Raw genomic sequence first — 57,671 nt, 5'->3', positions numbered from 1 at the left:
AGCCTGCTCAATTAGAAAAGTAAAACATGAAATGGATGAAAAGAAAATTCCTTTGATGGGGGTTATGGGTGCATTTGTTTTTGCCGCTCAGATGATTAACTTCTCCATACCGGGGACGGGTTCAAGCGGCCACCTTGGAGGGGGCATGCTTCTTGCCATATTGCTTGGGCCGTACGCAGGATTCCTTGCTATGGCATCAATCCTGCTAATCCAGGCATTGTTTTTTGGGGACGGAGGACTGCTTGCCTATGGCTGCAATGTATTTAATTTGGGCTTTTTTACATGCTTTATATCATATCCTTATATCTATAAATGGTTTACAAGAAAAGGCATTAATCCCAAAAGAATTTTTTTGGGCTCGATGGTATCGGCCATAATCGGACTTCAAGCGGGTTCTTTCAGCGTTGTAATTGAGACACTCTTGTCGCGAAAAACGGAGCTGCCTTTTGGGAGCTTTGTGCTTTTGATGCAGCCCATACACCTTGCCATTGGAGTAATAGAAGGGCTTGTTACGGCAGCAGTTGTTACTTTTGTTTGGAAGGCAAGACCTGAATTGATTGAAGGGGCGGATGGTAAAGGAGTATCAAGCAATACATCCGTAAACAAAGTTTTGACTGTGCTTTCAATTGCCGCTATAATTGTTGGAGGAGTTCTTTCCTGGTTTGCTTCAACAAATCCTGACGGTCTGGAATGGTCTGTTGAAAGGACTTATGGAACTTCTGAATTGGAAGCCCAGGGTGAAATTTATGATACACTCTCGGAAATACAGGAAAAAACTGCTTTTTTACCGGATTATGGTTTTAAATCAAGCGGGAATGAAAATGAGCAAGCGACAGAAAATGAAGAGGCTCAGGCAGCCTGGCCTGATGTAAATTTGGGAACCAGTGTTTCAGGCATTGTCGGAGGGGGATTAACTCTTGCTTTTACAGTGTTTATTGGATTTATGATTAATACAGTTAATAAAAGAAAGAGAAATGCAGCTGCATAAAGCCTTGCTTTTGCTCTGTTGGGATTGATTGTATATGTCAAATATCGGTAATTCTTTATACAATATAGTGCATTTGGATGATTTGGCACGAAATAAAACTCGCATTCACAAGCTGCATCCGTTGGTGAAGCTCATAGTTACCCTCGCTTTTTTGACTGTGGTTGCATCCTTTGGAAGGTATGAAATTACAAGGCTTCTTCCTTTGTTTTTATATCCTGTAGTTATTATTGCATTGGCAGAGCTGCCCAAAGCACCTATATTGAAAAGAATTCTAATTATTGAGCCGTTTGTTGCAGGAATAGGAATATTAAATCCGCTCTTTGAAAAGCAAACCTTCGCTTTGGGAGGGTTAATCCTTTCGGTGGGCTGGATTACTTTTTTATCTATATTTTTAAAGAGTATCCTTACTGTTGCTGCTGTGCTTTTGCTTGTGGCTACCACGGGTATGGACCGGCTGGCAGTGGCTTTAAGAATGCTGAAAATACCAAAGCTGTTCGTTTTGCAGCTCCTTTTGACATATCGCTATATATCGGTATTGACGGAAGAGGCGGAAAGAATGGCAAGGGCATATATACTCCGTTCTCCATTACAAAAAGGCATTCACATAAAAGACTGGGGGACTTTTGCAGGACAGTTGGTATTAAGGACATTTGACAGGGCACAGCGGGTTTATCAGGCCATGTGCGTCAGGGGGTTTACAGGAGAGTACAACACAGGAGAGTGCATAAAGTTTAAAACCTCCGATATTTTGTACCTTGCCGCATGGTTGGCGTTTTTTACAGTGACGAGGATGTATGACATACCGATGCTGGTTGGTACATTACTTACAGGAGTGGTAAAGTAAATGAGTCATCATAAACTTGAAGTAAAGAATTTGAGCTTTGTCTATCCGGACGGTTATAAAGCAATTGACGGAATATCCTTCACTATTCACCATGGTGAATCCGTGGGTATTGTAGGAGCCAACGGTGCGGGAAAATCCACCTTGCTCCTTATACTTATGGGAGTTCTTTTTCCAAGTCAGGGAGAGGTGATAGTGGGTGATGTCCGTGTTACGAAAAAAACATTACCCTTTATTCGTCAAAGGCTTGGAATGGTTTTTCAAGACCCGGACGATCAGCTGTTTATGACCACGGTTTATGATGATGTGGCCTTTGGTCCCCGCAATTACGAGCTGGATGAAAAGGATGTTGAGGACAGGGTGGTAAAAGCTCTGGACATGGTTGGAATACCACATTTGAAAGATCGTGCCCCTTATAAGCTTTCAGGAGGAGAGAAGCGGGCTGCGGCAATTGCAACGGTCCTTTCAATGCAGCCGGATATACTTGTCATGGATGAGCCTACCTCAAGTCTTGACCCAAAATCCAGGCGGAAGGTAATGGAGCTTCTTAAAGGTTTTGATCATACCAAGATAATTACCAGTCATGATTTGGACATGGTATTTAAAATCTGCGAAAGAACTATTGTAATAAAAGAAGGCAGGATAGCTGCAGACGGACTGACATCGGAGATTCTTGCAAATCAAAAGCTCATGGACTCATGCGGTCTTGAGGTTCCCCTTGCGCTTCAAAGCTGCCCTGTCTGCGGAAGGAAAAATCAAATTTAAAAGGGAGGTAATTAATTAAAATAATTATTTACCTCCCGATATATATGGGGGATTTTAGCCCTTTATTTTTTAAAATTTTCTTACAACTACATCGTTTTGAAGCATTGTCCAGATGTTTGGGTCTTCCATTCCAAGCCGCCACAATGCAACTCCTTTTATACCGAGTTCCCAAGCGAGCTGGATTTTGGAAAGCAAGCTGCGCTCATCCTCAAACCATACTTCATGCTGATTTCCCTGTGCGTCCCTGTAAGTGAACATGGGCGTCTGCCTTTCTTCGTTGAAGATGATTTCACTATTGTACCTTCGTGCAAGATTGATTGCCCCTTCGTAGGTCACATAGGTGTTTCTGCCGGTGGTAAGATTAAAATCAAATCCGAACACAGATACCGCTGCAACAATCTTATCCCGCGGCATTTTGGTCATGGTATACCTTAAAACACGTTCCATCCAGCCTATTGTAACCGGTGGTCCCGGTGGGCTTCCCGGCCATCCGAACTCGTTGTACAGCATTACCACAAATTCATCCACTGCTCTGCCGATAACACTGTAATTAAATGGATCGGAGAAGGGATTAAAGGGTTCGTCACTTATCCTTGAAGGAACCGATGCAGAGAAGAAATATCCTCTCGGGCGCAGTACTTCCGCTATCTCGGTATAAAGGAGGGAAAGATTGTCACTGTCTTCTATAAACACATCTTCAATGTCAATGTTCACACCGTCAAAGCCGTATTTTTCTATGAGGTTTACAAGGTTTAAGGCAAAGGCGTTTCTGTTCCTCGGGTCTGAAACCAGAACCTTTACAACGTTTTTGGCAAGGGTGGTTCCCCCCGGTCTGTACAGCAGGTTGTGGACCACAGGCATGATTTTGACATTGTTCCTGTGGGCAATTGCTACCAGGTTGCGGATATCCTGGTCGGTAAACTCCCCAAATTTTTCAATGGTGGTGGGATTGGCGGCACTGATTCTGAACATGAACAATGCGGTCGAGGAAAGCTGTCCCGTATTGCTTGCAAAGGATGCAAAGGAGCTTGGAAGAGAGGGACCTTCCTCAAGGGTATAGAATCCCAGTACCCCTGTTATGGGCTTGCTTCCGCTGTAGACGTTGCGTTTTACAATGCTTCCTGAAATCCATCCCTCACTTCCGTTATAGAGGCGTACTTGATACCAGTTGTTGCTAAAACCGATAACCGGAAGCTTTGCGCCATTTGTCATCCGGGTAATTACACCAAAGTTGGTTCCCGGGCCTCTGCGGATATTTGCGGTATTTACATTGACCACTACTTCGGTATAGAGGGGGATGGTTAACTGCTGGCCAACTCTAAGCTGAGTGCCGGTAAGGTTGTTAAGAGCCATGAGACTGTCTACGGTGGTGTTGTATCTTCTGGCTATCAGATACAATGTATCACCGGGTCTTACGGTATATACGATAGGTGCTTGTTCTCCCACGGGAATGTACAGGCGCTGGCCTACGTAGATAATATTGCTTGTGAGTTGGTTTGCACTCCTTATCTGAGCAATTGTCACTCCAAATCTCTGGGAAATGGTATAAAGGGAATCTCCCGGCTGTACTATATACCACATTTGATTCATCATTCCTTCATGATAGTATAAATCTTCATAGACAGTATATTCATACAGCCTGCTCAATGTTCAAAAAGATGGGATAAATACTAAAGTTTTTTGGGATAATGCTATTCACTGCTTTGAGACATAAGGCTGTCCCAAAGCTCATACAGCTCTTCAATTCTTAAATTGAGATTGTCAAGCTCACTTTGAAGCTCCATAAGCTTTACATGGTCACTGACAATTTCCTCTTTGGTCATCTGTTCTTCAATCTCTTTTATACGCTCTTCAGTGCTGCCGATTTCTTTTTCTGTCTCGGAAAGTTGCTTTTCTAGCTTTCTTTTTCTTGCCTTCTCTTCCTTTGATGCAATGTGTTCCATTTTGGATGTTGTCATTTTGACATTTTTTAATTGATTGTCAAAGCTCAAATTCAGCTTGCTCTTGTACTCATGAAACTCGGTGTAATTACCGTTATAGTCAAAGCATGAAGTCGTACTAAGCTCAATAATGCGGGTTGCGAGCTTGTCTATAAAGTACCTGTCATGGGATACAATGAGCAAGGTACCGTCATAATCCGCAAGGGAATTTTCAAGAACTTCCCTCGAGTTTATATCAAGGTGGTTCGTGGGCTCGTCAAGTATAAGGAAGTTGGCCTCGGAAAGCATCAATTTAATAAGAGAAATACGGCTTTTTTCACCGCCGCTTAAAGTCGAAACGGGCTTTAAGACATCTTCTCCTTTAAATAAAAACATTGCCAAAACATTTCTGATTTCTGTCTGTGTAAGTTTTTCGTCCGCACTCCAAACCTCATCAATCAATGTGTTATTCGGGTCTAACTCTTCCTGCTCCTGGTCATAATAACCCAACGTCACATTATGTCCGTATCGAAAGCTTCCTTGATAACCATGAATTTTGCCCGTAAGTATTTTCAAGAGGGTGGACTTTCCGCATCCGTTGGGACCTAGGATAAATACCCTTTCCTTTTTTCTGATGTTAAACCTTACGTCTTTAAACAGAGGCTTTCCGGGATATTCCTTCCCAAGACCTTCTACAAAAAGGACGTCATTTCCGCTGGATATTCCACTTTTGAAGCTCATCCTTACCTTCTCAGGCAGATTTTTGGGTGCCTCGATTTTCTCCATTCGTTCAATAGCTTTAAGTCTGCTTTCTGCAGCAATGATATTTCTTTCTCTGTTCCATCTTCGCTGCTGCTCTATGAATGCTTCCATCCGGGCAATTTCCTTCTGCTGCTGTTCATAGTGCCTTTGCTGAATCTCCCGGTCCACAGCTTTTTGGTTCAAATATGAGGAATAATTGCCGCTGTACAGCTTACATTCACAGTTCTCAATTTCCAGTGTTTTATTGGTAATTTTGTCGAGAAAATATCTATCGTGGGATATAACCAACACACACTTTTTGTAGCTTGACAAAAACTCTTCCAGCCATTCTATGGCATTTATGTCAAGGTGGTTTGTAGGCTCATCCAAAAGAAGAATATCAGGCTCCGTAAGAAGAAGCCTTGCCAAGGCAAGCCTTGTTTTCTGGCCTCCACTTAAGTTCCTGGCATTTAATGAAAATTGGTCCTCCGAAAATCCCAGACCCTTCAAAACACCCTTTGCGCGGCTCTTGTATTCGAATCCTCCCAAACGGGAATATTCGTCGGTCAAGCGAGAATACTCCTTCATAATTGAGTTCAACTGACCTTCGTCCTTTTCTGTACTCATGGATTTTTCCAATGTCTTCATGCGGGATTCCATTTCAGTAAAGTGGGAGAACACCGCTAAGGCCTCATCAAGTATGGTATTGGACGAATCCAGACCGGAATTTTGTGCAAGGTAACCGAGTTTTGAGTTTTTGGCCGTATAAATCTCTCCGCTGTCGGGAATGTATTCTCCGGTTATTATTTTAAAAAGTGTGGATTTGCCCGCTCCGTTTACTCCGACAACGCCAACCTTGTCACTATCGTTGATGCTGAAAGAAATATCTTTTAAGATTTCTTTTACGCCAAAGGACAGACTTATATTATTGCAGCCTAAAACTATCATACTCAATCACCTTAAAAAATCTAATATAAATTAATTAACTATAATAAAATAAAAAAATATGCTAAAATAAAAATGTAAAAGCATATAAATTTCAATCTTCCAAACGCCAACCCAATCCATTTTAGCAAAAATACTGCCTCTTAGCAATATTGACAATAAAATAACAAAGGTGTTATAATCACAATTACCCAGGTAGTGATGTAAAGTTGTTCCAAGATAAATCTTTGAGGTGAAAGCGATGAGTTTAGAGAAAAAAATTTCTATGGCAGTAATAAAACGTTTGCCCAGGTACTACAGGTATCTTTCGGATCTTTTGAAACTTGGGATAACAAGAATATCGTCGAAGGAACTAAGCTCTAGGATGGGAATAACTGCATCTCAGATACGTCAGGACTTAAATTGTTTCGGCGGATTCGGACAACAGGGGTACGGATACAATGTCGAGTACCTTTACAATGAAATAGGCAATATTCTTGGCGTGAATGAAGCGTTTAAAGTTATTATCATTGGAGCTGGAAATATGGGTCAGGCTCTTGCCAATTACACCAATTTCGAAAAAAGAGGTTTTAAGCTTATCGGTATTTTTGATATAGATCCAAGTTTGATAGGGGAGAAAATAAGGGATATAGAGATTATGCATCTTGACAGTCTGGAACGGTTTGTAGCGGAAAATCAAGTTGATATTGCAATTCTGTGTGTTCCTTACGAGCATACCCCTGCTGTGGCCGATAAAGTGGCACGCCTTGGGGTTAAGGGTCTGTGGAATTTCTCTCCCATGGATTTGAAGCTTCCTTATGATGTGATAATCGAGAATGTTCACTTAAGCGATAGTCTTATGGTTTTAGGATACAGATTGAATGAAATGCGTAAGAAATAAAAATAGAAAACCGGGCGGCATTTGCTTAACCCGGTTTTGTTATAGGCAAATTTTACAAATGGTTGCTTTTAATTTTCAAAATCACAGTTTATTCAAAACAGTTATAAATTCGGGGTATGCAATATCAAGTATCTGAGTTTTTCTGATATTTGTCTCATTTTCGGCAATAAGACCTGCGACACAAAGGGACATGGTGATTGCAGCATCGTTGTGGCCTTCTACAACAGTACCCTTGAGATATTCTTTACCTTCGATGATTACTCCGTCCTCTGTCTCTTGCAAGGAAGCTCCAAGCTTGGAAAGCTCGGCTATCATACGGGAAAGTTTACCCGATTCTTTTGTCTTGAAGCCTTTAAGACCGGTGATTGTTGTAGTTCCTTTGGCAATGGAAGCAGCAACAGTAATAATCGGAATTTCATCTATGAGTCTCGGTATCATGCTGCGGTCAATGGTTGTTCCGGTAAGAGGTGAGGATACAACCCTGATATCGGCAACTTTTTCGTTGTTTACTACACGTTCGTTGAGAATTTCGATTTTGGCTCCCATTGATTTATATACATCAAGAATTCCTGCTCTTGTAGGATTGATACCAACATTTTTGACCACTATATCGGAATTTGGCACTATAAGGCCGGCAGTCAGGAAATATGCAGCAATCGAAATATCCCCGGGTACTTCGATATGCTGGGCGTATAAGTTTTCGACCTTGCGGGATGTTACTTCCAGACCGTTGACTTTAATGTCAGCTCCGAAATAGTTGAGCATCAGCTCGGAATGGTCCCTTGATTTAACTTCTTCAATTACTGTGGTTTCTCCGTCGGCATAAAGACCTGCAATAAGAAGCGGAGACTTTATATATGTGTCTAAAATGGAAACATTATGGGTTTTACCGATAAGTTTTGCCGGCTGGATTGAAAGCGGGCAAAGGTTTCCGTTCTCCCTTCCGTTAATGTTTGCTCCCATTTGTCGCAGCGGAGCTACAACTTTACCCACGGATTTCCTGAGAGCTGATTCGTTTCTGGTAACTACAGAAGAGAAAGGCTGACCTGAGAGCACACCCAAAAGAAGTCTTAACGCAGTACCCGATCTCCCGGCATTTAAAGGAGCAGAGGGCGGTCTTAAGCCATACAGACCATTACCCTGAATCTTTATCTTGTTCGGGAGTATTTCAATGCTTACCTGCATCTTTCTGAAGCAGTCAATGGTACTGAGGCAGTCTTCACCCATCATAAGTCCGTCAATTTCGGTGGTTCCTTTTGCCAAAGAGCCGAAAAGAATTGCCCTGTGGGAGATGGATTTATCCCCGGGTATGTTTATTTCGCCTCTTAGTGAATCCCTTTGCTCAATTAACACGCTTATTCCCCCATTCCATAAGTATAAGTGAAGCTTTTGTTGTGGTACGAATTTGCTGATAAAAACTAATTTAAGTTTGTTCTATCAAATTTTAAACACTTTATAACCTTTTTCTACGAGCAGCTCAAAAGCGTCTGCCACACTGCCGGAATCGGGCAATGTGATTCTAAGGCAACCTTGCTCAAATTCCCGGCTGTTGGAAACATTGATATTTTTTATATTGATACCGTTGTTTCCGAGAATAGTTGTTATTTCTCCAATAATACCGGGTTTGTCAACAACATCTACAATAAGCTCGTTCTGCGGTTCGATGAGACCTTTCCTGCTGTTTGGAATGGAATCCCGAAACCTTTTTGCAGAATCGAAAAAGTTGTATATGCCGTTGGAATTTTCATTATCAATATATTCAATAAAAGTGTTTAATGTCTCGGTAAATTTATTTAAAGTGGATTTAACAATTTGCTTGTTGCTCAGAATAATGTTTTCCCACATTTTAGGATTCGATGATGCAATTCTTGTTATATCTTTAAATCCTCCTGCAGCCAAAATCTGCATTTTGCCGTCGGGGGAATCGGAGGATTTTACAAGGTTTACAAGAGCTGAAGCAATTACGTGCGGTACATGGCTTATGGTTGCGGTAATAATATCATGTTCCTTGGAATCAAGCTTTATCGGTATTGCGCCAATTCCTTTGATTATTTTTGCTAAAGACTCAAGGGATTCTTCGGGGCAGTTTTTTGAAGGCGACATTATATAATATGCATTCTCAAACAAATGAGAAAAACTCGATGCAAAGCCTGCCTTTTCAGTACCTGCCATTGGATGCCCCCCAATGAAGCAGGGGGGATTATCCAATGAGTTTATAAAATCTATTATTTCCCCCTTTGTGCTTGCCGTATCTGTGAGGATACACCCGTCCTTCACCTTGCCGTGAAGTTGGGTTATATAATCAATAGTGCTCTTAATCGGTGTACAAATAAAAATAATGTCGGAATTATATACCGATTCGCAAAGTTCGGTAAAGCCTTCACTTATATAACCTTCTTTTATTGCTTGGCTCAGACTCCTCTCATTGATGTCAACTGCAGCTATCGACTTAATATTAAGCCGCTCTTTTAATGCTCTTGCCAGTGACCCTCCGATAAGCCCAAGCCCGATAATGGATATCTTTTCAGCCTGCATAGTGAAACTCTCTTCCTAATATTTCGGCAATTTTACTTATATCTTTACACAAATCATAAAAATCATCAGGCGGAAGTTGTTGGGCAGCATCGGATAATGCACATTTTGGATTCGGATGAACCTCTACTATAAGTCCGTCTGCGCCCGCAGCTATTGCTGCCTTTGAAAGAGGAAGAATATACTGGGTCTTTCCTGCCGCATGGCTTGGGTCGACAATTATCGGAAGGTGACTTAGGCTTTTTACAACAGGTACCGCACTTATATCCAAAGTGTTTCGGGTAGCTGTTTCAAAGGTTCTTATACCTCTTTCGCAAAGAACAACGTTGTAGTTTCCTTCACTCATTATATATTCGGCTGCATTCAACCATTCGTCTATAGTGGTTGAAGGACCTCTTTTAAATAAAACAGGCTTTTTGGAGCGTCCGATTTCACGAAGAAGTTGGAAGTTTTGGACATTTCTTGCTCCTACCTGGAACATATCAACATAACTGTCAGCTATTTCAACAGCTTTTTCGCAGGTAACTTCTGTTATAATAAGAAGTCCTGTGGCTTCTTTTGCCTCTTTTAGAAGCTTCAGTCCTTCTTCTTCAAGTCCCTGGAATGAATATGGGGAAGTTCTCGGCTTGAAAGCTCCGCCCCTTAAAAACTGCGCACCGGCTTTTTTAACAGCCTGGGCTGCGGCCATAATCTGATCCCTGCTTTCAACGGCGCAGGGTCCTGCCATGACAACAAGCTCTTTGCCCCCGATTTTTACACCCCCGACATCGATTACACTGGGTTCCGGTCTAAAGGTTTTACCTGCAAGCTTGTATGATTCAACAATGGGAACCAGCTTTTCGACGCCGTTCATAAGCTCCAAAGGTACATCGGCAAGCTTTCTCTTGTCACCTATAACGCCGATGATAGTTCTTTCGGAGCCCTTTGAAATGTGCACACCAAGCCCTAAAGAACTCAATACCTTGGATATCTCGGCAATATCGCTTTCTTTTGAGTTGGGTTTCATTACAATAACCATCTTACCATTCCTTCCTTTCCAACCGTTCTAAACTAAATACCTTTTTTAATACCACAATTGCCATCCATTCTACCATTCTACCAAAAAGCAATTTACTGCCTGCTTTTTGATTTCGCCTCTTTAATTAAAATGAAAGAGGCAAAAGCGAAGGGACTTGATGCCCTCACAGCTTTTATTCTTTTATATTAATGTACAATGATAATGTGCAAATGTCAACAACAAATAACGTTAAAAAGCAATGATAATGAACGTAATTTGCTGGGTTGACTGGCATTCAAAGTCAAATACGTTTCATAAAATATGATACTTCAGGCATAGAATTTAAATGCTGACAAACATATTTACAAGTTACGTTTTATTGAAGGCATAAAATTACAATAGAACAGACGCAGTCTACCATAAATTACATTATGTTTTGCCATGCCGGAAAAAGGTTGTACATTCAATGCTTTTCAAAAAAAATATTGATGCAAAAATATTGTCGTGATGAAAGGGAATTTATAAAAAAAATAGAATATAAATAAAGAATAAAATATTATTGTTACAGATCAAATATTTAGGTTTGCATCCAATAGTACACAGCGTGGCTGGCATAATAATTGCGACAACTTGTTTTATGTTTGCGGTAATGCAAATGAACTTTTATAAGTTCAATAAATATACAAGGGGGAATTATTATGAAAGACCTGGCTGCGGAGAGGATTCGCAACGTATGCCTGATGTCTCATGGAGGTGCGGGAAAAACAACTCTCGCTGAAGCAATGATGTTCAACACCGGGGTATTAGAGAGATTTGGAAGAGTCGAAGACGGTACCACCACTTCAGATTACGACCCGGAAGAAATCAAGAGAAAGAGTTCCATCAGCACATCTATTTGTCCATGTCAATGGAAAGATCACAAGATTAATGTAATCGATACTCCAGGATATTTTGATTTTGTTGGAGAAGTAAAGCAGGGAATAAGAGTTGCGGACAGTGCAGTGATTCTTGTTTCGGCAAAGAGCGGAGTTTCGGTAGGAACGGAGAAAGCATGGGCACAAGCCCAGGAAAGAAGTATCCCGACAGTTTTTTTCGTAAATAAAATGGATGATGAAAATGCAAACTTCTTTAAGACTTTAGATCAATTGGTTGCAACCTTCGGAAAAAATATAATTGCCTTTCAGGTCCCCATAGTCGAAAATGCAAAATTTACCGGATATGTAGATGTCATAAATATGAAAGCAAAAAAGTTTGATAAAGATAAATTGATTGATGCGGATATTCCTTCGGAATTAAACGATAAAATAGAAGAGATTAGAAATGCTTTGATTGAAGCAGTGGCGGAAACCAGCGAAGAACTTATGGAGAAATTCTTTGACGGTCAGGAATTTAAGACGGAAGAAATAAGCAAAGGACTTCGGCAGGGAATAAAAGACGGAACTTTAGTACCGGTTTTCTGCGGTTCTGCAACTTCAAACCTTGGAGTTAAACCATTAATGGATTCCATCATTGAATTTATGCCTTCACCGGTTGACGCCGGGGTGGTAAAGGCAAAAAAATTGGGAAAAGACGAAGTCTTGGAGCTTAAAACCAGTGAGGATGCACCTCTTTCGGCATTGGTCTTTAAAACAATAGCCGACCCTTTCGTCGGAAAGATTTCAATGATAAGAGTCTTCTCGGGAACATTAAAATCGGAGTCTGTGGTTTACAACACCACAACAGGCAAAACGGAAAAAATATCCCAGCTCTTTATGTTAAGAGGAAAAAAGAATATTCCGGTAGATAAGCTGGTGACTGGAGACATAGGTGCAGTCGCCAAGCTTCAATCGGTAAACACAAACGATACTCTGTGTACTCAGGAAAACCCCGTAGTGTTAGACAAGATACCGTTTCCAGAACCCGTCATGTCCATGGCAGTCCAGCCGACTTCCAAAGGTGATGAAGAAAAAATAAGTTCAGGTCTAAACAAGCTCCAGGACGAAGACCCTACATTCAAAGTTTCGACAAATACTGAAACCCATCAGACCCTCATTTCCGGTATGGGCGAAATTCACTTGGACGTAATAGTAAACAAGCTGAAATCAAAATTTGGCGTATCGGTTGAACTGACTCCCCCTAAAGTGCCGTACCGAGAGACAATCAGGAAAAAGGTCAAAGTGGAAGGAAAACACAAGAAGCAGTCCGGTGGTCATGGCCAGTACGGTCATGTTTGGATAGAGTTTGAACCGGGAGAAAAAGAGGAATTGACCTTCGAGGAAAAAATATTTGGAGGCGCGGTACCGAAACAGTATTTCCCGGCAGTCGAAAAAGGATTGCAGGAAAGTATTCGAAAAGGTGTTTTGGCAGGCTATCCTGTAGTATTCCTCAAAGCGACGCTGGTGGACGGCTCATATCACTCCGTAGACTCATCGGAAATGGCCTTTAAAATTGCAGCAAATCTTGCTTACAAGAAAGGCTTGGAGCAGGCATCTCCGGTACTCTTAGAGCCCATTGCCCACGTGGAGGTTTATGTTCCTGAAAGCTATATGGGAGAAATAATCGGTGATCTAAACAAGAGAAGAGGAAGAATTTTAGGAATGAATCCTCAGGACAACGGCATACAGCAGGTTGTTGCGGAAGTGCCCGAGGCAGAGATGTTTAAATATGCCACAGACCTGACATCAATGACTCAGGGCAGAGGTTCGTTTAAGATGCGGTTTGAAAGATATGAAGAAGCTCCACCGCATGTAAGCCAAAAGGTAATTGAGGAAGCTAAAAAGAATATGGCAGCGGAAGATGCACAATAGTTGTTTCAAATATATTTTGATTTACATATAATAAAAAGGGGTATGGTAATAATAACCGTATCCCTTTTTATTTCTAAATTTTTTCTTAATAATTAAGACTTTATGAAAAACTGTCTATACTGTTATTATAATAATGAAGGCATTGTTGGAGGCTTTAAAAAATGATAAAGAAAAAAAGTGATGTGGCAAAGCGAATCTGGGAAATTGATATTTTGAGGGGAACCCTTGTAATAATGATGGTGATACTGCATATTCTGTTTGACCTTGAGTTTGTTTATAATTTTCCCATAGGTTACGGCACGGGATTTATAGATATAATTAGAATTATTGTTGCCACATTGTTTATTATGGTCTCCGGTATTAGTACCTCGTTTAGCAAAAACAGCTTTAGACGGGGGCTTGTGGTTTTTTCTGCGGCTTTACTAATAAGTCTTGTTACTTTTATAGTCGGCAGGGACTTTTTTATTTGCTTCGGTGTGCTTCATCTTATCGGTATTTGTATGATGGCTTCGCCGTTATTAAAAAAAATTCCGACTTTCGGGCTTATAATATTAAGTCTGATTGTGGGAATGACTCAGTTTATCATTCCGTATATTAAAATCTCCCACAACTATTTTTTCATGTTTGGCCTTTACAATGACAAATTCATTTCGGCGGATTATTATCCTATTTTTCCTTGGGCGTGGCCTTTTTTGCTTGGCATGGTACTTAGCAGATTTATTTATAAAGAAAAGAAAAGCATTCTAAAGTTTTCCGTCAGGGATAATCCTGTAAGTTGGCTTGGAAGACATTCCCTTTTGATATATTTGATTCATCAGCCAATAATATTACTATTGCTGGCAATTATAATGGGTCTTTTGGCATGAGTGCAAAAGAAGCACCGATACCGATATTATTTTAAGTAGGAATCATATTTTCACATTGCTAAAGCAAGATAAGGATAACACGGTTAAAAGAATGAGATACTGAAAATTAGTAGCAGGAATTTGTATTAATTTTTTGAATAAATTAAAATAATTGCTTATTACAATAAGATATTAAACAAAAAGACCTTGAATATCAATTCAAAGTATTTTATAATATAATCAAAGGTCAAAGAAAGTCAAAATCAGCACGGAATAGGGTGATGAGTATGGCGAAGCTCAGCGATCTTATAGAAGCATTTATCAAACAGTTAATTGAAGATACCAACGGAACCATTGAAATACAAAGAAATGAACTTGCCAATCAATTCAACTGTGTACCATCCCAGATAAACTATGTAATAGACACCAGATTCACAACGGAAAGAGGCTATTATGTAGAAAGCCGCAGGGGTGGAGGAGGATATATAAAAATAAGGCGGGTAAGTATAGGACATGAGGGAAAGAATTACCTTATGCACATCATAAACGCTATGGGAGATAGCATTTCCCAACAGTCCGCCCATGTATTTATAAACAATTTTGTTGACCATAATGTTGTATCGGAAAGAGAAGCCATGATGCTGAAAGCCGCTACCAGCGACAAGGCTCTTTCGGCTGTTCCTGTGGAAAGCAGGGGCTATATTAGGGCAAGCATCTTAAAAAACATGCTGGTGTGCCTTTTGGTTTAATATAAGTAACCTGTAGTATTGGTCCTTTTTGAAAGGAGTGAGCATAATGTTGTGTCAGAAATGTCAGAAAAGAGTTGCCAATGTTCAGATGACCCAAATAGTGAACAACAACAAGAGTGTTGTTTACCTTTGTGAGCAATGTGCCCGGGAGGAAGGCAAATTCAATGTGATGTCTCCTTTTAGCATAAGTGACTTTTTCTCAGGCATTATGGGATTTCCATATATGGCGTCGGCTCCTCAGCAAAACCAGGATGTAGTGTGTGAAACCTGTGGAATGAGCTATGAGGAGTTTAAAAAAATAGGAAAGCTGGGATGCTCCAACTGTTACAAGGTGTATGGCGACAAGTTGGTTCCTCTGCTTAGAAGACTCCATGGAAATATACAGTACAACGGAAAGTTTCCCTCCAGAGCTTTCGGAAGTATCAGGATATCCAGAGAAATTGAGAAATTGAAGGAGCAGCTTAATATCGCCATAAAGAATGAGGAATATGAAAAGGCAGCGGTACTAAGGGATCAAATTAAAAGCCTTGAGTCAAACAATATGTAAGCCTTACAGAAAAATAAGCGGGTTTTGCAGGAGCAGGAGGTGTGTGTGATGAATGAGTGGTATATGCAAATAGGGCCCGAATCTGATGTGGTAATGAGCACAAGGGTGCGCATAGCAAGAAACTTTAAAGGAATTCCTTTCCCGTCCAAAATGAAAAAGGAAGACGGGAAATTGATAATAAAGAAGGTCAAGGAAGCGATTTTCGGAAGAAGCAGTGCCATCGGGGATAATTTTAAGTTTATCGATATTCATGGGCTGACACCGATTCAAAGGCAGGTCCTCGTGGAAAAACACCTTATAAGCCCCGATTTGGCAGAAAGCCGTATTGAAAGCGGAGTAATAATCAGTGCGGATGAAAATATAAGCATAATGATTAACGAAGAAGACCATCTCAGAATACAATGCCTGTCTGCAGGTTTGCAGCTTGAAGATACATGGAACCTTTGCAACAAAATAGACAATCTTTTGGAGGAAAGTATCGATTACGCTTTTGACGAAAAATTCGGATATCTTACCTGCTGCCCAACCAATCTGGGTACAGGTATTAGGACTTCGGTAATGCTGCATCTTCCGGCACTTACCATGACGGGGTATATAAAGGGTATTCTTGAGGTATGTTCAAAGCTTGGTATTGCAGTAAGAGGTCTTTACGGTGAAAACTCCGAGGCCTCGGGGAATATGTACCAGATATCCAATCAGGTTACTCTTGGACTTACAGAGGAAGAAATAATTTCAAATATCAACAATATCGTAAAACAGATAATTGACCAGGAAAGAACATTAAGAAAACAGCTCTACAAGCAAAATACTTACAGATTTGAAGATAGGATTTTCCGTTCTTTGGGTCTTTTATCCAACGCAAGAATAATTTCCTCGGAAGAGGGATTGAAGTTATTATCCGATGTTAGATTGGGAGTTGATATGGGAATAATTACTGATATAGATATTAGGAAGCTTAACGAAATACTTCTTCTGGTACAGCCGGCAAACTTGCAAGAGAGTGTGGGAAGACCGATGAATCCGGAGGAAAGGGATATAAAAAGAGCAGAAACCATTAGAAACAGATTGAAGTAGAAGAAAAAACACGATAAACAAATATAGATGTAAAGGAGGATGTACCATGTACGGACGTTTTACCGAAAAAGCACAAAAAGCAATAAACATTTCTCAGAACATGGCAATAGAATTAGGACATAATTATGTTGGGACCGAGCACCTTCTTTTAGGGTTGGTAAAGGAAGGAAGCGGAGTTGCTGCACGGGTTTTGCAAAGTCAAGGCGTTACTGAAGACAAGGTTATAAAGGAAATTGAAGAACTCATCGGACGCGGTGAGGTAATGGGTCAGCCTTTGGATTTTACTCCAAGAACCAAAAGAGTTCTTGAGCTTAGCTATAGAGAAGCCCGCAGAATGGGTCACAACTATATCGGAACGGAGCACCTTCTTTTAGGAATAATGAAAGAAGGGGAAAGCGTTGCTGTAAGAATTTTGAAGGACTTGGGGGTTGAGCATCAGAAGCTTGTACAGGAAATATTAAACATGCTCAGCGAGGAAGCTCCCAATTCTTCCGGTGCACCGAAAAACAGCTCATCCTATTCAAATACACCAACCTTAAACCAGTTTGGCAGAGATTTGACGGAGATGGCAAGAGAAGCAAAGTTTGACCCGGTAATAGGCCGTGACAAGGAGATTGAAAGGGTCATACAGATTTTAAGCAGGAGAACAAAGAACAATCCTTGCTTAATCGGTGAGCCGGGAGTCGGTAAGACTGCAATTGCAGAAGGGCTTGCCCAAAAAATTGTTGAAGGAAATATTCCGGAGATATTGAAGGACAAAAGAGTAGTTACTTTGGACCTGTCCTCCATGGTTGCCGGTGCAAAATATAGAGGTGAATTTGAAGAAAGGCTTAAAAAGGCGCTTGACGAAATCAGAAGAGCGGGCAATGTAATACTGTTCATTGATGAAATGCATACAATCATAGGAGCCGGTGCGGCAGAAGGTGCAATCGATGCATCCAATATATTAAAGCCTTCTTTGGCGAGAGGTGAGATTCAGGTTATCGGTGCCACTACCATTGATGAGTACAGAAAACACATAGAAAAGGATGCCGCTTTGGAAAGAAGATTCCAGCCGATTACCGTCGGAGAGCCAACAAAAGAAGAAGCAATAGAAATATTAAGAGGTTTAAGAGACAAATATGAAGCGCATCACAGTGTAAAAATCACTGACGAGGCTTTGGTGGCAGCGGTTAATATGTCCGACAGGTACATTACAGACCGGTTCCTGCCCGATAAAGCCATTGACCTTATCGATGAGGCTGCATCAAGGGTAAGGCTGAAATCCTTTACTGCGCCCCCTGACTTAAAACATCTTGAGGAAAAAGTGGAAAGACTCAGGAAAGAGAAGGAAGACGCAATAGTATGCCAGGAATTTGAAAAGGCTGCCCGGATAAGAGATGAAGAGCAAAGGCTCAAAAATGAGCTGGAGAAGGCGAAGGACAGCTGGCGTCAGAAGAATCAGACCACTACAAATACAGTGAGCGAAGAAGATATTGCAGGAATTGTGTCCGACTGGACGGGTATTCCGGTAAAAAGACTTGCGGAGGAAGAATCCGAAAGACTTATGAAGATGGAAGACATCCTTCATAAAAGAGTAATAGGACAGGATGAAGCTGTAAAAGCAATAGCCAAAGCCATTAGAAGAGGAAGAGTCGGCCTTAAAGATCCGAAACGGCCTGTGGGTTCGTTCATCTTCTTAGGTCCTACGGGAGTTGGAAAGACGGAGCTTTGCAAAGCTCTGGCAGAGGCACTTTTTGGTGAAGAAAACGCAATGATCAGAATAGATATGTCGGAGTACATGGAAAAACACAGCGTTTCAAGACTTGTGGGTTCACCTCCGGGATATGTCGGTTATGAAGAGGGAGGACAGCTTACCGAGAAAGTAAGAAGAAAGCCTTATTCGGTAGTGTTGTTTGATGAAATTGAAAAGGCGCATCCGGATATATTCAATATTCTTCTTCAAATCCTTGAGGACGGAAGGCTGACCGATTCCCAAGGCAGGGTTGTGGACTTTAGAAATACGGTAATTATCATGACATCCAACATAGGTGCCCGGCTCATAACGGAACCAAAGCAGCTGGGATTTGCTCCGGCAATTCAGGACAAAGCCAAAAACTATGAAGACATGAAAAACAACGTTATGGGTGAGCTTAAAAAGAGCTTCAGACCGGAATTCTTAAACAGAATAGATGAGATAATCGTGTTCCATCCTCTTGAAGAGGAACACTTAAAGAAGATAGTGGGACTTATGGTAGACAGCCTTGCCGAAAGACTCAAGCAGAATTCAATTACCGTTGAAGTATCTGAAGATGCAAAAGCTCTTCTTGCAAAGAAAGGATTCGACCAAGTGTATGGAGCAAGACCGCTGAGAAGGGCAGTACAGAGCATGGTAGAGGATAAACTGGCCGAAGAAATGTTGGAAGGCAGGGTAAAATCGGGAGACAAAGTATTTGTTGATGTAAAAGGAGAAGAACTGGTATTTATTCAAAAAAAGGATGAAATTGCCGTGGATAAAGGCTAAGGAGAAAAAAGAGTCAGAGGAAAAATTTCCTTTTGGCTCTTTTTTATGCCTTTTCCAGATCAGATATGCTTATTTTCCTTGAATGCTGCGTGTGGCTCCAATCTTTATTGTTTTTGCTCATAAATCCTTGTATGGTAATTGGTATCCAGGTAATGCAGTAAAAAGGATAAATCAAAAAACCGCAAAGCACTTTGAGGTTGAATTTTTTTTCCGAAAGCACAACCAAAGGGCCGTAGAGAAACTGCAACGTTACAAATACATACCAGATTTTCGTCGGAAAAACGTACCTGAGATTGTAAAAAGGGGATTCGGGAAAAACAGTTTGAATCCACATCATTATTGTTATCAGCCCAATAAAAACCAGCCTTATGGGCTGAAATAAATAAACCGCACAGTCAAAAGCTATCAAATCTCCTTCACTAAAGGCCTTTTTAAATAAGGGCCCCAAATACCGGCTTGCACAGTCTGCGTGACCCTGCATCCACCTTTTACGCTGGTTCCATGACTGCTTTAATGTAATGGGTTTTTCGTCATAAACCACTGCATTGTGGGCCCATGCAACCTTGTAATTGTTTAAAGCAAGTTTCATTGTAAACTCCAGGTCTTCTGTAAGGCATGTGGCTCCCCAGCCTATTTCTTTTAACACATCCACATCAATACAAAAGCCTGTGCCGCAAAGACCGCAGCTTAGGCCCAAGTAATATCTGGGAAGCTGGAATATCCTGTTTGAAAGCCAGAAAGCTATGGAGTATGACAGGGTAATCCATGAATCAAAAGGATTTTTGCTGTCAATATACCCCTGCACAACCTTGTGGCCTCTGCAAAGCTGCCTGTTCATTTCCAAGAGGTAGTTGGATGAAACAAGATTGTCGGCATCAAAGACACTTATTGCATCATATTTTTCTTCCATAGTATATATTTTTTCAAACATCCATTCTAGAGCATATCCTTTTCCCCGGGCAGTGTTGTTGTTTCTTCTATATACAATGGCCCCGTGTTCTTCCGCTATTTCGGCAGTTCTGTCGGTACAATTGTCGGCAATTACATATACGTCAAAAAGATTGCTGGGATAGTTTTGCCTAAAAAGGCTGTCGACTATATGGGCAATTACTGCTTCTTCATTATGGGCGGCGACAATCAAAGCAAACTTTTTTTGAGGCACGTACTCTTTTGGGCTGGTTTCTCTGCGCTTTCGCCAGCCGAACACTGAAATCCCAAAAAAATAGCATCCTGCTATAAATATTATCACCTGCATGATTTGCGTTGTACCGTATATAAAGCTGTTTATATGTGATAACATCTGATTCCTCCAAATAAATTTATTATAAGAGAGTATTTCCCGGGCGAAAATTTCTTTATTTATTTTGTACTTAATAAGGAAAAATATTTATGATAAATAACTAATAAAATATGTTATAATTAGATATATGTAATACGATATATATTTTGTGTGCTGCTATAACAGCATTATCGTAATGTTCTGTTCCAAATGTTTTGGCACGATTCTTGTGCGCAATTTATTAGCCATTTCAGAAAATGAAACAGGGCTTTTGATATTTATTAATATCCAAAATTAAGTAAAGTGACTTAAATTTATGGGGGTTAGTCATGGCAAACACATACATTAATGATGCAATTATTGGAAATTCTGCTATGCTTGTGTGTCTGACACGAAATGGTGAGCTGACAAGGTTGTTTTGGCCTCATATTGATTATCCGCAGCATTTTGAGAAAATGGCCACGGGGATATTTTATACAGGCCAAAAAAACAGTACTTCGTGGTTTTATGAAGACAACTGGCACCACACTCAGTATTATGTGGAAGACACCAATATTTTAAAAACAATATGTGAGGATAATGGCAGAGGACTTCGAGTGGAACAGACGGATTTTGTCTTAAAAGACAAAGATGTGATGATAAGAAGGTATGTTATAGAAAACATTGGACCGAATGAAGTGGATCTGGGTTTTGTTCAATATTCTTCAACAGTGTCTACAACTCCTGAATTAAGAAGCACTTTATTTGATTTTAATGTGGATGCTCTGATTCATTACAGACACAATTACTATATTTCCATATCATCCGACACTGAGGTTATGCAGTTCCAATTGGGCAATAATGCTTTTGACAATGCCAGATACACAGAGCTTTACGGATATGACTCCATAGGAATGATGAAGGATGGGGCGATGTCCTTTAATATTGGAAAAATTGCACCAGGAGAGAAGAAAACCTTTAATCTCTTCATTTGTGTCTCCCATACATTAAAAGGAGTCAAGCAGTTGGTAAGATTGTGCAGAAACTTAAATGTCGATGAGGAGTATGAGAAGACCAGAAACTACTGGCTTGACTTTTTGAAGAATGCAAGACCGATTGCAACGGGGGACAAGAAAATTGATGACCTGTACAAAAGGTCCATTCTTGTGTTCAAGCTTATGGCCGATGAGAAGACAGGAGGATTGCTGGCTTCTGCTGAAATAGATGAAGGGTTTACCAGATGCGGGCGTTACGCATACTGCTGGGGAAGGGATGCGGCCTTTATTACCGGTGCATTGGATGCCGCAGGGCTGACGAAAGCAGTGGATAAATTCTATCAGTGGGCTGTTATGACTCAGGATGATGACGGCTCATGGCAGCAGAGATATCATATGGATGGAAACCTTGCACCCTCATGGGGACTGCAGGTGGATGAGACCGGTACCCTTATATGGGGTATGCTAAAGCATTACCGGGTCACCGGAAATATAGATTTTCTTAAAAGTATGTGGGAAAGCATAAAGAAGGGTGTAGAGTTTTTAACCCGTTTTATAGACAGCGACACGGGGTTGCCTGCTCCCAGCTATGATTTGTGGGAGGAAAGAGTAGGAGAGCACACTTATTCCAGTGCTGCGGTATATGCCGGCATCAAAGCCGGTGCCGAGACAGCAAGGATTCTCGGTGCTTCCGAAGATCTAATTGAAAAGTGGGAAAAGGCGGCTTCGAATATGAAGGCCTCCATAGAGAAAAACCTTTGGAGGGATGAAGCAGGCAGGTTCATCCGAAGTGTGCGCACCAAGCTAAATCCATGGGGAAGTGAACATTCTCCGTACACGACGGTAATTAAAGTCAATGAAAAGGGTTATTATAGAGATGTAACCTTGGAAGATTGGACCATTGATGTAAGCCTTCTTGGGGTTTCCATTCCTTTCGGTGTCTTTGATGTACATGATGAGAGGGTAAGAAAAACAGTGGAGGCCATTGAAAGGGCTCTGACTTCTCACCCTGTTGGCGGAATAAAAAGATATGAAAACGACAATTATGTTGGAGGAAACCCATGGGTGCTGGCAACTTTGTGGGTGGCTTTGTATTATATTGAGACAAAAGAGTATGAAAAAGCAAAGGATTACTTTGGATGGGCTGCAAAATCCTGTACTTCTCTTGGACTTTTGCCGGAGCAGGTGAGCAAGGATAATGGCGAGCCCTGCTGGGTAATACCTCTTACATGGTCCCATGCCATGTATGTATTGGTGCTCTCGGGACTTAAAGAGGCAGGAGTTTTATAAATTTCTATTTTATATCTTTTAATTTGATATAATAAATAATGAAATAAGACATTTTAATAAACGGAGAGAGAGATGGCAAAGCAAAAATCTTTTTATGTATGTCAGGAATGCGGCTACGAGAGTATAGGATGGATGGGTAAGTGCCCTTCCTGCAACCAGTGGAATACCTTTGTGGAGGAAGTTCAGGAACCAAAGAGCAAGGGCCGGAGCGGAGCCGTTGTTGCCAATGTAAAGCCGGTTAATATAAACGATATAGAAACGGATAGCGAAGAACGTTATCTTACCGGTATGAAGGAAATGGACCGGGTGCTCGGAGGCGGAATTGTAAAGGGCTCCCTTATTCTTGTGGGAGGAGACCCGGGTATAGGTAAATCCACTCTTTTGCTGCAAATATGTGACAAGATAAAGATAAGTACTAAAATATTGTATATTTCTGGCGAAGAATCTATTAAGCAAATAAAGATAAGAGCCGATAGATTGAATGTAAGAAATCCTAATCTCTTGATGTTGTCCGAGACCAATTTTAAAGTTATACAGGCCTTAAGCGAAAGCGAACGGCCGGATCTTATTATAATTGATTCAATACAAACCATGTTTAATGATGAATTGCCCGCAGCTCCGGGAAGTGTAAGCCAGGTGAGGGAGATTACCTCAGGACTTATGAGAATTGCCAAAACGCTCAACATTGCAATAATAATTGTGGGACATGTAACCAAAGAGGGAGCTATTGCAGGACCAAGGGTTCTTGAGCACATGGTGGATACTGTATTGTATTTTGAGGGCGAGAGACATTTAAGCTATAGAGTTCTAAGGGCTGTAAAAAACCGCTTTGGCTCTACAAACGAAATAGGCATTTTCGAGATGCGGGATGTTGGGCTTGTAGAGGTGGATAATCCGTCATCAATGCTTCTTTCGGAAAGAACCGAAAGTGTTCCGGGCTCTGTAGCGGTGGCAACCCTTGAAGGTACAAGACCCATGCTGATAGAGATTCAGGCGCTGGTTTGCCCCACAAGTTTCGGAATGCCCAGGAGAATGGCAACAGGCCTGGATTACAACCGTATTACACTGCTGATGGCTGTTTTGGAAAAGAGGGTGGGCATGCAGCTGCACAATTATGACGCATATGTAAATGTGGTGGGTGGACTTAAAATTGATGAGCCTGCGTGCGACCTTGGTGTGGTGGCTGCTATAGCTTCAAGTTTCAGAAACATACCGGTGAATATGGACACCGTTTTAATAGGAGAAGTCGGCCTGACCGGCGAAGTAAGGGCTGTAAGCCAGATAGACAAAAGAATTAGAGAGGCCGTGAGAATAGGCTTTAAAAATTGTGTGGTCCCAACTGGAAATATGAAGGTTATAAAGCAGATGAAAGAGATTAATAATATAAATGTAAAGTATGTGGAGAATGTTCAGGAAGCATTGAATATACTGCTATAGACCTTTTAATTTAAGCAATAAATCTTGCTTGAAATAAAAAAATCATTGGAGGACCTATGACTGGCCTGGATAGAAAAAAGGATGATGAAATAATTGATGTATTGAGAATGATGGCTCCCGGAACTTCACTTAGAGAAGGGCTGGACAATATTCTATTGGCCCGTACGGGTGCTCTTATTGTAATAGGTGATTCCGAAAAGGTCCTGCGTCTGGTTGACGGCGGATTTTTTATCAACAAGGATTATACTCCGGCACATATTTATGAGCTGGCCAAAATGGATGGAGCTATAATTCTCAGCAAGGATTTGAAAAAAATATTGTATGCCAATGCACTGCTTGTTCCCGATACATCAATACCCACAGGAGAGACCGGTACAAGGCACAAAACAGCCGACAGGGTGGCAAAGCAGACGGGAGAAGTGGTGGTGAGCATATCCCAGAGAAGAAATATTATCACCATTTATATGGGGTCAAGGAAGTATATATTAAGAGAGCCTCCCGTTATCCTTGCAGAAGCCAATCAGGCACTGCAAACTCTTGAAAAATACAAGACTGTTTTGATTGAGTCTATAAACAACTTAAACGTACTGGAAATTGAAGATATTGTGACATTGGATGATGTGGCCTTTGTCTTGCAGCGTACGGAAATGCTGATGAGGGTTGCTACGGAAATTGAAAGGTACATAAGTGAGCTGGGATATGAGGGAAGGCTAATAAGCTTGCAGTTGGATGAGCTTTTGACAAACGTTGACACCGATGAGCTTTTCATAATTGAAGATTACGCAGTGCGTACGGACATTCGCTCCGATGAGATTTTAGAAAAGCTTCGGCAACTTTCTTATGATGAGCTTATGAATCTGGTCAACATATGCAGTATTCTAGGCTACAGTGCAAATGCCGATGCCTTTGAGATGGTTATAAGTCCGAAGGGATACAGGCTTTTAAGCAGGATTCCCAGGGTTCCCGTAAACATAATAAGGAATTTGGTAGAAAAGTTTTCGAACTTGCAGGGGATTTTAAATGCTTCCATTGAAGAACTTGATGATGTGGCCGGAATAGGAGAAGTCAGGGCGAGGATTATCTGGGATGGTCTAAGGAGAGTTCAGGAGCAAATCTTTTTGGATTCCAGGAGGCTGTAAACAAGCTTTTAAGGCAAATGAAAAGAGCCGGTTACTGTTTTTGAAGTAACGGCTCTGTTTTGTTATCTATCTCAAATTATATTTTCCAAGCATCTTAATTCTTTCAAGTTCCTTTAATATAATGTCATAAAGATTAAGATCAAGAGTATTACATATTGAAGCCAGATAAAACAGATTCCTGCCGATATCCTTTTCAATAAGGTCTCTGCAGTTTTCACAGAGCTCTCCCTCAATATGGGTCTTCATTTGTTTCTGGACTTCATCAAAATCCGCACCTGCAGGATAGTTTTGCTTTTCGGCATTAATCCTTGTGCATCCGCACTGGGTCACAGCCTTGACTATTCCACGATTGACCCTGCCGTTTGAGTCCTGAAACTTTGTAATCAAGTCCAAAATACTCTTATTTCTTACAAGAAGCTCTCCAACCGTAAACTGAAACTCATCTATCATTATGTCCTTCAATATGCTCACTCCTTAGGTGTATTGATAAAACACAGAAAGTTAACGGGCAACAAAATAATAAATAGCGGACTTAAGAGCTATAATTGATTACTTCACTATCATTATAATTCTTTGCAGGACTCTTTGTCAATTAAAATCGGGATGGATAAACCTGCCATAGGCTTAAAAAATGAAATGACGAGGGATTATATAAGAGTATGGAGTAATTTGTGCACAAAAATAAGAGGAAATAAAAGATAAATTAAAAATTTAATAAAATATACTTGACACACTTGTTGAACCTGTATTACAATATTGGAGTGCTAAAAACTTGGTTCACTTTTAATTTGAACTAAAGAGTTTATTTCTATAAATCAAAATGTTTTCGATTAAGGAGGTAGTAGATTCGATGAATACTTACATGGCGAAGGCCCGTGAAGTACAAAGAAAATGGTATGTGGTTGACGCAGAAGGAAAACCATTGGGAAGACTGGCTAGTGAAGTGGCTAAAATTTTGAGAGGGAAGCACAAACCCGAGTATACTCCACATGTTGATACAGGTGATTTTGTAATAGTGCTGAATGCCGACAAGGTTGTACTTACCGGTAAGAAAATGGATCAAAAGCTTTACAGACACCATTCACTGCATCCGGGTGGATTGAAGGAAATAAAATACAAGCATTTCCTTGCTCAAAAACCTGAAAAGGCAATAGAAGTTGCTGTAAAAGGAATGCTTCCTAAGAACAGTCTCGGAAGAGCAATGTTTAAAAAGCTCAAGGTTTACAGAGGAACTGAGCACAAACATGAAGCTCAAAAACCGGAAAAATTAGAAATTAATATATAATGGGGAAGGAGGAGTAATTACTTATGGCTAAGATACAATATTACGGTACTGGAAGAAGAAAGAAATCCGTTGCGAGAGTTAGACTTGTTCCGGGAGACGGAAAAGTTATTATAAATGAAAGAGAACTTGACGATTATTTCGGACTTGAAACTTTAAAGACAATTGTTAAGCAGCCGTTGGTGCTGACTGATACATTAAGCAAGTTCGACGTGCTTTGCAAAGTGGCTGGAGGCGGTTATACCGGTCAGGCAGGTGCTATCAGACACGGTATCTCAAGAGCACTTTTAAAATTTGATGAAGAGTTGAGACCTGCACTTAAAAAAGCAGGATTCCTCACAAGAGACCCAAGAATGAAGGAAAGAAAGAAATACGGTCTCAAAAAAGCAAGAAGAGCACCACAGTTCTCAAAGAGGTAATGTTTATGTTTCATTACACACGAGTTTGTTTACAATTACAAAGTTTGCTTATCGCAATCGCCAACCGTCAGGGGGGAGAATTCCCTTTGGCGGTTTTTTTGTGTTCAAAAATAGATATAGAAATAAATAAAAATATGCTAAACGGACGCAGTTTTAATCCCTCGAAAGCAAGTAGAATTCAGATGTGTAGGTGGTTTCGATATTTCCTCCCGTAGGTTATACCCTGCGTATGAATACTCATTACCTTCCACGAGCAAACTTTGTCATTCTTCACTGCTCACGAGCAAACTCGCTTGTCATTTTCTCATTTTTTATATCTTTTTTTATATTTTTTAAGGTAATAAAACCCGCGAGCAAACTTTGTCACTACAAGGGAAGAAACAGCGAGAAGCCTTGCAACAACTACATTTCAACACGAGCAAACTTTGTCACTCCGTGAGCAAACTTATTTGTAACTACACAGTTTACGAAATGCAAAATCCCGCAAACAGGTATGTTTGGGGGATTTTTTTATATCTATGGTTACATAAAACAGCAAACATACCTTAATTGCTTTTGTAAAACAAAGAAGTAATGCAAGAGGTAAATCTATTATGTTAATTAGGTTTTCTTGGGCTGTCAGTTGATTACAACAACGATATTGGGAGGTATACTATGAATTTAAAAGCTTTTATCAGTTTGTTGGTGTCGGTTTCATTAATTGCAGCAAGCTTCATTATGCCGGTTGGAGTGCTTGCCCAAACTCAAGGAAAAACAGTTGTACTTCAGGTGAACAATACTGTTGCAACAGTTAATAACGAAAGTGTAACTTTGGACGTTGCTCCGTATATCGACAAAACTAGCAACAGGACATTGGTTCCTCTCAGATTTATTTCGGAATCTCTGGGATATACCGTTACGTGGGATGGCGAAGAAAAAACGGTCAGGATTTTAAACAAGGTTAAAATGAATACAATAGACGAATCTTTTGTTGATGATTCTACAGGCAAGACAGTAGAATACTTCAGGTCATGGAATACATACAAGTACATAAAACTTAAAATAGGCAGTGATGTTGCCGAAATATGTGATGATTATATAATTGGTGAGTATGTTGAAATGACCGAAGTGCCTTTAGAACAAGCTCCGGTCATTAAAGACGGAAGAACAATGCTTCCTATAAGATTTGTCGCGGAGCAAATGAATTTAAAGGTGGACTGGGATGCCAAAACTCAAAAGATAACAATTTCATCAAAAGGAGAAGAATATGTTCCCGGTGCTGCTGAAACTTTACTTAAGAAAATTGCAGTATCTAATGGCAGCTCGGGTGCGGCAGCAGAAGATGACTCTGCGTATATAAAATCCAAGCAGCCTCAGAGCTTTCTGGTGAAAATCACATCTTTGGGCATGGAGTATTCTGTAGATTTGGCAATTCAATCACCGGAAGGCAGCCAAGCTGTTTTAAGCGGATCAGTAATCGGATTGAAAGAGGATAAGGCATGCTTTAGTTATACCTTGAACTCTCAACGGGAATATAAGTATGACGGAACTATACAGGTTACCGATGACGGTTTTATTGTAAACTATACCGATGAAAAGGGAGAAAAGTGTTCTGTTACTTTTCCTGCCAACTAATTTATTATAAATAAGGATTTTTAGGAATTTATTCATGTTTTGCAATTTAAAAAGCCTAAGTAAAAAATTTTTCTGACAGCCCCCAAGAAACCTTATATTATAAGAGAAAATACCTATCAAAAGTGCCCGTCTTGGGTCACATCTTACACTATTGTAATTACGGCAACAATATAATAAAATAAGATATACTGAAGAAATCAACTCTAAGCAACGCAAGATACAGCATTATATAAAATAGACTTTTGGAGGTCAATATGCTCTTAATTAAAAACAGTAAAATTCTAACCATGGCCGGTATAAATTATGAAAACGGATATATTTTGATTGATGCGGGGAAAATAGTTGAAGTGGGAGAATACCCTGACAAATTAAATCGGGAAGTTTTAAATTCCGGTGATTTGAAGATAATTGACGCAAAGAACAAATACATACTTCCGGGGCTTATTGATGCCCACTGCCATGTGGGAATGTGGGAGGATTCGGTTGGCTTTGAAGGGGATGACGGCAATGAAATGACGGACCCCGTTACACCTCACCTAAGAGCCATAGATGCGGTGTATTATCTGGACCGCGCATTTTCGGAGGCCCGTGAAAACGGAGTTACTACTGTGGTTACGGGACCCGGGAGCGCCAATGTTATAGGCGGACAGTTTGTTGCCTTGAAAACCTACGGAAGACGAATAGAGGAAATGGTGGTAAAAGAGCCTGTCGCCATGAAAGCAGCCTTTGGAGAAAATCCAAAGACAGTATATAATGAAAGAAAAATGGCGCCTACAACCCGTATGGCTACAGCGGCAATTCTCAGGGAAAGCCTGATGAAAGCGAAAGAATACAAGGAATTGATGGATAAATACAACACAAATCCCGACGAAAACGACAAGCCGGAATATGACATGAAAATGGAAGCGCTGCTAAAGGTTTTAAACAATGAAATTCCGTTAAAAGCGCATGCCCACAGGGCGGATGACATTCTTACCGCCATAAGGATAGCGAAGGAATTTGGAATTAGACTTACAATAGAGCATTGCACGGAAGGACATCTTATAAAGGATATTTTGGCAGAGGAAGGAGTTTCGGCAATTGTAGGGCCATCCCTTACCGACAGGTCAAAGGTGGAGCTCCGAAACTTGAGCTTGAAGACACCGGGAATTCTGGCAAAGGCGGGAGTAAAGGTGGCAATAATGACGGACCACCCCTGCACCCCAATCCAGTACTTGATTTGGTGTGCGGCTATGGCAGTGAGAGAAGGTATGGATGAAATGGAGGCTCTTAAGGCAATAACCATAAATGCGGCACAGCTTACAGGAATAGACGACAGGGTGGGAAGCATCGAAGCGGGAAAAGATGCGGATATTGCCATTTATGACGGCCATCCTTTTGATATAAAAACCAGAGTTTGTACGACCATTATTAACGGAAAGGTTGTTTACGAAAGGAATAAAGATGAAAGAGATTAGAACCTGTTCGCAACAAGATACAATTGAATTTGGAAAGAGGCTTGGAAAGCTGCTTAAAAAAGGCGATGTCGTTTGCATAGCCGGAGATTTGGGAACGGGGAAGACGGTGCTGACAAACGGTATTGCATGGGCTTTGGGCATTAATGAATATATAACAAGTCCGACCTTTACCATAGTTAACGAATACCACAGGGAAGATGCATCCCTTTACCACTTTGATGTTTACAGGATTTCTGACCCGGAGGAAATGTTTGAAATCGGATTTGAAGAATATCTCTACAATGGCGGAGTTGTGGTGATTGAATGGGCGGACCTTATAAAAAGCATACTGCCTGAAGAGAATATATGGATTACCATAGAGAAGGACTTGGAAAGCGGAGTTGAAGTAAGGAAAATCCGCGTGGAATTCAACGGTGAAAGATACCGGGAATATGAAGAAAAGCTTGGGTCAGGAGATGAGGAGTGAAAATGAAAATATTGGCTTTGGATACATCCGCGCTGGTTGCTGCTGTTGCGGTGATGGAGGATGACAGGCTTTTGGCAGAGTATATGCTAAATCACAGGAAGACCCATTCCCAGCAGCTTGTTGCAATGATTAGGGAGGTTCTTGGTTCTTTGGAGCTGGAGCCTAAAGACATAGATGTTTTTGCAGCTTCCACGGGTCCGGGTTCCTTTACGGGCTTAAGAATCGGAGTTACCACCGTAAAGGCCATGGCCTATGCAACGGGAAAGCCTGTTGTAAGTGTGCCAACATTGGATGCTATTGCATATAATATTCCAATAAGTAGCTTTACAATATGTCCTGTTATGGATGCCAGAAACAACCAGGTGTATACTGCGTTGTACGATTGGGATGAGACGGGACAAAAGAGGATTACGGATTATATGGGAATACCGGTGCCCGAATTGGTGCAGCTCATAAAAGACATGGGCAAAAAAGTTATTTTTGCCGGAGATGCTGCAAAAATGCATGAGGAGTATTTTAAGAAAGAGCTTGGAGACGGATGCAAAATTGCTCCGGGAAACCTTCTTTTACAAAGGGCCTCATCGGTTGCCCATATTGCATATTTGAAAGCGATGAACAATGATTTGGAAAGCTGCTTTGACATGGTGCCTTTCTATCTTAGGAAGTCCCAGGCGGAAAGAGAATATGAAAAAAAGTTTTGTAAAGGCTGTTAAGGTGGGAAACAATGGGTTTGTATGATGTTGAAATATCATATATGACACTTGAAGATATTGATGACGTGATGGTTGTAGAAAAGCTGAGTTTTACAATCCCATGGTCTAAAAATGCACTTATTGAGGAAGTGCTAAATAATAGAATGGCCATATATATAACGGCAAAGATAAACGGAAAAGTTATCGGTTATGCCGGCATGTGGAAAATTTTCGATGAAGGCCATATTACCAATATAGCTGTTCATCCGGAGTTTAGGCAAAATGGAATAGGAAGTATGCTTGTGGAGAAACTGGTGGGTATAGCTAAAGAACGGGGCATTGAAAGAATGACTTTGGAGGTTAGAAAAAGCAATACAGCGGCTCAAGCATTGTATTTTAAATACGGCTTTAAGGAGCAAGGATGCCGCAAGGGTTATTATGCGGATAATGGAGAAGACGCAATTATAATGTGGAGAGAAAATGTATAGCTTTATTATGTAAATTAGATTAAAATTATAAAATAAAAAGGATTTTATCATATCATAATAGAATATAATTCGTAAAGGATAATGTTGTGAAAATCACTTTTTGTTTGAATGAAATCAACATGAAAGTAACGACGGTATTTTGAAAAATACCAATCGTTTCGTAATTAAATTCCAAGAAGCACTACTTTAAAAATTAAAAAAAGTCTTGCCGTATGTGTTCAAAACAACTGGTTTAAAGGGGGAAAGTGTATGCCGCAAGTTGCTGGATTACCTGTCAGTATGTTAAGAAAGGAATGTGACCCGAATTCTTTCAAATTCAATGACACTTCGGAATTAGAATCCCTTGAAGGAATTATAGGTCAGGAACGTGCCGTGCGTGCCATGACGTTCGGACTTAAAATCAATACACGGGGCTACAATATTTTTATGAGTGGTATGACCGGAACCGGTAAAACTAGTTATGCTGTGAATTATATAAAGAAAATAGCGAAAAATTGTAAGACTCCGGACGACTGGTGTTATGTGTACAACTTTGAGAATCCCAACCAGCCTAAAGCGATAAATCTGCCTGCGGGACTCGGAAAAGTGTTTAAAAAGGATATGGAGGAGTTTATCAAGGTACTTCAGCTTGAAATTACCAAGGCTTTTGACAGCGAGGACTATGAAAGAGAAAAGGCCTCAATTGCAAATGAGTACCAGGAAAAAAAATCCGCCCTTATGGAAGCGTTGAATAAAGACGCTGAAAAACAGGGATTTAAAGTCAAAACGACCAACGCAGGAATATACTTTCTGCCGGTAATTGAAGGCAAGACAATAACCGAGGAAGAATATGGAGAATTGGATGAAAAAATCAAGCAGGAAATAACGGAAAGATCAAATATAGTTCAGCTTGAGACTTTAGAAATAATCAGAAAGATAAAAAATATAGAGAAGGAAGCGGAAGAAAGAGTTGCCGAATGGGAAAACAAAATTGCTTTATTTGCAGTGGGCATGCAGATAAATGACTTGAAAGAAAAGTACAAGGATTATAAAGAAGTGGTCAAATACTTAGAGCAGGTTCAGGAAGACATCCTTGAAAATCTTGATGACTTCAGAGAGGAAGAGTATAACGATGAGCATCAGCTCCTTGTACCTTGGCTTAAGGGCGCTGAAGGAACGCCCGTGGACAAATATAAAGTAAACTTACTTGTAGACAATTCCGCTCTTGAAGGTGCTCCCGTCATAGTGGACTTCAATCCTACATATCACAACCTTCTTGGGAAATTGGAATATGAAAACGAGTTTGGAACTATGACGACAGATTTTACAATGATAAAGGCCGGGTTGTTTCATCAGGCAAATGGAGGTTATCTGATACTCCAGGCAAAGGATGTGCTGAGCAACGTACAGTCCTGGGAGGCGCTGAAGAGAGCTTTAAAGACACGACAGATAGCCATTGAAAACATGAAGGAACAGATGGGTCTTGTTACAGTATCGACATTAAAGCCGGAGCCGATACCCTTGCAAACCAAGGTGATATTGGTGGGGAGCGAATATTTGCACCAGCTGCTTTATGAGCTTGACGAGGATTTTAAGAAACTTTTTAAAATAAAAGTGGATTTTGATGAGGAGATGGACAGAAACGAGGATAATACCTTGAAGCTGGCTCAGTTTATAAGCTCTTTTTGCACAAGAGAAAATGTACGGCATTTTGACAGGACCGGGGTGGCAAAGGTGGTCGAGTACAGTTCGCGATTGGTAAGCGATCAGAGCAAGCTCTCCACCAGATTTAACGACATTGTCGAGATACTTTGCGAATCTGCGGCATGGGCTGAGATTGAAGAAAGCAGTCTGGTTCGGGCTGAGCATGTAAATAAAGCAATAAAGGAGAAAATATACAGGTCAAACAAGTATGACAAGAAGCTTTTAGAGCTTTTAAAGGACGGTATCATAATTTTGGATACCGAAGGCGAGGCCATAGGTCAGATAAACGGACTTACCGTACTCGATATGGGAGACTATTCCTTTGGAAAGCCTGCGAGAATAACCGCAAACACCTTTATGGGAGAAAAAGGAATAGTAAACATCGAAAGAGAAGTTGAAATGAGCGGGACATCCCATACAAAGGGTGTTTTGATATTGAGCGGGTACATAGGTCAAAAGTATGCCCAGGATATACCGCTGTCCTTGACTGCAAGCTTGTGCTTTGAACAGCTGTATAGCGGGGTTGACGGTGACAGTGCGTCAAGCGCTGAGCTCTATGCGATTTTGTCAAGCTTGGCCGAGGTTCCCATAAAACAGAGTATTGCGGTGACGGGTTCGGTTAACCAGAAAGGGGAAATCCAGCCCATTGGCGGGGTTAACGAAAAAATAGAAGGATTTTTCGAACTTTGCAAAGCCCGGGGACTTAACGGCAAACATGGGGTGATTATTCCCTATCAGAATGTCAGAAATCTGGCTTTGAATGATGCGGTTATTGAAGCAGTTAAAGAAGGCAAATTTAATATATATGCCGTAAAAACCATAGATGAAGGAATTGAAATACTTACGGGAATGAAAGCAGGGGAAAAGAGAGAAGACGGAACTTATCCCGAGGGGACAATAAACTATTTGGTATATGAGAAGCTTAAAAAATATGCAAAGACAGTTGCCGGATTCGGCAAGGAAGATAAGGATGCAAAGAAAAATTCGGACTAAAATCCGAAAATAATCGACTGTATGCAATAAGGAATAACTTTTAAATATATTGAGAATATTGTCCATAAGCTTGATTTGGTTTTTTACCGGCAGTACACTTTTTTAAGGCTGCTTAAGATAGCTTATGGTCTTTTACTGTATGGGAAAATTAAAAGTTTTAGTGTATGATATAGATGTTGAAATGTACGAGGGGGAGAAAAAATGAAACTAAAGATTGTAAAATTTCTTGATGTTTTAATGCTCATTTTAGGTATTTTGGGAATACTGGATTTTTTGATGCTAATGGCTATCGGCACGGTAATTAATTTTGGAATTTTGTTTCCGTTTGTTGTGGGAATAGTTCTTACCTTTGTGGCGTCAGTGAGGCTTTTAGGCAAAGGGGATATACTACGCATCAAAAATACGGTTCTAAGGAGGCTGTTTTTTGGCGCCTTAATTGCTTTTTTTGGCTCCTTTGTATTGGTATTGGGCTTGATTTTTGCATCGTCTGACACCGACAAAAATGTGGAGGTTGATTATTTGGTTATTCTGGGGGCGGGATTAAAAGGCGACCGGATAACTCCCACTTTTCAGTACCGGTTGGACAAGGGTATAGAATATCTTAAGGCCAATCCCGATTTAAAGGTGGTCGTGACAGGCGGACAAGGTCCCGGCGAAGATTTAACCGAGGCGGAGGCAATGAAAAGATACTTGGCAAACCACGGAATTGACGAAGAAAGAATTATCATGGAAGACAGGGCAACCAGCACAAGCGAAAACATGAAATACACCGCAGAGGTATTAAAGCAGCTTACGGGAAGAAGCGATTACAGGATAATGATTGTCACCAACGACTTCCATATGTTCAGGTCAAAAATCCTTGCACGGCACAACGGCTTTACGCCCTACGGAATTACTGCGCCGACAAATCCCGTTGTACTTGTTAATTCATACATAAGAGAATATTTCGCCGTAGTAAAATCAATAATATTTGATATAATATTGGATTAAACAATAGGAAATAAAAAAAGAAGAAATAAGAATATGAAGAAATAAAAAAAGACATAAATATAATGGTCGGGGCGACATGATTCGAACATGCGACCCCTTCGTCCCGAACGAAGTGCGCTACCAAGCTGCGCTACGCCCCGATTCACCATTATATTTTAACACCAAATTGCTTGATATGCAATAGGGAATTTTGAATATTTTTTTAGAAAGTTTTATACATTTCTTTTTTAGTGCCACAAATGGGGCATGCATCAGGAGCATTGTCAAGGACTGTATGTCCGCAAACAGGGCAGACGTGTACTGAGCTAAGCTGTATATCCTTTCCTTCTTTTGCAGCATTTTGCGCTTGAGAGAATAAATCTGCGTGAATCTTTTCCGCTTCCAATGCAAAACGGAAACTGCGAAAAGCTCCTTTTTCATCCTGGAATTTTGCTGCTTCCAAATATACCGGATACATTTGCTCAACTTCATGAAGCTCGCCGTTTATAGCTCCCTGCAGGTTTTCTACCACAGTTCCCACTCCAAAAACAGCTCCGGCTGTTACCGTATAGTCACTTTTTTGGTCTTTCAATTCATTGAAGTGATTGCCTGCATGAACCTGTTCGGCATAAGCTATGGCTCTGAACAACTTGGCTATGTTGGGGAAACCGTCTTTTTCAGCGAGATTTCCCCAATGAAGATATCTCATGTGGGCCATGCTTTCACCGCCATATGCGGATCTTAGGAAATCAGCAGTCATTGCGTTTTTTACTGCCATAAGACGACACTCCTTTACTGTTTGATTTTGGTTGGAAATTTTAGTTCATTAATATTATTTATGCTTGACTAAAATATATACCTATACCAAATATTTTACACACAATTTTTGGCGATGTTAAGGCAAAAAGCAAAAAATAAATGCAAATAATATGATATAATATTATTGAATAAATAGGGGTTTTGATGCTTTTTTAGCGCAATGGGGGATGGACGATGTGGAAAATCTGTTTCTTTTACAAGTAATAAAGGCTTTTTTGATTACTGGAGTTTCAGTCGTGGTGCTTGGCTTTATAGGTCTTGTGTTCCTGTATCTTAGCGATGATGAAACGATTATGGAAAGCCAGAGCAAATACAGTACAACCATTGGAAATGCATTGCTTGTTATGCACTCCTTTTTTGAGCCGGGTAAAAAGCCTCAGACAGAGCAGGTTATATGGGTAAAAAGAAGGAGAACCCCTGTGGAAAGAGGGGTTCGGGGATTAACTGAACTCAACTATGATAAAATTCGCATAGGGGGATACTATAGCTTAAAAGGTAAAAGGTTTTTGAGAAAATCAGGAGTCTAATATCTCCTGGATTTTCAATATTTTTTCGATTAAAGTCCGGCTGCGGTTGTCAACTACCGGCTGCAATATATGTAGAGTATTAATAATATCTTTTTTACCGACTCTGTTGCTGGATTTTATGTCCTTCATCTCATGTTTGAGTCCTTTGTATACTTGGCTGTACATCCGTGTCTTATTCAGATTTTCATTAAGAAGTCTTTTTCTGTGGGTATTTGGTGAATACTGGGCAATTATGTCGAGCATTTGGCTGATTAGCCCCACTTGGTCAATATTGGCTATGGCATCTGCCCTTTCATTTGTTGCAGAGCTTTGCAATGTCCTGATTTTATTGGCGGCATTTATTCCGTTTGTTATGGCTTCAAGCTTTTCGTATTTGTTCATATCTTCTCCCCGTCTTTTAAGATTTCTAATTATATATTATGTTAAATTTACTCATCCGGTTACTTGTATAACAAAAAACTTACATAGTTAAAACCATATGTATTTTGATGTATTATTCGGCAGCTATTTAACGACATAATTCAATTTTTTATGAGATAGTACATTAAAATTATTGCAGCATTGTTTTTATGTGATATAATGTATGCAGTAATTTTTTATAGAATTGTCACAAATGAATTTATAGTAAGGTTAGAGTAAAGGGGGACAAAGATTAATGAACTATTCACACGAAGTTGAAAATATGATTTGTGTTAAAAAAGGACCGAATCATGGACCGGCTCCCATCCCGGAAGAAGGCAGATGGGTTAAGGCGAAGGAAATTAAAGATATCTCCGGACTGTCGCACGGTGTGGGCTGGTGTGCACCGCAGCAGGGATGCTGTAAACTTACATTGAACGTTAAAAACGGTATTATCGAAGAAGCCCTGGTTGAGACTTTGGGATGCTCGGGAATGACCCACTCAGCTGCTATGGCTGCTGAAATATTGGGCGGAAAGACCATTCTTGAGGCTTTAAATACCGACCTTGTTTGTGACGCTATCAACGTTGCAATGAGGGAAATATTCAAGCAGCTTGTATATGGAAGAACTCAGACTGCATTTTCCGAAAACGGACTGCCTATAGGAGCAAGCCTTGAAGACCTTGGAAAAGGATTACGTTCCCAGGTGGGTACAATGTTCGGAACAAAGGACAAAGGTGTAAGATATCTTGAAATGGCCGAAGGATATATTTTAAATATCGGTCTTGACGAAAATGATGAAGTTATCGGATATAAGTTTGTCCATCTCGGAAAGATGATGGAAGCTATAAGAAACGGTGTGGATCCGAAAGAAGCCTATGAGAAAAACATAGGAACATACGGCAGATTTAGTGAAGCTGTTAAAGTAATTGATCCGAGAAAAGAGTAATTGAATCAATAGAAAAGAGAGGTGATTTTAAGTGATTAGATTTGAAGGTTATGAAAGAAGAATAGATCAAATAAACAAATGCATGGCAGAGTATGGATTTAACAGTCTTGAAGAGGTTAGGGAATTGTGCCTTGGCAAGGGCATTGATGTTGAAAAGATAGTAAAAGGCGTTCAGCCAATAGCTTTTGAAAATGCTGTATGGGCATATACATTGGGATGCGCAGTGGCATTGAAGAAAGGTACCAAGACTGCTGCTGAAGCTGCAGAAGCAATAGGAATAGGATTGCAGGCTTTCTGTATTCCGGGTTCTGTTGCTGACAGCAGAAAGGTTGGCTTGGGTCACGGAAACCTTGGAGCAATGCTTTTAAGAGAAGAAACAAAATGCTTCTGCTTCCTTGCAGGACACGAATCCTTTGCAGCAGCTGAAGGTGCCATTGGTATAGCAAGGACAGCCAACAAAGTTAGAAAAGAACCTTTGAAGGTTATATTGAACGGTCTCGGTAAAGATGCCGCTTACATAATTTCAAGAATCAACGGATTTACATATGTACAGACTGAATACGATTACAGCACCGGTGAGCTCAAGGTTGTACAGGAAAAGGCCTTCTCAAACGGTGAAAAGGCAAAGGTTAAAGTTTACGGCGCTGATGACGTAAACGAAGGTGTTGCTATAATGATAAGAGAGAGTGTTGACGTTTCCATTACAGGTAACTCAACAAATCCTACAAGATTCCAGCACCTTGTTGCAGGTACATATAAGAAATGGGCTTATGAAAACGGCAAGAAGTACTTCTCAGTTGCATCCGGAGGAGGTACTGGAAGAACACTGCATCCTGACAATATGGCTGCAGGTCCTGCTTCATACGGATTGACCGACTCAATGGGAAGAATGCACGGTGATGCACAATTTGCAGGTTCATCCTCTGTTCCTGCCCATGTTGAAATGATGGGACTTATCGGAATGGGTAACAATCCGATGGTTGGTGCTACTGTTGCAGTTGCAGTTGCTATTGAGGAAGCCAGCAAATAATTAACCTATATTAATAATTTTGCACTTAAGAAATTTATATACAAAAGTAAAAAAGCTGCCTTGTGCAAGGTGGCTTTTTTATCTTTTTCTATTGCGATTTGTATTTCGTTATTCTTAATTGTACCTATACACTTGTAGTTGTATAAAGGATTAAATTAATTTGTGATTTGTTAGCTTTATGTTTTGAATTTTTACACTATTAGTCGTATAATGGTATTGTTAATTTTATATGTTATTCTGAAAAAACAGAAAAACATTTATTATGAAAACATTATTATGTGACAATGAGATAAGAAAGATAAGGGGAAGTTTTATGGAAAATTCGAATTTGAGAGAGAATTTAGCTGATTCAAAAAGAATAGTAATAAAGGTAGGTACTTCAACTCTTACATATGAAAATGGTGAAATGAATCTTGCAAGGATGGAAAAGCTGGTAAGAGTTATATCAGACCTTATGAACCAAGGAAAAGATGTGGTATTGGTTACATCGGGAGCAATAGGTGTAGGTGTGAGCAAGCTGAAATTAAGCTCAAGGCCTAAAGAGTTAAAGGATAAGCAGGCCGTTGCTGCTGTGGGGCAGTGCGAGCTTATGTATATGTACAGTAAGTTGTTTTTGGAATATGGGCATACAGTGGGGCAGATTCTTTTGACCCGTGACGTGGTTGAAAACCCTACAGGCAAAACCAACGTAATAAACACTTTTGAGACTTTGCTTGAAATGGGAATAATCCCTGTAGTAAACGAAAACGACTCGGTGGCTGTTGATGAAATAGAGTCCGAAGCAAACAACGTATTTGGGGATAACGACACATTGTCGGCAATTGTTGCAACACTGGTTAATGCGGATTTATTGATAATTTTGTCCGATATTGACGGTTTTTATGACTGCGATCCGAGAGAGAATGAATGTTCGAAACTTATTTCTGTGGTTGAGGAAATAACACCTGATGTCGAAAAATGTGCAGGAGGTGTGGGAAGCTCAAGAGGTACCGGAGGTATGATTACCAAGCTTTCGGCTGCAAAGATTGCCACTTCTGCAGGTATAAACATGGTTTTGGCAAATGGAGATGACCCGCATATAGTTTATTCTATTTTGGCAGGAAAGGATGTAGGTTCACTTTTCTTAGGCAAAAAGTGAGATTTTAAATAGATAAAGTTTGCATTTTTTAGGGGAGGGGTAATATACTTTTAAAATTAGGAAAGGAGGGCGCAGTTTGAAAAAAATCATATCCGCAATAATTATTGTTTCCATGCTGATTGTTTCGCAAGTATATGCAGCCAATGACAGCCGGTTGTCTTATGATGCTGCAAACGAAGCCATGCTAGAAAACAGCCGGGCCGTGTTGAAGCAGAAGTTGACGGAAAGAAAGGCCTTTTATCAGTACAGCGGTATAGTACAGCGTACCAGGGGAATTGAGACGGAGATGTCAATTATCGATACTCCCATGGGAAAATATTATTATATTTATCCCCCAAACATCCAGGTGCTTCTGACCAAACAGGCACAGCTTCTGCCCCTTCAGATGAGATATTATTGGAAGATGGCTGACAACAGCAGACTTGTTACCGAAAAAGCTCTTTCTTTGGGGCTCAGGGATTTGTATCTTGGATTTTTGAAAGCAGACATGGATTATCAATTGAGCCTGAAAAAATTGAAGCTCCAAGAAAAGAAATACAATGCTGCAAAACTCAAAGCTGAAAGCGGGCTGATTTCGGGGATTGAGTTTGAAGAGGCAGAGTATGATTACCTGAAAGCAGAAAAGGATGTTGAAAAATGCAAAAGAAACCGGGAGAACATGCAAAGAAGCATTAACTCCTTTATTGGTGTGCCCATTGATACAGCCTATGATAAAGTATTATACTCCGAGCTTACAAGGAATCTGACATTAAATCCGGTGGAGTACTATATTGAGGCGGCTTTGGAGAACAGGCTTGAGATAGCCAACATAACCGAGCAGATTAAGATTAAGGAGCAGCACTTGGAAATTCTTGGAAAAAGCAGGGCGAAGGAGATATATCCTGACATACGAAAAGAGCATGAAGATACCTCTCTGGAAATGGAAAGCTTGCAGGTTCAGCTTGACAAAGCCAAATATGAGGTTGAAAATAACATCAAATCCGCGTACATAGATGTAATTAAGGAACGGGACAATATGGATAGTCTTTTGGCAACATTGAATATGCAGAAAAGAAGTTATGAAAAGCTTAAAGCCCAGTATGAGCAGGGGTTAATATCTGAAACGGTACTTTTGGAAATGGAGCTGGCAATAGAAGAATTGCAAAACGGATTTAATCTTACGGTTTACAACTATAATACGAAAAAAATGAAGCTTGAAGAGGCAGCGGGCCTAGGCCCGGCATACTAGAAAGGGTGGTGCATATGAAGAAGAGGGTTTTGGCTTTGGTTTTGACCGCACCTTTGCTTTTTGCCATTACGACAGTTCTGGCAGTTGGAGAAAACCTCATTTTTAATATTGAAGGTTTTCAAAAATACGCTGTTGAGAACAGCAAGCAGGTTACTCTTGATGACTTGGAAATTAAGACCAAGGAGAGTGCTCTTTTGGATGCGAAGGAAGATGCGGAGTTTTTATACCCTGCAAGCACCAAAAGCGAAAGGTACAATAATGACATCAAAAAGGATGTTACTCCCCTTGAAGCAGAGGCAAATCTTGAGTATGCCAAAAGAGCAAAACAGAAGAATATTGACAACTTGAAGCTGGATGTCTATAAAGCAGCTTTAAACAGGCTTCTTATTGAAAAAGAATTGGATATGCAAAAGGCAAAGCTGGACATCCTGAATGAAAAATATTCAATGGCGGAAGTGCGATACCGTGAGGGAAAGATAACCGAAAATGACCTTAATGATATAAAGTATTCTTTGGATACTAAAAAAATCGATGTGCAGAAAGTTGAAAAAAGCTTGAAGACAGCCGAAATGGAGCTTAAAAGATTATTAAGCCTTGAACTTGACGATAAGGATTTAAAGATTGATGAAAAATTGACATTGGCAAAGTGGAAGAGCATAAAGCTTGAAAAAGTTATTAATGATGCCATTGAGAAAAACATAGATATATATAAAAAGTCTGAGAACCTCAAGGTAAAAGAGAAGATAATGGAGATTACGGAAAAGTATTATACCGACAGCAATTCAATATATAATGAAAACAAAACAAACCTCGAGCTTGCAAGAATAGAACTGGAAGATGCAAAGATAAACTTGGAAGTGGAAATTAGAAATAAGTACAATAACTTGCTTTCGGCAAAGGACAATGTGGAACTTGCTTCAAAGTGGGAGGATATACAGAAAAAGAAGCTTCAGAATTTGGAGCTGAAACTTGAAAATGGACTTGTGAGCAGGCAAGAACTTTTAAGTCAACAGGAAAAATATTTGGATGCGCAGTATCAGACGTTTGCCGCAATTTACGATTTTAATGTTTTAATGGCCGAATTTGAAGCATTGTGCAATTAAAAATTATAATACATAAGCACCCAAAAAGGGTGTTTATCTATATGGAATAGGTTTGGTATAAATTACTATTGTAAAAAGGCTGTGATATTGAAATGATTATCGAAATTAAGAATGTCGATAAGATATACAAAAACGGAAAGATTGAAGTCAAAGCACTAAAAAAAGTCAACCTGTGTGTAGAACAGGGAGAATTTCTATCTATTATGGGGCCATCCGGCTCAGGTAAGTCAACTCTTATGAATATTTTAGGCTGCCTTGACAGGGCAACATCGGGCAAATACATACTTGACGGAATGGATATATCCGGTCTTAACGAAGTTGAGCTTGCCAAAATCAGGAACTTAAAGATTGGATTCGTATTCCAGTCATTTAATCTTCTACCAAGAATGACGGCTCTTCGAAATGTTGAGCTTCCGATGATATATGCCAAAGTAAATGCAAAGGAAAGAAGGAAAAGGGCGGAAGCGGCTCTTGAAAGAGTGGGGCTAAAGGACAGGATGAATCACAAGCCCAATGAAATGTCGGGAGGTCAAAAGCAGAGGGTTGCCATAGCAAGGGCGCTGGTGAATGACCCTGCAATTATTCTCGCCGACGAACCTACGGGAAACCTTGACAGCTATTCGGGGGAAGAAATCATGGATTTGTTTCAGGAGCTAAACAGAGATGGAGTTACAATAATTCTAGTTACCCATGAACCCGATATTGCACAGCATACAAAGCGGATTGTGACCTTTAGGGACGGATACCTAAGAAGCGATGTGGCAGTACAACGACCTCTTGATGCAAAAGAGGTTATGAGAAGATTACGTATTGAAATGGAGGCGGCAACATGAAAAAAGTTGTGAGTATATTAATTGTAATAGCAGTTCTTGGAGGACTGGTAGGATTGACCTACCTTGTGAGCGGCAATATGGAGCAGGTGTTTAGCAGCAGTACCGTCTACAGCGTAAAAACTGTTGAAATAGGTAAGGGAGACGTATCCTCGTCGATTTCGGCATCGGGAAAAATTGAGGAAGCCGAGTCCTATGACATTTATGTAGACAGCTCTGCAAAGGTTAAAAAGCTCTTGGTTGAGAAGTATCAAAAGGTGTCAAAGGGACAGCAGTTGATGGAGCTTGATACTGAAAGCATGGAAACGGAGCTGGAAAAGCTCAAAATAAACAAGAAAGTTCAAGAGCTTTCCCAAATCGCTCCGACGGTTGATGCCGAAATAAAAAGGGCCGAATCGGCAGTAAAAAGTGCCGAGCAAACCTTAAGCGATTGTGAAAAGAAACTGGAAGACAGCAAAAAGCTTTTTGAAGCCCAGGCAATATCAAAAAGTGAGCTGGATATGGCCCAAAACGCTGTAAGGGATGCAAAGACCGCACTGGAGAACGCAAAGGTTGCTTACGATGCTGCTATACAAAGCAGGGATGTGGACAAAAAGGTAAAGGAAGAGAACCTTAATGCTACAAGAATTGGTATTAGCGACCTGGAGAAAAAAATTCAAAAAACAAAGGAAGCAATGATTTGTCCTTTTGACGGGGTTATTACCGAGATAAACATTAAGGAAGGGGCTTACACAAATAGTGCTCAGCCGGCTTTTAAGATAGTCAACCTTGACAAGCTGAAAGTAAAGGCCATGGTAAGTGAGTATAACATAAAGGATGTAAAAGCGGGACAGAAAGTCAGAATCACCGGAGATGCCATTAGTGAGGATATTGAAATTTTTGGAGTGGTGGAAAGCATTTCACCGGTTGCAAAATCAAGCATGACATCTGTGGGAGAGGATGTTGTGATTGAAGTGGACATATCAATTGACAATACGAATGCAAATCTAAAACCCGGACTTAGTGTAGACTGTGAAATATTGACCAATGAAAAGAAGGATATAGTTGTGGTACCGATGGGGGTCTTGAAAACCGATAAAGACGGAAACGAGTATGTATTACTGGTAGACAAAGAAAAGGGTGTACTGGTGCAGAGAAATGTAAAGCTTGGCATTATCTCCGATATGACTGCCGAGGTTTTGGAAGGACTTAATGAAGGTGATATCGTTGTAGATGATCCGCAATCATTCCATAAGGATGGATCTAAAGTAAAGATAATAGAATAGTTGAAAAGAGGTGCGAAAATGAGCTTTGTTGAAAGTGTCAGACAGGCGCTTGACAGCCTTAAGGCAAACAAGCTGAGGTCCATTCTTACCATGCTGGGAATCATCATGGGTGTATTTTCAATTATTACAATAATGGCAATTGGAAATGCCACAGAAGAATATATTAACAGTCAATTTGAAAAAATCGGCGCTAATGTGCTTACCATAGGCTACAAAAATATGAACGTAGACAGCGATGAGAGGCTGTATCTTGAAGATATTGAGACAGTAAAAAAAGCTGCACGGGAAATAAAAAATGTCACAACCTATATTCAGCGTTCGGGGTCATTCAGAATGGATACGAAGACAAGAAGTGCTTTAGTATACGGAACTACAGCCCAGTATAAGGACATTACTCCTATGGAAATGGCTGCAGGCAGGTTTTTTACCGATTTTGACGTATCTTCAAGGCTGAAGGTTGTAGTTGTTGATGAATACTTTGCAAAAAGGTATTTCAACAAAGTGGATATTGTGGGCGAAGTAGTACAATTTAAAGCGCCTTCCGGAAACTACAAGCTAAAGGTAATTGGAGTTACAAAGTCTACCAATGATGCTATGGCAAGCATAATGGACAATGAAGATTTTCCTACGAAAGTATATATGCCTATTACCACGGTTCAGCAAATGTATTACAACAACAAAACCCTAGACAGCATATTGGTTACATTGGACAAAGAAGTGGATTACAAGGAAGTGGGGAACAGAATAGTAAGAGCTCTGGAGATAAGCAAGGGCAAAAAGGACATATATATGACATACAGCACGCAAGACTCCCAAAAGATTCTCTCTAGCATAATTGGAGTTGTGTCAACGGTGCTTTTGGTTATTGCGGTTATTACCCTCGTAGTCGGAGGCATAGGAATTATAAACATACTACTTGTTTCCGTAACCGAGAGAATAAGGGAAATAGGCATACGAAAGGCATTGGGGGCCCAGAAGAGGGACATAATATTTCAGTTTATTACAGAATCAATCATTATGACAGGAATAAGCGGCAGCATAGGGATTTTTCTTGGAGTTATGGGAGGTAATATAATTTCTCAGGTTATTAACATTCCGCCGGTGGTTGATGTTCCGGTAATTATTGGGGCTTTTTTAGGGTCGGTGGTATTGGGACTTGTATTTGGCGTATACCCTGCAAAGAAAGCGGCAGATTTGGACCCTATAGAGTCTCTGAGATACGAATAAAAAAAGGGTGTAAAAAAGCTCTGGAGAGTTTAATTCCAGAGCTAATTTTATGCTTAAATTTGTCTCATAAATTCTTTTCTTAATTTCTTATTCTTAATTCTTATCTGTCATCCCTTCTGAATACACGAGGAATTGCCTGCTCAATATCATTAAGAAAATCAGGCCACAGGGTTCGGTCATAAGGCAATTCATCCGGATCATACCGGTTATCATCGTTAGTGTCGTCCGGACTCGGTACCTGTTCCGGTCCGTGTACGTTACAGTATTTTCCTTCGGGGAGCTCATATTTTATGTCAGCTGGTGCTTTTTCTCCCGGCTTGGTCGGTACATAAGGTACCGGACGCTTTATAAATATCCTCTCTTCCAAAGATTCGTGAGGACAGTATTCGCCGGCAAGCAGAGGATTGCCATCGGCATCGGTGCTGTCCTTGCATACTTCTGCTTTGACATGCACGTCACATAAATCATCATCCGAAGGCTCGGTGCCTGTGATGAACAATTCAGTCCTTACAGCAGAACCTCTTGGGTCGCTGGCACATAAATCCGTTGCAGTTTTGCCGGAGTAGATGCATATTTTTTTCCTGACAATGCCTTCAGGTTCGGTAAACTGTATCGGTTCCAATTTTTCGTGTACTTTCTCCATAACATCATGCCAAATTTGCTGCGCTCTGTTTGATTCGGCGCTTGAAATGCTGACATTGTGGTCATACCCGTACCAGACGGCTCCAATATAGTAGGGTGAGAAGCCAACGAACCATTTATCGTAGTTGTCGCTGGTGGTACCGGTCTTACCTGCCGTAGGCATTTTTCCCTTCTGCAGCTGACCGAGTCCAACGGCAGTTCCGCCGGATTCGCTTACGACACTTCTCATCAAGTCAACCATAACATATGCAGCAGCCTCATCATAGACAATGGTGCTTTTCGGCTTTTTCTCCAGGAGGACTCTTCCTTTCATGTCCAGAACCTTTGTATAGGTTATGGGCTCGTAGTATATTCCTTTGCTGACAAAAGGTACATATGCCGCTGCCATTTGAAGCGGGTTTACACCTTGATAAAGTCCGCCCATTGCCAGCGACAGATATCTTTCGTTGTCCCTGTTTATATTGACCCGGTCAAGATATTTCAATGACAAATCAGGACCTAAAATATCCTGCCATACTTTGGCGGCCACTACGTTTACAGACCTTTTTATGGCGCTGCGGATGGTGGTAAGTCCTGCATATGAATAATCATAATTGGTAGGGTATGCACTTTTGTCTGCTCCCAGCATGTAAACAGGAACATCGTCCACAACTGTGGCGGCAGTTATTCTTCTCTCATTAATGGCAGGTCCGTAAATGGCAATAGGCTTGAAGGTCGAACCCGGCTGCCTTTTTACTTGGGGATCCGATGCCCTGTTGAGAGGTGCACCTATTTTCTCTCCGGAGCCTCCATAAAGAGCTCTGACATAGCCATTGGGATCTATTATTACCATGGCTGCCTGAGGGGTCTGACTTGTCTTTTTGTTTACTTTTGTGAAATACTTTTCATCGGTAAATACCTCATCCATTGCCTTTTGAATATCCGGGTCCATTGCGGTATATATTTGAAGTCCACCGTTATAGATCATTCTTATGGCCACTTCTTCCGAATAGCCCAGTGCCATAAGATCTTTTTTTACATCCTTTACAACCTGGTCTATAAAGTATGGCTGATTGCTGACATGCTCCGATGTGCGCTTGTTTGAGTCTGCAAATTTCAGTTCTTCATTTATTGCTTTGTTGTATTCGGCCTCGGTTATATACCCTTGTTCCAGCATTTGTTTTAATATAACTCTTTGACGTTCTATGTTGTTTTCTTTACCTTTTTCGGTAAAGGGGTCGTATTTGCCGGGCCAATTGGTAATTCCGGCAAGGGAAGCACATTCGGCAAGGGTAAGTTCACTTACGTCCTTGTTGAAATAAGTCTGTGCTGCAGCCTGGACTCCATAGCAGTTCTGTCCCATATATATGAGATTCAGATAAATTTCCAGTATCTGGTCCTTGCTAAGGTTACGCTCTAGAGTAAGCGCAAGCCTCCACTCCTGAACCTTTCGCTTTACGGATCTCTCTTCGTTGCCGGTAAGGTTTTTTATTACCTGCTGGGTAATGGTACTGCCACCGTAAGATGATGCACCGGGCTTGAAGAAGTTTATTACCGCTCCCGTTATTCTTTTTACATCTATACCGGGATGTTTGTAAAAACGTTTGTCTTCGATTGCAACAAAAGCATCCTTCAAGTCCTGCGGTATGTCTTTAAAGTCCACCATCTCTCTGTTTTTGTCTCCTTGCAACGCCATAATTTCATTGCCGTTACAATCATAGACACGAGTGGTAAAACCTGTCAGTGCAAGCTGGTCTGCAGTGAGGTCTTCCGCTGTTTTGACATAAGCCAAGGTCATGCCTGACAATATGCCTCCCACGATGATCGAAAAGGCAATGGCAAAGAAGATAAAGACCCTGAAAATCGATAATACTATCTTGAATGGTTTATTGGTCCGCTTCTTTTTTGAGCTCTTTTGTGTTCTCGTTGAAGCAGTTCCTGTCCTCGAGTTCATAAAAGTACCTCTCCTTTTTTAATAAAAGCCAATATTGTTTGTTTGTCCAATTAATTCTTTAATAAAATTCTAGTCTAAACTTATTACATTATAACATAAAAATCTGCATTGATAAAAAATTCTTTGTAATTTATTTCATGAGGAACACTCACAGGGGAAAAGCCTAAGACATAGAATAAGTAAAGGAGGGTTTTTTTATGAGAAGAAAGACCAAGCTTTACCGAAGACTATGGTATCTGAAAAGGAACAGGGAAAGGCTTCGCAGATATATAGTAATTGCAATAATTGTCATTGTTCTTGTACTCATTATTGCTTTTGCTGAGGGCAGAATAAGACGAAGCATTTTGGAAATATCGGAGTACAGAACAAAGTCCATAATAAACAATGCAGTAAGCAGGGCTGTAAACGAAAACTTTTATGACGATATTAACTACGATGAAATTGTAATAATTAACAGGGATCAGGACGACAGAATCAATTCCATACAAACAGATATTGTAAAGCTCAATAGAATATATGCCGGTTTATCCCTGGATATTCAAGAAAGGCTTTTGGAGCTTAAGGATGAGAGGATATCAATTCCATTAGGTGCGGTGTTTGGTGACTCCTTGCTTGCCACCGGCGGCCCAAAGATTAATGTCAAGGTAATTCCTGCGGGGAGCGTGGAAACGGACTTTAAATCGGAATTTATAAGTGCCGGAATCAACCAGACAAGGCACAGGATATACCTTGAGGTGAAAACCTCCGTGGGAATTGCAGTGCCGTTTACGGCTAAAAAGACGGAGATAACGACAAGAATACCTGTGGCAGAAACGGTAATTATCGGTGATGTTCCGGAGTTCTACATAGACAGGGGTAGAAGCGGTGACAGTACATAAATCTTTAAAATATAAAACTTGGTTTGCAAAGTAAAGTCAGATGAAGACGTGACTTTCATCTGACTTCTATTTCTTTGACAAACTTATTTTCACAAATTGAGCTTCTATTGCCCTGAAGTTTGGGATTTATCACTATCTTTATCTTTGGTGCTTTTGCTCTTTTTTGAGGCACCGTTATCTACGCCTTGGGCATTTGAAGCGGACACCATCTTGCAGTTTCCTTCAAATATGCTGCCTTCATCCGATATGAGGCTTTGAACCAGTATGTCTCCATAGAGCTGCGCAGTTGACAGAACTCTTAGCACGCCCTTGGCTTCGATATTTCCGTCCACTCTGCCGGACATATAGACATTGTTTGCGAATATGTTTCCGTTGACATTGGCATCTTTGCCTATATAGACATCGCCTTTTACCTTAACGTCTCCTTTAATCTTTCCGTCAATTCTTATGGTGCCTTCCGTCTCGATATTGCCTTCCAATGTGGAATTTACTCCTATAAGTGTATCAAAAACATCCGGGCTTGAAGAACTATCCTTTTTATTAAACATGATTAACCTCCCTTTACAAACTGTTGTTTAATGCCCATTGTCTACTATAAAAGACCGGCCGGTAAAGCCTCTAATTATTATCCAGGTATTGCAGCGGGTCGATAGGAACATCATTTAGCCGTACTTCAAAGTGCAAATGGGGACCCGTACTTCTTCCGGTGCTTCCGACTGTGGCTATTTTATCACCCTTTTGAACGGTCTGTCCTTCTTTTACAAGAAGCGTTTGGCAGTGTCCGTAAAGTGTGCTCAAACCGTTACCGTGACTGATAATGACACATTTGCCGTAATTGCCGTACCAGTCCGAAAGAGTAACCTTTCCGGTGGCGGATGCCCTTATTACGGTACCGTAGTCTGCCGCGATGTCAATACCTTCATGCTTCTTTTGGGAAAAATTGAAGGGATCCGAACGGGAACCGAAATTGGAACTTATACTTCCTGAAGCCGGCCACAAAGTAGGAACAGAGTCTATGTATGCCTTGAGCTTGGATTGAGTTTCGCTTAAATCGCTTAAAATATCGGTATCATCGCCGTTAATTTCTTCGAGCTTGTCTAAAATGCCTTTAAGCTTGTTTATATCGTTTATAAAAGCACGATCATCCCTAAGACCGGATCTTGATGCTGTAATGCTTTCCATATTGCCGTCGATATATTTTGCAGTCATATCTCTGTAGAGAGTTGTAAAGCTTTTGATTAATTCGTCCTGTTCATTAATTTTTTTGATATAGGATTGGATAACTTCTTCTCTTTCGGTAATCAAGTTCATTTGTTGATTATTGACAGCAATGACCTTTTTTCTGTCATCATTCAATGCGCGATTTTCATATGTCAAATATGTAATCCAAATTCCCGAGCATATAAACATAGTTAGTAAAATAGTCCCTAAGGCCATTAACTTGTATTTTACAGAAGAGATTTTAAATACCTTTATCTCATCTGTGTTGTGAGGAATAACAACAATTGATAAATATTTGTTTTCCTTTTTGTGGTTTGCTCTTTTCATAACAACCGCCTTTTATTTTTAGTTTTTATATTTAACACAACATTGATTATTATATCACTGTAAAAAAATAAAATCAAAACCGGTTTAAATAAATATAACTGTATTTTTTTATTCGATATAAAAAATCTATAAATGCATATTTTTCTATATTATATACAAAATTATATACAAAAATTCGTATTATTATAAGGGGGCGATAAATGTGCCCTGTCTCTAAAAAGAGATAATTGCTAAAAAAAAGCCTAGATATCCTTATATCTGTAGACGAAAATAATTATTTACAAATAAAAGATTTGAATTGTAAAAAGTATATGGTAAAATAGAATGTGACTGAATTAATTGCTTTTTTTATTCGGAGAGATTTACAAACGCAGAAGGGACAGGCGTAAATTAAAACTTGTTAAAAAGGGGTGTTTGAAATGGGTTTGATAAATTTTATCAAGGGACAATTCATTGAAGTAATCGAATGGACGGATTCTAGTGCAGATACTATAGTTTATCGCTTTCCTGTAGCAAACAAAGAAATAAAAATGGGAGCCCAGCTTACTGTCAGGGAGTCTCAGGTGGCTATATTCATAAACGAAGGTCAATTGGCAGACGTTTTTGAACCCGGCAGATACGAACTGACAACAGAAAACATGCCGATTCTAACAAAGCTGAAATCTTGGAAGTACGGATTTAATTCACCTTTTAAGGCAGAGGTGTATTTTATAAATACCAGACTGTTTACCGAACAGACTTGGGGTACCCAGTCACCCCTTCCGATGTTGGACCCCATGTTTGGACCGATAGAAGTCGGAGCGAGGGGAACATTTTCTTTCAGAGTATCCGATCCGGTAAAGTTCTTAAAGGATGTATCGGGAACAAGGGGTACTATGGCAACTCAGGACCTTACAAAGACTTTGAGGTCATACATTATGACGTATCTTAAAGATACGGTGGCAGAGTCGAAAAAGTCCTTCTTCGAGATGCAGAGCAACATGCCTGAGTTTGCGGAAATGGTTACGCTGAATGCAAAGGGCAAGTTTAATGCTTTAGGGCTTGAGCTTACCGAGCTTACAATTGAATCGCTGATTCTTCCTGAAGAGCTCAGAAAGGCATACCAGGAAGGTGCTCAGATAAATCTGATGGGCGGTATGGATACTTACGCTAAGAAAAGAACTCTCGATGCAATGAACACAGCTGCAGGAAACCAGGGAGGAGGTTCCTTTGCCGGCATGGGCGCAGGAATGGGCGCCGGAGCTGCAATAGGCAATATGATGGGACAGATGTTTACCGGTGGAGGCTTTCAACAACCGCCGCAGTATTACCAGCCTCAACCCCAGGCACAGCCTCAGCAGAATGTAGTGTGTCCGGCATGTAGAGCCAACGCGCCTTTGGGGACAAAGTTCTGCCCCAACTGCGGCAAGCCTCTTGTAGAAGAGAAGGACAGATGCATTAAATGCAACTTTGAAATTGCAAAAGGTGCCAAGTTCTGTCCGCAATGCGGAGAAAAGCAGGAGCAGGAGGAAAAGGCTTGCGGCAATTGCGGTACAAAGCTTTCACCGGGAACAAAATTCTGCTCTCAATGCGGATCAAAGGCAGAGTAATAGAATTGGGATATTGACCTTAAAACATATTTATGATAAATTTTAGACAATTCAATATAGTAGTTTACAGGTTCGAGCATTTGTAATGCAGATTAAAAGGGAAGCAGGTGTGATTCCTGCACGGTCCCGCCGCTGTGAGGGGGAGACTCTTCAGATTATTGCCACTGGGAAACTGGGAAGGCATGAAGAGTTGACGAACCCAAGTCAGAAGACCTGCCTGTAAATAACACCGTGAACTCTACGAGCGATAGGGGGTGTATTGATTTGCATGATTGCAAATGGATTTATGCCTCTTAAACTGTAAATAGCTTAAGAGGCTTAATTTTTTGTGCTTGTAACTTTTTAATGTGATTTTATTTTAAAGGAGAGTAACAGGATATGAAGAGCAAAAGAAGTCTGTTTTTAAAAAGAAAAATACTTGCGGTTTTAATGGCTATAGTTTTGGTTTTTGCATTTTCGTCATGCAGTGAAAGTGACAATGGCAATGATATTAACAATAATACAAGCGGATACAGCATAACATTGAAGGATTCCTATCAAAGGGAAGTGACCTTGGACAAGGAGCCCGAGAGGGTAGTATCGGTTGCTCCCAACATAACCGAGATAATTTTTGCCTTGGGCAAGCAGGACAAGCTCGTGGGACGCACGGATTTTTGCGATTATCCTGAGGAAGTTCAGAATATTGAATCTATAGGAAACATTGACCAGCCAAATGTTGAAAAAATAGTTGAACTTCAGCCCGATATTGTTATAACTTCCACCATATTTACGAAGGAGATGGTGCAAAAGCTTGAGGAAGCCGGTGTCAAAGTGGCTATATTTCATGCAGAGAAAAACTTTGAAGGGGTTTTCGATATAATTGAGAAGATTGGTCTTTTGCTGAATGCCAAAGACAAGGCAGATAGTGTTGTTGCGGAAATGAAGGGAAAAATAGAGCTTGTGGAAAGCAAGGTCAACGGCCTTGAAAAGCCTAGCGTTTATTATGTTATGGGATTTGGTGAATTTGGGGATTATACTGCAGGAAGGGATACATTCATTTCCCGTATGATTGAGATGGCAGGGGGCAAAAATGCAGCAGATGATGTGGAAGGCTGGAAATACAACATAGAGAGCCTTCTTGAAAAGGACCCTGACATACTTATATGCTCAAAGTTCTATGATTCAAAGGCAGGAATTCAAAACGCCGATGGGTACAAGGAACTTTCTGCGGTTAAAGGCGGAAAGCTCTTTGAGATAGACAACAACATACTGGACAGGCAAGGCCCAAGGCTTGCCGACGGGCTTTTGGAACTGGCTCAAATAATTCATCCTGAAGCTTTTCAATGAAATGGAGAAATATAAATGGCGTTTGGTGATAAAAAATATAGATACAGATTTGCCTTGATTTTCGGAGGATTGCTTTTACTGTTCTTGATACTGGCTTCTGCGACGGTTGGAGCAGCCAATATATCAATACTTGACGCCCTGCGTATTTTGACCCGCAGGATACCCTTTGTGGGAAGGCTTGCATCAGGTGGCGAGATAAGCAGAACCCATGAACTTATAATACTTAATATAAGACTTCCCAGGGTAATTGCTGCCGCAGCTATAGGGGCAGGTCTTTCGGCGGCAGGGGCGACATACCAGGGAATGTTTTCAAATCCCATGGCAGACCCTTATGTTTTGGGAGTATCGGCGGGAGCGGCTCTGGGAGCTTCGCTTGCTATTGTAATGGGAGCAGATAAAATTGTCGGAGGGTTTGGTGTTATTACGGCAGCGGCCTTTGTTTTTGCGCTTCTTACGGTTCTTATCGTATTTAACATAGCAAAAACGGGAGCCAAGCTTTCCAATACTCATCTTCTGCTTGCCGGTGTGGCGGTTAGCTTTTTTGCATCCTCCATTATGTCGGTTTTAATGGTTTTAAACCGTGATAAATTGTCGAATATTGCATATTGGATGATGGGAAGTATTGCCTTTACTTCGTGGAAGCAAGTTTTGATACTTGTGCCTTTGGTAGTTTTAGGTATAATTGCCGTTTGTGTTTTTGCCAGGGAGCTTAACATAATTGCAGCAGGAGAGGATGAGGCGAGGAGTCTTGGCGTTGAGGTGGAAAAGGTAAAAAAACTGCTGCTTGTAATTTGTTCGGTTGTTGTTGCGGCCTGTGTGGCAGTAAGCGGTGTTATTGGCTTTGTAGGGTTAATCATTCCCCATACCATAAGGCTGATATCCGGCTCGGACAACAGGGTGGTTCTTCCCTTTTCCGCAATAGGAGGAGGAATATTTTTGATACTGTGTGATACAATATCCAGGATTCCCACATCCGAGATTCCGGTAGGAGTGCTGACATCGATGTTTGGAGCACCGTATTTTATTTCGATTTTGATAAGGAACAAGAAGAAGGTGGTTTGATTTGGGGCAGGGCAAGGCATATTCAATTGAGGTTAAGAATATAGAAATATCCTTTGGAGATTTTAATGTGCTAAAGGGCATATCCCTAAAGATGGAGAAAGGCCGGTTTTATGGGATTTTAGGCCCTAACGGGTCGGGTAAAACCACGCTTTTGAGGAGCATGGCAAAAGCCCTTCGGCCCCAAAAGGGTGCAATATTTGTTGATGGCGAGGATATCAGCAGAATGAAGGCGAGGGAGCTTTCAAAAAAAATTGCATGCCTCTATCAAAGCACCGGTGTTTCCTGTGATTATCCGGTTATGGATGTTGTGCTTATGGGAAGATACCCTTATGTAAAGAGGTTTCAGACCGAAAGCGCGAAAGACAGGGAAATTGCCAAGAAGGCCATGATTGCTTCGAATGTATGGCACCTTAAGGACAGGAGAATCAATGAAATAAGCGGAGGGGAAAGACAGAGGGTTTTTATTGCCCGGGCATTAGTACAAGAGACCGATATAGTACTTTTGGATGAGCCTATTTCTCACCTTGATATTCAGCACCAGATAGAGATTTTAGAGCTTGCAGGGAAAATGGCTCAAGAGGGAAAGACAATTATTGCGGTTTTGCATGATTTAAATCTTGCCTCCATGTATTGCGACCATTTGATAATGCTCAAGGATGGGACAATTGTTGCCCAAGGAGAGCCGCAAAAGGTTCTTACGGAGGAGATTGTAAAGAAGGTATATGGCGTAAAGCCTTTCATAATTGATGGGGTGAGCGGCGACAGACCCTATATACTGCCGTTAAAGAATCAAAAAGTATGATGAAAATTTTAACAATAGTATGTTTAAATTATAGAAATATGTGTAATAATTAACAATAAGGAAAACTGATTCAAATTCTTGTCCCTCAATAGGGCAATTTTTTTTTGTCAAAATTCGTAAGGGGGTTAATTTGTTTTTTGTTCGGTTATTTAACTCATCGATAAAGTTGTGTATAATAAACGTTGGATTAAAAGAAAACAGCAAATGTTTACTCGGCGTTGAAAAGTAGTGTTTTGAAATGCAATAAGAGAATGTTCCTTGTAGATATATGCTAAAGTTTGCAAAGAAGTGTGTATGAAAGGCGGTATAAGCTTTGGTAAAGAAAAATGAGGTTTATACTATTGACATTACCGGAATGACCCACGAGGGGCAGGGTGTCGGAAGAATAGATAATTTTACGGTTTTTGTGGACGGACCGATTGAGGGAGAAAAGGTTGAAATAAAGATTATAAAGGTTAAAACGAGTTATGCTATTGGCAAGCTTCTTAAGGTTTTGGAGCCTTCAGCTGCTAGAACTGAGCCTTTTTGCCCTTCATATAAAAGATGCGGTGGTTGCAGCCTTCAGCATATGAATTATGAGGCTGGACTTAAGTTTAAGACGGACATTGTACGTGAGAATATCAGAAGAATCGGCGGACTGGAAGGTGTTGTAGTACATGATGCTATTGGGATGGAACAGCCGTTAAACTATAGAAACAAAGCCCAATACCCGGTGGGAAGATATAAGGATGGGGTTAGGGCAGGATTTTACGCAAAAAAGACCCACGAGATTATTGACTGTTCCACCTGCGGTATTCAGCATTCTGTAAGCGACAGGGTAAGGGATATTGCTAGGGAATTTATAGAGGAAAATGGTATTAGCACATATGATGAAATTACGGGTGAGGGATTAGTTCGGCATATTATGACCCGTGTCGGTTTTAAGACTGGTGAGGTAATGGTGGTTTTGGTTATCAACGGAAGGAGCATACCGGGACAGAAGAAGCTTTCGGAGAAGCTGGTAAAAGAGATTCCGGAGATAAAAAGTATTGTCTTAAATGTTAATACAAAAAAGACTAATGTTATATTGGGTGATGAAAATATAGTTGTCTACGGAAGGGAAACTATTACTGATTATATTGGTGATTTTAAGTTCAACATATCACCTTTGTCTTTTTTTCAGGTAAATCCCATTCAAACCGAAGTGCTTTACAACAAGGCGTTGGAGTATGCTCAGCTTACGGGGAAAGAAACCGTTTTTGATTTGTATTGCGGTATAGGCACTATTTCGTTGTTTTTGTCACAGAAGGCGAAAAAGGTTTATGGCGTGGAGGTTGTAGAAGCGGCAATTAATGATGCAAAGGAAAATGCTAAGGCGAACAGAGTGGAAAATGCGGAGTTTATAGTCGGAGAGGCGGAGAAGGTTATACCTGAGATGTATGCCAGGGGTGTGCGCGCCGATGTTGTGGTGGTTGACCCTCCGAGAAAGGGATGCGATGAGGCAGTATTAAGGACTTTGGTGGATATGAAGCCCGAGAGGATTGTTTATGTGTCCTGTAATCCGGCAACACTGGCGAGGGATTTGAAGTATTTGGCGGAAGGCGGGTTTGAGGTTCGGGAGGTTCAGCCGGTGGACATGTTCCCGTGGACTTATCATGTGGAGACGGTATGTCTGATGTCTAGAAAATAAAGCTCGGAAAGCATTGAAAATACTGGGTTTTATAAAATGAAGCAAATCTGTCCACTCAACCTAAGCCCTCGATATGTGTATGTGGGAACATATCGAGGGTGTTTTTTTGTGGTAAAAATGAGTCTTAAATTAGGTAGGGTTGAGTTGACAGAATAGATAAATAAGCAGGGTTGTGGAGATAGGATGGATGTAACATTCTATACACCTGACAATATAGGATAGGATATAGGATAGGATATAGGATAGGATTTAGAAGGATTTGGAATAAGAATTATTGAATACAAATCAAAAATCATGCGAACATAAAGAAAATGTTTGCAATATGATGATGCTAATGATATCATGTAATTATACATACATAGAGCATTCCTGTAATGAAACAAAATGATCTTTGAAAAAGAAGATGCCAGGCT

Annotated in this window: 49 protein-coding genes, 1 tRNA gene and 1 riboswitch (1 of these 51 running past the window's edge); of the genes, 37 read left to right on the top strand and 13 right to left on the bottom strand. The window is 40.5% G+C overall.

Annotation, left to right across the window (positions count from 1 at the left end; all coding sequences use genetic code 11):
• The 3 genes in view from PLH43_RS01635 to PLH43_RS01625 are tightly spaced (at most 34 nt apart) and all read left to right on the top strand, a layout consistent with a single transcriptional unit that may run on beyond the window.
• Nucleotides 1-988: the 3' portion of an energy-coupling factor ABC transporter permease gene (locus tag PLH43_RS01635; protein ID WP_324359415.1), read on the top strand. 71 nt of this gene lie to the left of the window's left edge; 988 of the gene's 1,059 nt are visible here — the last part of the coding sequence; its start codon lies off the left edge, out of view; the stop codon is at nt 986-988.
• Nucleotides 989-1,022: 34 nt separating this feature from the next.
• Nucleotides 1,023-1,832, top strand: coding sequence for a cobalt ECF transporter T component CbiQ (gene cbiQ, locus PLH43_RS01630; protein ID WP_324359403.1), 810 nt, complete (start codon nt 1,023-1,025; stop codon nt 1,830-1,832).
• A complete protein-coding gene (locus PLH43_RS01625) occupies nt 1,833-2,594 on the top strand; it encodes an ABC transporter ATP-binding protein (protein WP_324359401.1) in 762 nt (253 codons plus the stop codon).
• A gap of 69 nt (nt 2,595-2,663) precedes the next feature.
• Here PLH43_RS01625 and PLH43_RS01620 read toward each other — a convergent pair whose 3' ends face one another.
• Nucleotides 2,664-4,175 carry a LysM peptidoglycan-binding domain-containing protein gene (locus tag PLH43_RS01620; RefSeq protein WP_324359399.1) on the bottom strand — a complete coding sequence of 504 codons (1,512 nt, stop codon included), beginning with the start codon at nt 4,173-4,175 and terminating at the stop codon, nt 2,664-2,666.
• A 110-nt stretch (nt 4,176-4,285) separates the two neighbouring features.
• Nucleotides 4,286-6,202 carry an ATP-binding cassette domain-containing protein gene (locus PLH43_RS01615; protein WP_324359397.1) on the bottom strand — a complete coding sequence of 639 codons (1,917 nt, stop codon included), beginning with the start codon at nt 6,200-6,202 and terminating at the stop codon, nt 4,286-4,288.
• 238 nt (nt 6,203-6,440) lie between these two features.
• On the opposite strand from PLH43_RS01615, the gene PLH43_RS01610 reads away from it, so the two are divergent.
• Nucleotides 6,441-7,079 carry a redox-sensing transcriptional repressor Rex gene (locus tag PLH43_RS01610; protein ID WP_324359395.1) on the top strand — a complete coding sequence of 213 codons (639 nt, stop codon included), beginning with the start codon at nt 6,441-6,443 and terminating at the stop codon, nt 7,077-7,079.
• 81 nt (nt 7,080-7,160) lie between these two features.
• On the opposite strand, the gene aroA is transcribed toward PLH43_RS01610, so the two are convergent.
• The 3 genes from aroA to aroF form a co-directional block, all read right to left on the bottom strand.
• On the bottom strand, nt 7,161-8,432 hold the full coding sequence (gene aroA / locus PLH43_RS01605) for a 3-phosphoshikimate 1-carboxyvinyltransferase (RefSeq protein ID WP_324359393.1): 1,272 nt from the start codon (nt 8,430-8,432) through the stop codon (nt 7,161-7,163).
• A gap of 84 nt (nt 8,433-8,516) precedes the next feature.
• A complete protein-coding gene (locus PLH43_RS01600; protein WP_324359391.1) occupies nt 8,517-9,614 on the bottom strand; it encodes a prephenate dehydrogenase in 1,098 nt (365 codons plus the stop codon).
• Nucleotides 9,604-10,629 carry a 3-deoxy-7-phosphoheptulonate synthase gene (aroF, locus tag PLH43_RS01595; RefSeq protein ID WP_324359389.1) on the bottom strand — a complete coding sequence of 342 codons (1,026 nt, stop codon included), beginning with the start codon at nt 10,627-10,629 and terminating at the stop codon, nt 9,604-9,606. The genes PLH43_RS01600 and aroF overlap by 11 nt, the downstream gene beginning before the upstream one ends.
• A 677-nt stretch (nt 10,630-11,306) precedes the next feature.
• On the opposite strand from aroF, the gene fusA reads away from it, so the two are divergent.
• From fusA to PLH43_RS01565, 6 genes are all read left to right on the top strand, one after another.
• Complete coding sequence (gene fusA / locus PLH43_RS01590) at nt 11,307-13,394, top strand: elongation factor G (protein ID WP_324359387.1); 2,088 nt, start codon at nt 11,307-11,309, stop codon at nt 13,392-13,394.
• A gap of 161 nt (nt 13,395-13,555) precedes the next feature.
• Complete coding sequence (locus PLH43_RS01585) at nt 13,556-14,260, top strand: heparan-alpha-glucosaminide N-acetyltransferase (RefSeq protein ID WP_324359385.1); 705 nt, start codon at nt 13,556-13,558, stop codon at nt 14,258-14,260.
• A gap of 266 nt (nt 14,261-14,526) precedes the next feature.
• Nucleotides 14,527-14,988: a CtsR family transcriptional regulator gene (locus PLH43_RS01580; RefSeq protein WP_324359383.1), complete on the top strand. Its 462-nt coding sequence runs from the start codon at nt 14,527-14,529 to the stop codon at nt 14,986-14,988.
• Between the two features lie 46 nt (nt 14,989-15,034).
• Entirely contained in the window at nt 15,035-15,535 is a 501-nt protein-coding gene (locus PLH43_RS01575) for a UvrB/UvrC motif-containing protein (protein WP_324359381.1), read from the top strand.
• Between the two features lie 48 nt (nt 15,536-15,583).
• Nucleotides 15,584-16,609, top strand: coding sequence for a protein arginine kinase (locus PLH43_RS01570; RefSeq protein ID WP_324359379.1), 1,026 nt, complete (start codon nt 15,584-15,586; stop codon nt 16,607-16,609).
• A gap of 46 nt (nt 16,610-16,655) precedes the next feature.
• On the top strand, nt 16,656-19,112 hold the full coding sequence (locus PLH43_RS01565; RefSeq protein WP_324359377.1) for an ATP-dependent Clp protease ATP-binding subunit: 2,457 nt from the start codon (nt 16,656-16,658) through the stop codon (nt 19,110-19,112).
• 43 nt (nt 19,113-19,155) lie between these two features.
• Here the strand turns inward: PLH43_RS01565 and PLH43_RS01560 are convergent, their stop codons facing one another.
• Nucleotides 19,156-20,412: a glycosyltransferase family 2 protein gene (locus PLH43_RS01560; protein WP_324359375.1), complete on the bottom strand. Its 1,257-nt coding sequence runs from the start codon at nt 20,410-20,412 to the stop codon at nt 19,156-19,158.
• Between the two features lie 308 nt (nt 20,413-20,720).
• Between PLH43_RS01560 and PLH43_RS01555 the strand changes: the two genes are divergently transcribed.
• From PLH43_RS01555 to disA, 3 genes are all read left to right on the top strand, one after another.
• Nucleotides 20,721-22,655: a glycoside hydrolase family 15 protein gene (locus PLH43_RS01555; protein ID WP_324359373.1), complete on the top strand. Its 1,935-nt coding sequence runs from the start codon at nt 20,721-20,723 to the stop codon at nt 22,653-22,655.
• Nucleotides 22,656-22,727: 72 nt separating this feature from the next.
• Entirely contained in the window at nt 22,728-24,092 is a 1,365-nt protein-coding gene (gene radA, locus PLH43_RS01550; RefSeq protein ID WP_324359371.1) for a DNA repair protein RadA, read from the top strand.
• Between the two features lie 65 nt (nt 24,093-24,157).
• Nucleotides 24,158-25,231, top strand: a complete 1,074-nt coding sequence (disA, locus tag PLH43_RS01545; RefSeq protein WP_324359413.1) for a DNA integrity scanning diadenylate cyclase DisA — start codon at nt 24,158-24,160, stop codon at nt 25,229-25,231.
• Between the two features lie 66 nt (nt 25,232-25,297).
• On the opposite strand, the gene PLH43_RS01540 is transcribed toward disA, so the two are convergent.
• A complete protein-coding gene (locus PLH43_RS01540; RefSeq protein WP_324359368.1) occupies nt 25,298-25,693 on the bottom strand; it encodes a DUF1573 domain-containing protein in 396 nt (131 codons plus the stop codon).
• A gap of 388 nt (nt 25,694-26,081) precedes the next feature.
• Between PLH43_RS01540 and rplM the strand changes: the two genes are divergently transcribed.
• The 9 genes from rplM to PLH43_RS01495 all read left to right on the top strand — a co-directional run bounded on the left by rplM (nt 26,082) and on the right by PLH43_RS01495 (nt 35,315).
• Nucleotides 26,082-26,516 carry a 50S ribosomal protein L13 gene (gene rplM / locus PLH43_RS01535; RefSeq protein WP_324359366.1) on the top strand — a complete coding sequence of 145 codons (435 nt, stop codon included), beginning with the start codon at nt 26,082-26,084 and terminating at the stop codon, nt 26,514-26,516.
• Between the two features lie 23 nt (nt 26,517-26,539).
• Complete coding sequence (gene rpsI / locus PLH43_RS01530; protein ID WP_324359364.1) at nt 26,540-26,932, top strand: 30S ribosomal protein S9; 393 nt, start codon at nt 26,540-26,542, stop codon at nt 26,930-26,932.
• Between the two features lie 654 nt (nt 26,933-27,586).
• Entirely contained in the window at nt 27,587-28,546 is a 960-nt protein-coding gene (locus tag PLH43_RS01525) for a copper amine oxidase N-terminal domain-containing protein (protein ID WP_324359363.1), read from the top strand.
• Nucleotides 28,547-28,800: 254 nt separating this feature from the next.
• Nucleotides 28,801-30,003, top strand: coding sequence for an amidohydrolase (locus tag PLH43_RS01520; RefSeq protein ID WP_324359361.1), 1,203 nt, complete (start codon nt 28,801-28,803; stop codon nt 30,001-30,003).
• A complete protein-coding gene (tsaE, locus tag PLH43_RS01515) occupies nt 29,990-30,469 on the top strand; it encodes a tRNA (adenosine(37)-N6)-threonylcarbamoyltransferase complex ATPase subunit type 1 TsaE (RefSeq protein WP_324359359.1) in 480 nt (159 codons plus the stop codon). The genes PLH43_RS01520 and tsaE overlap by 14 nt, the downstream gene beginning before the upstream one ends.
• A 2-nt stretch (nt 30,470-30,471) precedes the next feature.
• The gene (tsaB, locus tag PLH43_RS01510; RefSeq protein ID WP_324359411.1) at nt 30,472-31,182 is read left to right on the top strand and encodes a tRNA (adenosine(37)-N6)-threonylcarbamoyltransferase complex dimerization subunit type 1 TsaB; all 711 of its coding nucleotides are present in this window, start codon (nt 30,472-30,474) and stop codon (nt 31,180-31,182) included.
• Between the two features lie 11 nt (nt 31,183-31,193).
• Entirely contained in the window at nt 31,194-31,649 is a 456-nt protein-coding gene (gene rimI, locus PLH43_RS01505) for a ribosomal protein S18-alanine N-acetyltransferase (protein ID WP_324359357.1), read from the top strand.
• Nucleotides 31,650-31,898: 249 nt separating this feature from the next.
• Nucleotides 31,899-34,325 carry an ATP-binding protein gene (locus PLH43_RS01500; protein ID WP_324359355.1) on the top strand — a complete coding sequence of 809 codons (2,427 nt, stop codon included), beginning with the start codon at nt 31,899-31,901 and terminating at the stop codon, nt 34,323-34,325.
• 201 nt (nt 34,326-34,526) lie between these two features.
• Nucleotides 34,527-35,315, top strand: coding sequence for a YdcF family protein (locus PLH43_RS01495; RefSeq protein WP_324359353.1), 789 nt, complete (start codon nt 34,527-34,529; stop codon nt 35,313-35,315).
• A gap of 63 nt (nt 35,316-35,378) precedes the next feature.
• Here PLH43_RS01495 and PLH43_RS01490 read toward each other — a convergent pair.
• Together PLH43_RS01490 and PLH43_RS01485 are read right to left on the bottom strand one after the other, a co-directional pair.
• Nucleotides 35,379-35,455: transfer RNA gene (locus tag PLH43_RS01490), tRNA-Pro, on the bottom strand.
• A gap of 62 nt (nt 35,456-35,517) precedes the next feature.
• Nucleotides 35,518-36,072, bottom strand: a complete 555-nt coding sequence (locus PLH43_RS01485) for a rubrerythrin family protein (RefSeq protein WP_324359351.1) — start codon at nt 36,070-36,072, stop codon at nt 35,518-35,520.
• 208 nt (nt 36,073-36,280) lie between these two features.
• Here PLH43_RS01485 and PLH43_RS01480 point away from each other — a divergent pair, with 208 nt between their 5' ends.
• Nucleotides 36,281-36,640 (top strand): hypothetical protein, encoded by a 360-nt coding sequence (locus PLH43_RS01480; protein WP_324359349.1) that lies wholly within the window; start codon nt 36,281-36,283, stop codon nt 36,638-36,640.
• On the opposite strand, the gene PLH43_RS01475 is transcribed toward PLH43_RS01480, so the two are convergent.
• Nucleotides 36,629-37,021, bottom strand: coding sequence for a hypothetical protein (locus PLH43_RS01475; RefSeq protein ID WP_324359346.1), 393 nt, complete (start codon nt 37,019-37,021; stop codon nt 36,629-36,631). The two genes, PLH43_RS01480 and PLH43_RS01475, sit on opposite strands and share 12 nt — an antisense overlap.
• Before the next feature lie 274 nt (nt 37,022-37,295).
• Here PLH43_RS01475 and PLH43_RS01470 point away from each other — a divergent pair, with 274 nt between their 5' ends.
• From PLH43_RS01470 to PLH43_RS01435, 8 genes are all read left to right on the top strand, one after another.
• On the top strand, nt 37,296-37,988 hold the full coding sequence (locus PLH43_RS01470; protein ID WP_324359344.1) for a hypothetical protein: 693 nt from the start codon (nt 37,296-37,298) through the stop codon (nt 37,986-37,988).
• Nucleotides 37,989-38,019: 31 nt separating this feature from the next.
• Nucleotides 38,020-39,018: a GGGtGRT protein gene (locus PLH43_RS01465; protein ID WP_324359342.1), complete on the top strand. Its 999-nt coding sequence runs from the start codon at nt 38,020-38,022 to the stop codon at nt 39,016-39,018.
• A gap of 313 nt (nt 39,019-39,331) precedes the next feature.
• On the top strand, nt 39,332-40,156 hold the full coding sequence (proB, locus tag PLH43_RS01460; RefSeq protein WP_324359340.1) for a glutamate 5-kinase: 825 nt from the start codon (nt 39,332-39,334) through the stop codon (nt 40,154-40,156).
• A gap of 76 nt (nt 40,157-40,232) precedes the next feature.
• Entirely contained in the window at nt 40,233-41,384 is a 1,152-nt protein-coding gene (locus tag PLH43_RS01455; RefSeq protein WP_324359338.1) for a TolC family protein, read from the top strand.
• Between the two features lie 14 nt (nt 41,385-41,398).
• Nucleotides 41,399-42,487, top strand: a complete 1,089-nt coding sequence (locus PLH43_RS01450) for a TolC family protein (protein WP_324359337.1) — start codon at nt 41,399-41,401, stop codon at nt 42,485-42,487.
• A 92-nt stretch (nt 42,488-42,579) separates the two neighbouring features.
• On the top strand, nt 42,580-43,320 hold the full coding sequence (locus PLH43_RS01445) for an ABC transporter ATP-binding protein (RefSeq protein WP_324359335.1): 741 nt from the start codon (nt 42,580-42,582) through the stop codon (nt 43,318-43,320).
• Nucleotides 43,317-44,582: an efflux RND transporter periplasmic adaptor subunit gene (locus PLH43_RS01440; RefSeq protein ID WP_324359333.1), complete on the top strand. Its 1,266-nt coding sequence runs from the start codon at nt 43,317-43,319 to the stop codon at nt 44,580-44,582. The genes PLH43_RS01445 and PLH43_RS01440 overlap by 4 nt, the downstream gene beginning before the upstream one ends.
• Before the next feature lie 18 nt (nt 44,583-44,600).
• The gene (locus PLH43_RS01435) at nt 44,601-45,809 is read left to right on the top strand and encodes an ABC transporter permease (RefSeq protein ID WP_324359331.1); all 1,209 of its coding nucleotides are present in this window, start codon (nt 44,601-44,603) and stop codon (nt 45,807-45,809) included.
• A 100-nt stretch (nt 45,810-45,909) separates the two neighbouring features.
• On the opposite strand, the gene PLH43_RS01430 is transcribed toward PLH43_RS01435, so the two are convergent.
• Nucleotides 45,910-48,384, bottom strand: a complete 2,475-nt coding sequence (locus PLH43_RS01430; RefSeq protein ID WP_324359329.1) for a PBP1A family penicillin-binding protein — start codon at nt 48,382-48,384, stop codon at nt 45,910-45,912.
• A gap of 197 nt (nt 48,385-48,581) precedes the next feature.
• Between PLH43_RS01430 and yunB the strand changes: the two genes are divergently transcribed.
• Nucleotides 48,582-49,262, top strand: a complete 681-nt coding sequence (gene yunB, locus PLH43_RS01425) for a sporulation protein YunB (protein WP_324359327.1) — start codon at nt 48,582-48,584, stop codon at nt 49,260-49,262.
• 104 nt (nt 49,263-49,366) lie between these two features.
• Here yunB and PLH43_RS01420 read toward each other — a convergent pair whose 3' ends face one another.
• Both PLH43_RS01420 and PLH43_RS01415 read right to left on the bottom strand, forming a co-directional pair.
• Nucleotides 49,367-49,810 (bottom strand): polymer-forming cytoskeletal protein, encoded by a 444-nt coding sequence (locus PLH43_RS01420; RefSeq protein WP_324359325.1) that lies wholly within the window; start codon nt 49,808-49,810, stop codon nt 49,367-49,369.
• 70 nt (nt 49,811-49,880) lie between these two features.
• Nucleotides 49,881-50,810, bottom strand: a complete 930-nt coding sequence (locus PLH43_RS01415; protein ID WP_324359323.1) for a M23 family metallopeptidase — start codon at nt 50,808-50,810, stop codon at nt 49,881-49,883.
• Between the two features lie 419 nt (nt 50,811-51,229).
• Between PLH43_RS01415 and PLH43_RS01410 the strand changes: the two genes are divergently transcribed.
• The 5 genes from PLH43_RS01410 (at nt 51,230) to rlmD (ending at nt 57,258) form a co-directional block, all read left to right on the top strand.
• Nucleotides 51,230-52,399 carry an SPFH domain-containing protein gene (locus PLH43_RS01410; protein ID WP_324359321.1) on the top strand — a complete coding sequence of 390 codons (1,170 nt, stop codon included), beginning with the start codon at nt 51,230-51,232 and terminating at the stop codon, nt 52,397-52,399.
• Nucleotides 52,400-52,450: 51 nt separating this feature from the next.
• Nucleotides 52,451-52,635: riboswitch (cobalamin riboswitch) on the top strand.
• 142 nt (nt 52,636-52,777) lie between these two features.
• On the top strand, nt 52,778-53,725 hold the full coding sequence (locus PLH43_RS01405; protein WP_324359319.1) for an ABC transporter substrate-binding protein: 948 nt from the start codon (nt 52,778-52,780) through the stop codon (nt 53,723-53,725).
• Between the two features lie 15 nt (nt 53,726-53,740).
• Nucleotides 53,741-54,787, top strand: coding sequence for an iron chelate uptake ABC transporter family permease subunit (locus PLH43_RS01400; protein ID WP_324359317.1), 1,047 nt, complete (start codon nt 53,741-53,743; stop codon nt 54,785-54,787).
• A 1-nt stretch (nt 54,788) separates the two neighbouring features.
• The gene (locus PLH43_RS01395) at nt 54,789-55,589 is read left to right on the top strand and encodes a heme ABC transporter ATP-binding protein (RefSeq protein ID WP_324359316.1); all 801 of its coding nucleotides are present in this window, start codon (nt 54,789-54,791) and stop codon (nt 55,587-55,589) included.
• 313 nt (nt 55,590-55,902) lie between these two features.
• On the top strand, nt 55,903-57,258 hold the full coding sequence (rlmD, locus tag PLH43_RS01390) for a 23S rRNA (uracil(1939)-C(5))-methyltransferase RlmD (RefSeq protein WP_324359314.1): 1,356 nt from the start codon (nt 55,903-55,905) through the stop codon (nt 57,256-57,258).
• Nucleotides 57,259-57,671 lie beyond the last annotated feature (413 nt).

This window comes from Acetivibrio sp., assembly GCF_035371925.1.
GTDB lineage: Bacteria > Bacillota > Clostridia > Acetivibrionales > Acetivibrionaceae > Hungateiclostridium.
Note: the sequence above shows the minus strand (reverse complement) of the source record. Positions and strands in the feature narration are given on the sequence as shown.

Coding starts and splice junctions, on each gene's coding strand:
- cbiQ (WP_324359403.1), top strand. CDS start 1,023: ATGTCAAATATCGGTAATTCTTTATACAATATAGTGCATTTGGATGAT.
- PLH43_RS01625 (WP_324359401.1), top strand. CDS start 1,833: ATGAGTCATCATAAACTTGAAGTAAAGAATTTGAGCTTTGTCTATCCG.
- PLH43_RS01620 (WP_324359399.1), bottom strand. CDS start 4,175: ATGTGGTATATAGTACAGCCGGGAGATTCCCTTTATACCATTTCCCAG.
- PLH43_RS01615 (WP_324359397.1), bottom strand. CDS start 6,202: ATGATAGTTTTAGGCTGCAATAATATAAGTCTGTCCTTTGGCGTAAAA.
- PLH43_RS01610 (WP_324359395.1), top strand. CDS start 6,441: ATGAGTTTAGAGAAAAAAATTTCTATGGCAGTAATAAAACGTTTGCCC.
- PLH43_RS01600 (WP_324359391.1), bottom strand. CDS start 9,614: ATGCAGGCTGAAAAGATATCCATTATCGGGCTTGGGCTTATCGGAGGG.
- aroF (WP_324359389.1), bottom strand. CDS start 10,629: ATGGTTATTGTAATGAAACCCAACTCAAAAGAAAGCGATATTGCCGAG.
- fusA (WP_324359387.1), top strand. CDS start 11,307: ATGAAAGACCTGGCTGCGGAGAGGATTCGCAACGTATGCCTGATGTCT.
- PLH43_RS01585 (WP_324359385.1), top strand. CDS start 13,556: ATGATAAAGAAAAAAAGTGATGTGGCAAAGCGAATCTGGGAAATTGAT.
- PLH43_RS01580 (WP_324359383.1), top strand. CDS start 14,527: ATGGCGAAGCTCAGCGATCTTATAGAAGCATTTATCAAACAGTTAATT.
- PLH43_RS01575 (WP_324359381.1), top strand. CDS start 15,035: ATGTTGTGTCAGAAATGTCAGAAAAGAGTTGCCAATGTTCAGATGACC.
- PLH43_RS01570 (WP_324359379.1), top strand. CDS start 15,584: ATGAATGAGTGGTATATGCAAATAGGGCCCGAATCTGATGTGGTAATG.
- PLH43_RS01565 (WP_324359377.1), top strand. CDS start 16,656: ATGTACGGACGTTTTACCGAAAAAGCACAAAAAGCAATAAACATTTCT.
- PLH43_RS01560 (WP_324359375.1), bottom strand. CDS start 20,412: ATGTTATCACATATAAACAGCTTTATATACGGTACAACGCAAATCATG.
- PLH43_RS01555 (WP_324359373.1), top strand. CDS start 20,721: ATGGCAAACACATACATTAATGATGCAATTATTGGAAATTCTGCTATG.
- radA (WP_324359371.1), top strand. CDS start 22,728: ATGGCAAAGCAAAAATCTTTTTATGTATGTCAGGAATGCGGCTACGAG.
- rplM (WP_324359366.1), top strand. CDS start 26,082: ATGAATACTTACATGGCGAAGGCCCGTGAAGTACAAAGAAAATGGTAT.
- rpsI (WP_324359364.1), top strand. CDS start 26,540: ATGGCTAAGATACAATATTACGGTACTGGAAGAAGAAAGAAATCCGTT.
- PLH43_RS01525 (WP_324359363.1), top strand. CDS start 27,587: ATGAATTTAAAAGCTTTTATCAGTTTGTTGGTGTCGGTTTCATTAATT.
- PLH43_RS01520 (WP_324359361.1), top strand. CDS start 28,801: ATGCTCTTAATTAAAAACAGTAAAATTCTAACCATGGCCGGTATAAAT.
- tsaE (WP_324359359.1), top strand. CDS start 29,990: ATGAAAGAGATTAGAACCTGTTCGCAACAAGATACAATTGAATTTGGA.
- tsaB (WP_324359411.1), top strand. CDS start 30,472: ATGAAAATATTGGCTTTGGATACATCCGCGCTGGTTGCTGCTGTTGCG.
- rimI (WP_324359357.1), top strand. CDS start 31,194: ATGGGTTTGTATGATGTTGAAATATCATATATGACACTTGAAGATATT.
- PLH43_RS01500 (WP_324359355.1), top strand. CDS start 31,899: ATGCCGCAAGTTGCTGGATTACCTGTCAGTATGTTAAGAAAGGAATGT.
- PLH43_RS01495 (WP_324359353.1), top strand. CDS start 34,527: ATGAAACTAAAGATTGTAAAATTTCTTGATGTTTTAATGCTCATTTTA.
- PLH43_RS01485 (WP_324359351.1), bottom strand. CDS start 36,072: ATGGCAGTAAAAAACGCAATGACTGCTGATTTCCTAAGATCCGCATAT.
- PLH43_RS01480 (WP_324359349.1), top strand. CDS start 36,281: ATGGACGATGTGGAAAATCTGTTTCTTTTACAAGTAATAAAGGCTTTT.
- PLH43_RS01475 (WP_324359346.1), bottom strand. CDS start 37,021: ATGAACAAATACGAAAAGCTTGAAGCCATAACAAACGGAATAAATGCC.
- PLH43_RS01470 (WP_324359344.1), top strand. CDS start 37,296: ATGAACTATTCACACGAAGTTGAAAATATGATTTGTGTTAAAAAAGGA.
- proB (WP_324359340.1), top strand. CDS start 39,332: ATGGAAAATTCGAATTTGAGAGAGAATTTAGCTGATTCAAAAAGAATA.
- PLH43_RS01450 (WP_324359337.1), top strand. CDS start 41,399: ATGAAGAAGAGGGTTTTGGCTTTGGTTTTGACCGCACCTTTGCTTTTT.
- PLH43_RS01445 (WP_324359335.1), top strand. CDS start 42,580: ATGATTATCGAAATTAAGAATGTCGATAAGATATACAAAAACGGAAAG.
- PLH43_RS01440 (WP_324359333.1), top strand. CDS start 43,317: ATGAAAAAAGTTGTGAGTATATTAATTGTAATAGCAGTTCTTGGAGGA.
- PLH43_RS01435 (WP_324359331.1), top strand. CDS start 44,601: ATGAGCTTTGTTGAAAGTGTCAGACAGGCGCTTGACAGCCTTAAGGCA.
- PLH43_RS01430 (WP_324359329.1), bottom strand. CDS start 48,384: ATGAACTCGAGGACAGGAACTGCTTCAACGAGAACACAAAAGAGCTCA.
- yunB (WP_324359327.1), top strand. CDS start 48,582: ATGAGAAGAAAGACCAAGCTTTACCGAAGACTATGGTATCTGAAAAGG.
- PLH43_RS01420 (WP_324359325.1), bottom strand. CDS start 49,810: ATGTTTAATAAAAAGGATAGTTCTTCAAGCCCGGATGTTTTTGATACA.
- PLH43_RS01415 (WP_324359323.1), bottom strand. CDS start 50,810: ATGAAAAGAGCAAACCACAAAAAGGAAAACAAATATTTATCAATTGTT.
- PLH43_RS01410 (WP_324359321.1), top strand. CDS start 51,230: ATGGGTTTGATAAATTTTATCAAGGGACAATTCATTGAAGTAATCGAA.
- PLH43_RS01405 (WP_324359319.1), top strand. CDS start 52,778: ATGAAGAGCAAAAGAAGTCTGTTTTTAAAAAGAAAAATACTTGCGGTT.
- PLH43_RS01400 (WP_324359317.1), top strand. CDS start 53,741: ATGGCGTTTGGTGATAAAAAATATAGATACAGATTTGCCTTGATTTTC.